Origin of the sequence: Rhizobium skierniewicense Ch11 (assembly GCF_023757665.1) — a bacterium.
GTDB lineage: Bacteria > Pseudomonadota > Alphaproteobacteria > Rhizobiales > Rhizobiaceae > Agrobacterium > Agrobacterium skierniewicense.
The window spans coordinates 1-57,671 of sequence record NZ_RXPG01000011.1; the positions used below are offsets into that span (position 1 = coordinate 1).

Here is a 57,671-nt window from a genome sequence, read left to right on the forward strand (position 1 = left end):
CGGAGATTTGCGGGTCCCCGGCCAATCGGGAACAGGTGGAAACACTGTCGTTGGCTCCGGGGGCGCTGTGACGCGTGTTAACAGCGGATCTGGTGGAAGTGGAAGATTTGGGTCGGGTGGGCGGCACAACGTTGGTTCAGTGGGCCAAGCTGGGCAGGGGTATGGCTCCGGCGGGGGTCCCGGTGGCGTCTTCCAATCAACTGCCACTGTAAACGGAGGCCCGGGTGCTCCGGGTCTTGTGTTCATAACCGAATATTGCACGGCTTGAGGATTATGCGCATGACTATTTATGTGAAGGTCGCAGATGGTGTCGTAACGGATAGAGCTGTTTTCGACGGGACTATCCCTAAGGATTGGCCGGATGTCGAGCTTTGGACCAAGAACGAAGAAGCGCAGATTGGATGGCAACTTGCCAATGGAGTTTTCTCGCCTCCGCTGAAACCTACAGCGTCCGCAACCAAAGCCGACGTTGATATCGAGCGCGACAAAAGGATTGCAGTTGGGTTCATTTACAGCGGCAAGCTTTTCCAAGCCCGCCAATTCGATCTCGACAATATCCGGTCTATGGCAACCGCCGCATCAGTGAAGATCGTCCAAGGCGCTCAGGATGGCGACCTGCGCTGGTTCGACCCGAGCAATGACTTCTATTGGATCGCTGCCGACAACACGACCCTGCCGATGTCAGCGCCCGATATGGTTGAGTTCGCGATGACGGCGGCGGCATGGGGCAGTAAGCACATCTTGGCGGCTGCTGCCCTCAAGGCAATGTCACCCATTCCGGCGGACTTCACAGACAACAAATGGTGGCCCTGATGCAGGTTCCTGTCTCAAACGCTCTTGCTCGGCTTGGCACCCTGAGCTTCACGCTCAATGATGAGGCTCGCCCTGGATGGCTCAAGCCAGACGGCGTGACCGAGTACAATCGGGCATCATATCCGGCATTCGTGATCAAGTTCGGGGCTGCTGAATGGTTCCTAGCTGGATCGACAGCGGCGAAATTCAAGTTGCTCGATGTGCGTGGCCTTGCGTTCGTCATGGCGGGCGGTGGAGTCAGGGTCGGCAAAGTGACTGGCGTAGCTGAGTATAAGCTGACCTCTGCCAACATGCCTGAACATGACCACACCTATGACAAACCTTCTTTGGGCACGGAAATGTCCGCCGGTGTGATCTCGCAGATACTTGGCGGCGTGCTGACCACACTTAAGATACCACAGCCGAAAGTTACGACAGCACAAGCCACCGGCAAAACTGGCACGACTTCTCCAACGGCGATCCCGATTACCCCCAAATCGCTTGGCGTGAACGTCTTCATCTTTGCCGGACTTCCGCAAGGCTGATTACTTATCTGCGACGGTCGTTCGACCGTCGTTAGATCATGAGATTGAATCGTAAAAATGATCTAGTTTAAAGCTGTTGGAGTTGTTTTTTTGATCAATGGCGGGAGTGATTTTGCGAAATACTGATCAAGGTATGGGAGAATTTCAGGCCTATCAGTGAATGTTGCATCTCGGTAGTCAGAGCTGCTTTGCGAAAAAGTTGATCCATAAATCTCGAAGGCCGGCGTAGCAAAACCTGCGACAAAAGTAAGCCATAGAAACCAAGTCTTTTTCGGTGAAATAGTACACATTGCTGCTGCTGATAACAAAAATAGGATTGCAAGTGAAGGAATGGATGAGCGCATAACTAAGTCATTCGACTGCCCGAGCCTGAAGATAGGCAGCAATATGAGGAAAGATGCGCTTGCAAGAATGTACGGCCTGAATGCTGAAGTTGAAATGATCAAAAGGCCGATTGTTACAGGAGCTACCTCGACGGCAGACTGAACTATGTAAGACGTAGGGGTAGCGCAGGGAGCATCACGAAAAGTGTGCGCCATGACGCAGGGCGATTGCCAAACCAACGACCTCGGCAATTCGGTTGAACCAGAGAGCAGGTAAGCTAGTATTGGGAACCCCACAAACACCCCTGTTGCAATGACTTGAGGCCTGAAGAGTGTCATGATCTTCTTTTCGGTAATGTAGTAGGCGAGCCCAAGGGGTAGGACGCCGATAACGATAAATGGCGACCATAGAGGAAGGCAGGAAAGCACCAAGGGTAGAAGATCGGGGCCTTCCCTTCGTTTAATCTGGAAAATCATCAGCGACACCGCCAGCCATGAAGCTATCGCATGCTGGGGAGTCCATAAAAGTGACGTCAGGTTTGACGGCAACTCAGCAAAACCATTCCACCACTCTATATGCACTGGGCTGATCTTCCAGCCGGAGTACCAAGTTCCGATGATATCTGCGCCGCTGAACAGAATGAAGATGGACGGCGCCAGGTATCGCCATCTCGGAGCCATTTTACCCAACATATAAAAGAAAGTTGTCAGGCCAATCAATGACCATAAATGGACAGCGGTATCCACTGACAACCCTGTAGCCTTAGAAACCAATGATGGTATCAGGTACCATGCTACGGAGTAGCGCAAGATGCCCAGCTGATCTTGATATTCAAGGGTGGGTGGCCAAGGATTTGTGGCAAGGATATTCAGCAGCGAATAGTGCTTTGTCCAATCACCTTTAGGCAGAATCCAATTTGAATAGCCCGATAAAATACAAAGAAGCGCGGCTAATGTGGCCATGATCATGACTTGCTTGAGCTTTTTAGGTTCTAAGTTAGGGCGCACCTCTCGGAGGATTTTGAAGAGCACAAAGCTCAGTGCGATCAAGCAAGGGAATCCATACTGAGGGCGGAGGAAGCCGAGAAAAAACACCACGACAGGCAGAGCGATGTAGAGCACTGCTATCATTTCCGATGCGCTGAGTGAACGTTCATGGCCCGGCGCCCGACCTGCACTTAAATCCAACTTAAATCCCCCGCTATATTGAAAGCATCTTAATAGCTCCAAAGTCGAGGCGGGGCTACGTTCAACTTTCTTAAACATCAGGAGAACACCATGGCGACTGTACGCGACGTACAGCAGCGCTTGATCGCGCTTGGCTTTCCGCTTCCCAAATATGGCGCCGACGGCGATCCGGGAGGCGAAACACTTTCTGCCGTCAACAGCGCTCTGGACGAGCTTGTCGTGCGTCGCGGCGGCAGCAAGCCCGCATCCGCGCCGCCGGTATCTGCGGATACGGAATCGGTCGTCCCTGCCGACTGGATGCCTGCGGCCAAGATGGACCGAATCATCTGCCACTGGACGGCCGGAACGCATAAGGCAACTGAGTTTGACCGGGGTCACTACCACATGCTGATCGAGGCCGATGGAAAACTGGTCCGCGGTATTCCGTCGATCAAGCTGAACAAGGCGCCAGCCAAAAAGGGCTACGCGGCCCATACGCTCAATTGCAATACCGGCTCTATCGGCGTGTCGCTGTGCTGCATGGGCGGGTCTGTCGAAAAACCGTTTGTGCCTGGTAAATACCCGATGACGAAAGAGCAGTGGGACAAGCTGACGACCGTCGTTGCCGAGCTTTGCCGCAAGTATGGGATCAAGGTCACGGATCGCACCGTGCTTTCTCATGCCGAGGTAGAGCACAATCTCGGTATCACCCAGCGCGGCAAATGGAATTTCACCGTCTTAGCGTTCGACCTGTCCGTGAAGGGCGCTCGCGCCTGCGGCGATAAACTGCGCGCGGAAGTCCTCGCGAAACTCTGACCCTCTCCACATCAAAGGAAACCACCATGCGTTCACTGATCATCGTATCAGCGGCGGCTATAGGCCTGTCCGCTTGCCAGTCTACCGGATCGATCGACACAGGTATCCGCCAGAACCTCCCACAGGTTTGCTCTGCTGGCGAGACTGCCTATGCCGTGCTTCTGCCGTTCATTGCTGCCGACAGGCTCAAGCCAAAAACTGCTGCGGCTGCCGAAGTTGCCTATCAGAGCCTTCAGGCACTCTGCGTCAACAAAGACAGCGCCACGCTCGCATCGACGCTGGTGGCTGCGTCGAGCGCCTATCTCACGATCACCATCGCCATCCGCGAAGCCAAGAAGGTGGAGAACTGATCATGACCACGAACAAAGAGAACATCGTTTCCGCGATTGCTGAGGGCGTACTGACCGGCGTCAACAGCCCGTCTACGCGCGCGACCGCTTCGGATGCCCGAACCATCATTGATGCCGTCGAACGCTCTACAGCGCCCGTTGTGGCCCACATCACGAATACGGAGCCTTGGTATCAGTCCCGCGTCACACTCGGCGCGATCCTGGCAGCGGCTGCCGGTCTCCTTGGCGTGTTTGGCTATGCGTTCCCAGAAGACGTGCAGGGCAAGCTCGTTGACCTGATCGTTGCTCTTGCTCCGGTCATCGGCGGTGGGCTGGCGCTTTATGGCCGCTGGGCTGCAAAGAAGCCCTTGGGCAAGTGATCAAACGGGGCGGTGTAGTGCCGCCCCTACGCATAGCGCAGGCATAAAGGGTTACGGGGCCAATGGCAGGAAACCAAGATATGAGCAACGGCACAGGCTTCGACCCGATGGCCCAATATGCCCGCCTGTCTGAGCGGGTAGAGAACCAGGGCAAGGACATTGTGGATCTCCGGTCCAACATGAACACCGGGTTCCAAACGGTAAACGCGGCCATTGGCACGCTGTCGAACGAACTGCGCAGCAACAGCAAAACGCAGTGGCCGGTTATCTGGGCGGCCGCTGGCGTCTGCTTTACGGTTCTCGCGACCGGCGGCGCGTTTTTCTACAACAGCCTGAACAAAGATCAATCTCGCCTTGATGCCGCAATCATCAAAAACGCTGAGGTGATGCAGACAGCCCTAACACGGTTGACGGAAGGCACCCAGCAGAGCCTTGTTTCAATGACTGAACGCATGGTTACACGGCAAGAGATGGAATACCGGCAGGCCCGAGGCGCTGAAGATCGGACACGGATGGAATCAACCATCAAGGAAATCCGCGAGGCCCAGGTGCCACGTGCTGAACTCGACCGCGTATTCCTGAATTACGATCAGCGCTTTGTTGACCAGCAGCGCCAGATTGATGACCAGAAGCAGGCGCAGGGAAGCGTCTATGGCGCGAGAGACGTGATCCTAGACCTGCGTGAGCGCCTTGATAGGGTCGAACGCGGTCGAGCAGCTACGGGCGGTTAGATCGGCGGCAACCCCGCCGCCACCCGCTGCGCATCATAATGCTCTTCGACCAGCCTAACGGCTTCTGACCGGCTTGACGCATATCCGCCCTGTGGCATGACGGTGACGCGGATCTTGCGCGAGTGGCCACCGTTCCAAAGCCACTTGCCTTTCATCGGCCCAGCCTCTTGGTACGATATGCGTCCGGTATTTTCCCCGTCGATCACGCAGACGTAGTCTTCTAGCGGCTTGCCATCGAGCCCGTTTTCTCCGGGCCATGTGCGCTTCCAATGATATCTGCGTTGGTATTCGGTCATAATGCTGGGACTAAATTGGGAACAGCGTGCCACACCTGATTCTAGTGTGGCAGAACGGTTGAAGTCCAGATTGCCACACCTGAAAAATTATACAGCTATTTCAGCCTGTTATGGAGTGGGTTTTAGATCGTTGGAGGCCTCGCCCGGAATTGAACCGGGGTACGAGGATTTGCAGTCCTCTGCGTCACCACTCCGCCACGAGGCCTCAATGAGGTGATTTCTCACGCCATGGCGGGGATTTAGAACGAATCCATTTTGCGTGCAATAGGGTAGGTGGGAAAAAGCCGAAGAAGTATTGTGGAAAAAAAGCCGCATGGCTCATCATGACCCGATGCGGCTTTTCGGCAGGGTCAGATTCGACCGAGTAGAACAAGAATAAGGACGATGACGAGCACCAGTCCGAGGCCGCCGGACAGGCCATAACCGTAATTGTGGAAGCCCCAGTTCGGCAGTGCGCCGATGAGGAAGAGGATGAGGAGGACGACGAGAATTGTACCGAGCATGGTGCTCTCCGACAGTTGTTGAGCTTTTACAGTCTCTTATCAATGATGTGTCAGATGAAAAGTTCCGTTTTTTGACGGGTCTCCACCGGATGCCGCGTGAAAAACATCTCACGGGCAGGCGACACCGCTTTTTCCATAGGGTCTGGTGTGGTTGAGCTTGAAAGCGGGGGCGCAGCCAATTAAGACGGTAGTCAAATAGCGCTCGGCTTTTCGGCCCGTTTGCGCGCTTTGTATGTGAGGCAAACACGACATGATGGATTTTGAAACCGCACGCGCCAAGATGGTGGATAGCCAGTTGCGCACGACCGATGTGACATCGCATTCGGTTTTAAACGCATTCATAGCGGTACCGCGCGAAGCATTCGTTCCCGCAGGCGTCAAGAAAATCGCCTATGCGGATGAGGATTTGCAGATCTGTCCGGCCAAGGACGGCACCGGTGCGCGGTACATCATGAAGGCGTCGCCACTGGCGAAGCTCTTGCAGTTGGCTGCGGTTACCAAGGACGATGTCGTGCTCGAAATCGGCGGTGGCACCGGCTACGTGACAGCGCTCCTGTCGCTGCTGGCAGGCTCCGTGGTCTCGCTCGAGGCCGACGAGGAACTGAGCGCAACGGCGACCGCGACACTGTCGTCTCTGGGGTATGACAATGTTGCAGTCGTCACGGGCTCTCTCGACAAGGGCCACGAGGCTGAAGCGCCATACGATCTGATTTTCATCAACGGTTCCGTCGAGCATGTGCCTGCTGCACTTTTGGAGCAGTTGCGTGACGGTGGGCGTCTGGTTGCCGTTGTCGGTTATGGCAATTCCGCCAAGGCGACCGTCTATCGCCGCGATGGCAAGGGTACGTCATCTGCCACGTTCTTCAATGCGTCGGTCAAGCCGGTGCCGGGCTTTGCAAAGACGCGCGAGTTCGTTTTTTGATCACATCGAGTGTTTGCGGATGTTTCTGGAAGCCGGGCCCGCAAATGCCCGGCTTTTCTCTTTGTCGCTTAACGGTTTGAAATAAAGCTGTGTAACAAGCCACTTAGTGACCTCGCATGGATTCATTTCTACCTTCGAGTGCCGTACACTGACGGTGATTCGGAGCGCGTATCGTCTGCTCCATTCCGTCTTTGAACGTGAAAATCGGGGATATCAATGGCTCAGTCCAGCGTCGCGCGCGAACCATCCATGGAAGAAATTCTGGCATCCATTCGCCGCATCATCGAAAGCAACGAGCCTGCCTCTGCTGATGCTTTCGGCGCGCCATTGCCCCCCGTATACGATGAGGACGAGGAGAGCGACAACGCCTCATTCGCCGCAGAACTTGCAAGCCCGCCCGCCCACGTTCCGCCCGCCGCCAACCAGGGCTTTGGCGCGCGCCAGCAGCATGAGCCGCTGAACATGGTTCGCTCTGAGATGACGGGCAGCGAGTCGGCCGAAAAGACCATGTCGCTGGCAGACGTGGCAGCGCGTGTCAGGGCCGCCGCAGACCGCAACGCCACACTTGGTCCGCAGGGTTATGCCCAGCAACGGCCTGCCGAGCCAGCACCTGCGGTTACGCAGGCGGCGCCACAGCCGGAACGTTATGTGCCCGCTCCACGCCCCGCTGACATACGTCCCCTGATGAACGCGCAGCCCGCCGCCGTGGCTCCGCGGCCGCAGGCGGCGCCGTTCTTTGATCGCCCGGCCGCCGTCCAGGAGCCGCAGCCTTTACCCGTCTGGGACAATATCGAGCTTCGTGGCGCCGTTGAACCGGAAGGTCCGGCACCGGTATTGCCCGAAGTGGTGGATGAGCAGCCCGTTGCCGTTTCGCCAGACGAGAAGCCAGAGAACAACAGCCTGTCCCTGAATTTGATTTCCGCTGCCGCCGGTGCGCAGATCCAGCGTTCGTTTGGCGAACTCGCCGAGATGTTCGATGGCGTGGAGCGTCCGACCGTCGAGCAGATGGCGCAGGATATGCTGCGGCCGATGCTGCAGGATTGGCTGGAAGACAACCTTCCGACGCTGGTCGAAAGACTGGTGCGCGAGGAAATCGAGCGGGTTGCTCGCGGCCCCCGCCGGTAACCTCTCACGTCTCATTATTTTCGGCATGGCCCGACGACCTCTCCCGCGTGGTGCTCTGATCCAGCCCGAGCATCACGCGGGAGAGGTCATCGCCTTTTTGCGATCTTATCTTTTTGATTGTGAGGCTTTGCTATTGAAATCTCGACAGGCTGTTGACTCTCCACCGCCCATCCGTATTTAAAAAATCACACATATGGCGCATTGCGATCCCCGGGATCCGTGATGCACTGTAGATTTGCTGTCGTGTCGTATGTCGTTTCGCAAAAAGCGCTGCAAATCTGCGCGACATGCTCCAGAACTCTAAAATTCAGGTCCGTAAATGCTCGAAAAGACCTACGATTCCGCATCCGTAGAACCCAAAATCGCCAAAGCCTGGGATGACGCCAACGCCTTTCGTGCCGGTGCGAACGCCAAGCCGGGCGCGGAAACGTTCACAATCGTGATTCCTCCGCCGAACGTGACCGGCTCGCTGCATATGGGGCACGCCCTCAACAATACGCTTCAGGACATCATGGTCCGGTTCGAGCGCATGCGCGGCAAGGACGTGTTGTGGCAGCCGGGCATGGACCACGCCGGTATCGCGACCCAGATGGTCGTTGAGCGCAAGCTGATGGAAAACCAGCTGCCGGGCCGTCGAGAGATGGGCCGTGAGGCTTTCATCGAGAAGGTCTGGCAGTGGAAGGAAGAGTCGGGCGGGCTGATCTTCAACCAGTTGAAACGTCTCGGCGCATCTTGCGACTGGTCACGTGAGCGCTTCACGATGGACGAGGGGTTGTCACAAGCCGTTCTCGAAGTCTTCGTTACGCTCTATAAGGAAGGCCTGATCTACAAGGACATGCGCCTTGTGAACTGGGACCCCAAGCTGCTGACGGCGATTTCCGACATGGAAGTCGAGCAGCTGGAAGTGAAGGGGAACCTCTGGCATTTCCGTTATCCGCTGGAAGACGGCGTCACCTATCAATACCCATGTGCATGGGATGATCGTGGACAGCCGACCGAATTCGAAACCCGCGATTATATCGTCGTTGCAACGACCCGCCCGGAAACGATGCTGGGCGATACCGGCATTGCGGTGAACCCGGAAGACGAGCGATACAAGTCTATCGTCGGCAAACACGCCATCCTGCCGATCGTCGGTCGCAAGATCCCCATCGTTGCCGATGACTATGCCGATCCGTCGGCGGGCACGGGTGCCGTCAAGATCACGCCAGCGCATGACTTCAACGACTTCGAAGTCGGCAAGCGGGCGGGCCTACGGGCCATCAACATTCTCAATGTCGACGCGACGGTCACCATCAAGGACAACGAGGACTTCCTCGAAGGCCTCGATCATCCGGCGGCGCTGCACGGTGCGTGGGATCGTCTGGAAGGGCAGGACCGTTTTACCGCCCGCAAGATCATCGTCGAGATTTTCGAAGAGGCTGGCCTTCTCGACAAGATCGAGCCGCACAAGCACATGGTGCCGCATGGCGACCGTGGTGGCGTGCCGATCGAGCCGCGCATGACCGAGCAATGGTGGGTGGACAACAAGACACTCGCCAAGCCCGCAATCGAATCCGTTCGCGAAGGCCGCACCAATTTCGTACCGAAAAACTGGGAAAACACCTACTTCCAGTGGATGGAGAACATCCAGCCATGGTGCATCTCGCGCCAGCTGTGGTGGGGTCACCAAATTCCCGCATGGTATGGTCCCGATGGACAGGTTTTTGTCGAAAAGACCGAAGAAGAAGCGCTTCAGGCCGCTATCCAGCACTATATTGCGCATGAAGGCCCCTGGAAGGCCTGGGTTGAGGAGAAGCTGGAGAACTTCAAACCCGGCGAAATCCTGACCCGTGACGAAGACGTTCTCGATACGTGGTTCTCGTCAGCCCTGTGGCCGTTCTCGACGCTCGGCTGGCCGGAAAAGACGCCGGAGCTTGCACGGTATTATCCGACCAATGTTCTGGTCACCGGCTTCGACATCATTCCGTTCTGGGTGGTGCGCATGATGCAGATGGGCCTGCACTTCATGAAGGACGAGGCGGGTAATCCGGTCGAGCCGTTCCACACGATCTACATCCATGCGCTGGTTCGCGACAAGAACGGCCAGAAGATGTCGAAGTCGAAGGGCAACGTCATCGATCCGCTCGATCTGATCGACGAATATGGTGCCGACGCGCTGCGCTTCACGCTGGCCATCATGGCGGCGCAAGGGCGTGACGTGAAGCTGGACCCGGCGCGCATTGCCGGTTACCGCAACTTCGGCACCAAGCTGTGGAATGCGACGCGTTTTGCCGAAATGAACGGGGTCAAGCGTGATCCACATTTCATTCCGGAAGCAACGACGCAGACCATCAACCGCTGGATTCTGACAGAGCTGGCAGACGCTGCCAGGGATGTGACGGCGGCCATCGAGAACTATCGTTTCAACGATGCGGCGGGCCTGCTCTATCGCTTCGTGTGGAACCAGGTCTGTGACTGGTATCTGGAACTGCTGAAGCCTGTCTTCAGCGGTGAAGACGAAGGTGCCAAGATCGAAGCGCAGGCCTGTGCGGCATACGTTCTGGAAGAGATCTACAAGCTGCTGCATCCGTTCATGCCGTTCATGACGGAAGAGCTGTGGGCGCATTCGGCAGGCGAAGGCGAAAGCCGCGCCGATCTGCTGTGCCACACGGACTGGCCAGCACCTCAGTTCCGGGATGATGCGGCGGCAGCCGAAATCAACTGGCTGATTGATCTTGTCTCCGGTATTCGATCGACGCGCTCGGAAATGAACGTGCCGCCGGGCGCAATGGCACCGCTGGTCATTGTCGCGGCAAGCCCGGCAACGGAAACGCGTCTCGACCGCCATTCGGCGGCGATCCGTCGTCTGGCCCGCGCTGATGAGATCCTGGCTGCGGACGTCGCGCCCAAGGGCTCGGCACAGCTCGTGTTGGGCGAGGCGACCGTCTGTATTCCTCTCGGCAACCTCATCGATGTCGCGGCAGAAAAAGCCAGACTTGAAAAGGCTATCGGCAAGGCGGAGAGCGAAATGGAGCGGATCGACAAGAAGCTGTCGAACGAGAAGTTCGTTTCCAATGCCGACCCGGACGTTGTTGCGGCGGACCGCGACCGCAAGGCCGAACTTGAAGTCCAGATCAAGAGCTTGAAAACGGCCCTTTTACGGGTCAATGAAGCCGGCTGAGCCTGACGATAGGCTGATAAAGAAAGCGCTCCTGAACAGGGGCGCTTTTTTGTTCGAGCATGTAGTGCCAAGAATCAACGCTGTCAGGATCCCTGCACCAAAACTGCGTTCCGCATGTCCAGATTTTTCCGGCGCCGACAGAGTGAGGCGAAAGCGCGGCTTTTGCATGTGAAAATTGTGGATGTTGTCGGTTCGCTACAGTAGCGTCGCCACACGCCAATTCATTCCAAGAAAATAGCGTAGAGTTCATTTTTTTGGAAAAAAAAACCAGTTTGGGACAACAAGCCCATTGCGGTCAGCATCTTACGTCAAGTTATTTTGCGCTGCAAAAAATCCTGCGCCTACTCCGTAGATTGTGTTTCCTTTCAAAGCATTGCACTTTCGACGCATCACATTGCCTTGATTGGGGAGAGAGATGGCAACACATAATCATTTTATCACGGGCGTTTTGGGCCTTGCTATCGGTATCACGTCGATCACGCCTGCTTTTGCAGGTGGTCTGGAGCGCGGCGGTTACAATATCGACCAGCTGTTCGACGCATCGCCATTCACGTTCTCATCCGGCGTTACCTATGTGATGCCGCAGCGAAAGCTGAAGAATGTGCGCGATACGGACCCCAGGGACCGCCTCGGAACGGATGGTATCGGCGGCGGGACGACGACTGCCGACGACAGCGAAAGCTATGCGATCCCCTATGTCGGTTTCAAGGGCGGCTACGGTCCGGTCGATTGCCTTGTCGATTATTCCCAGCCATTCGGTGCTCATCTCGATCCGGGAAATGGATGGGTCGGCGCTCAGAGCAATATTGAGACAAAGCTCCGCACCGACAATTACGGTCTGACCTGCTCCTACAAATTCGATGCAGGCCCGGGCCAGTTCCGCGTTATTGGTGGCGGTTTTTACCAGGAGATCGAGGCGTTCAAGACAAGACTTGTTGCACCCATTACCGGTCCTGCATCGGCGGTCTTCGATGGGGTCGGCCGTCTTGATATAAGTGATGAAGCGCTCGGCTGGCGCGCCGGGGTTGCGTATGAGATTCCGGAATATGCGCTGCGTGCAAGCCTCGTTTACAACAGTCGCGTGAAGTATGACAATCTTTCAGGTTCGCTCGATCTGACGGACGTCCCGGCCGCTGCCAATCCTGCCAATCCATTCCTCGGGAGGCGTTTCGGCGTTGTAGGCTCTGCGGAGGCCCCTGACTCGCTGGAACTCAAGGTACAGAGCGGGATTGCGCCCGATTGGCTCGCATTCGGATCTGTCAAATGGACGAACTGGAGCCTGATCCAGTCCATCGGTTTCTGCCCGGTTGCTTCTTCAGGCTTGCCTTGCCCCCCTGGCGGTGTCACCTCTCTCGATCAGCTTTATCGTGATGGCTGGACGATTTCGGGCGGCGTTGGTCACAAGTTCAATGATCAGTGGTCGGGTGCTCTGAGCCTGACCTGGGATCGTGGCACGAGCACCGGCGTTGGATCACAGACCGATACATGGACCGTTGGAGCCGGTGTTTCTTATGCCGTCACGGAAAATATCGAGTGGCGTGTTGCGGGCGCTGTCGGACTTTTGACAAGCGGCAGCTCCGGTGCTGTGACGCGCGGCGGTGTGACTTACGGTGACGACGTCGCTTACGACTTCGGAAACGATCTCGTCAGCGCTGTTTCCACGTCGGTCAAAGTAAAGTTTTAATACTGGTTAAGACAAAAACGAACCCGGTCTTTCGAGGCCGGGTTTTTTGTTGCCGTCCACTAATATTGTGACGATTTGGCAACATATTTATGCAACCTTCACGTAGGGTAAGAATGGGGACGTATTTGTCCATTTCCCGCCACAAACAAGTTGCTTGTCTGTTTTCGAGAGACGCGGGGAATGAAAGAATAGGCAGGCTTCGAGGGTGGCGCTGCAGGTTTGGTGGACGTGAAAACGGGTTTGGATTCAGTGTTTAAGGACGTAAAAGCGGATTTCGACTTCGCGCGCTTCCATCACGGAATCCGAACGGCGGTAAAACGCCGTGATATTGCCGAAAATGGCGGATACATTCGTTGGCATGAAAATACGGATCTGGCACCACATTTGATCTCTGGCAGCACGTGGGACAGTGCGGCTGGACCATCGAGCGTGTCCTGAATTCCCGGGAGTCATCGGGAATGTCTTTGCTGTAAAGTTTGAGTACTCGCTATAGGCCGGGAAGAGTGAGAGAAGTTCGTTGAAATGCTGAAATGTGACATCAACGTTTTAAAGCCGCTATGTCTGGGAGTGTTGCTCGTATCGATGGCAATACCGGCGGCAGCTTTCGACATCAATTCGGGTGTGACGAAGGAATCAGGTCCTTTCGATCTCTTCAAATTCGGTTTCAAGTCGTACAAGAGCGGCAAGAAGGACGATGCTGTCGAGGCCTATCGCTATGCCGCGGAAAAAGGTCATACGGGCTCGCGCTGGGCGCTTGCGAATATGTATGCCTTTGGTGACGGTGTTGCCAAAAACGATTTCGAAGCCTTCAAGATTTACAGCGAGATTGCCAGCCAGGGCGTGGAGCCCGGCTCCGAGGACACCGGCTTCTTCGTCAACGCGCTTCTCTCGCTCGCCGATTATTATCGCCATGGTATTCCTGGCAGCCCGGTCAAGACCGATCTGTCACAGGCCCGCCAGCTCTATTTCCAGGTCGCCTCCACATTCGGTGTGGCCGAAGCTCAGTTCGAGCTTGCACAGATGATACTGGCAGGCGAGGGCGGTCGCGCAGACACCCAGCAGGCCAAGAAGTGGCTGAACCAGGCGCGTAAGCACGGCCATGCCGGTGCCATGTCCATCTTCGGCAATCTCCTGTTTCAGGAAGGTCAGACCGTGCGTGGGCTCGCTTTCATGACGGCCGCGCTGGACAAGTGTTCCGCCGCCAACTGCAAGTGGATACAGAACATGCAGGAACAGGCCTTCTCGGTTGCTGCAGAAGAAGACAGACGTGTTGCGATCTCGCTCGCGCAGAATATTGCCCTGGGTGACGCTGACTGATTTCAATCGACCTGCACGGTCATCGGATTCATGGCTGGGTCGCGTCGTCCTCCTCCAGACAAGCCGAGGGATGACGGGGAGAGGGTGAAGAGGGTCACCCCATCAGGCCGTCATGACGCCAGCTGAAAATCGAAATATCCGCAGACCGGTACGTGGTCGGACGGCTTTTCCCAGGCACGAACGTGCTTTTCGATGGACACCGATTGCAGCTTGTCGGCAGCTTCACAGGATAGCATCAGGTGATCGATGCGGATGCCGTTGTTCTTGGGCCATGCACCTGCCTGATAATCCCAGAATGTATAAAGGCCTGCCTCGTCCGTCGTCGCACGTGTGGCGTCCGTCAGGCCCAGATTTTCCAGTTTACGGAAGGCTGCGCGCGTTTTCGGCAGGAACAGCGCATCGCCTTCCCAGGCGCGCGGATCGTAGCAGTCGAAAGGTTCGGGGATGACGTTGTAGTCGCCAGCGAGAATAAGCGGCTCTTCCAGAAGAAGACGCTCCTGCGCAAAGCGGGTCAGTCTTTCCATCCAGGCCAGCTTGTAAGGGTATTTGACCGGATCATCCGGCGGGTTGCCATTCGGCAGGTAAAGCGAGCAGACCCGGATTGCCCCGCCCTTGACCGAAAAGACGCCTTCGATGAAACGGGCCTGTTCGTCGGCATCGTCGCCCGGCAGTCCGCGATTGATCTCGTCCGGCATCATCTTTGACAGAAGCGCCACGCCGTTGAAGCCTTTTTGCCCGTGGGTTTCCACGTGGTAGCCCAGCGCTTCGATGTCGAGGCGTGGAAAATTTTCATCGACGGATTTGATTTCCTGAAGACAGGCGATATCGGGGCTCGAATCCTTGAGCCACTGGCAGAGGTTTTCGATGCGCGCCTTGACGCCGTTGATGTTCCAGGTGGCAATCTTCATCGGACATTCCATTTTCACTATGGCTTGTTTAAACCATACGCAGCCGAATGCCACCCGTTTTCACAGTTTCAACAGGCTTGGGGGAACCTTGGATCAGACCGAAAAGCTGGTGCCGCAGCCGCAGCTTGCGACCGCATTGGGGTTTTTGATCTGGAAGGACTGGCCGAGCAGGTTGTCGACGAAATCGATTTCAGACCCCTCCATGTAGACGACGGACATGCTGTCGATCAGCACCTTGGCGTTGTCGCGCGAAATGACAAGGTCATCGTCCGTGGGGGCGCCATCGAGGTCGAACTTGTAGGAAAAGCCGGAGCAGCCACCGCCCTCCACGGACACGCGCAGGGATTGCTTGCCCTCTTCGGAGGCAACGATCTGGGCGATTCGCTTGGCGGCGGATTCTGAAAGTGTAATGTCTGTGGTCATGGTGTTTCTCCAACCGGGGTCAAGAACCGGAGAGCGGTGTTTTCTGGTCTTCGTGATTATAAACCAGTCAAATTAACGGTCTATAGCCTTGTTGCGCGGCGATGACGCTTTGCGGCAACCTTCGGGATAGGTATGAAGGGTAAGGGAAAAGGTCAATGGCAAGACCGCGTGTTAGAGTTCGGCAGGGTAAAGAATGATAATCGATCAGCGTGCACTGGGTTTTGGCAGCGGAGATCGGGCGGTCTATGCCACCGATCCATGGACGACGCGTGGACGGTTGTTTCCCGAGACCTCCAGCCTCACACGCTCCGAATTTCAGCGTGACCGTGACCGCATCGTTCACACCACGGCTTTCCGGCGGCTGAAGCACAAGACGCAGGTCTTCATCAGTCCCGATGGAGATCATTATCGCACCCGGCTGACGCACACTGTGGAGGTGGCGCAGATTGCCCGCGCTCTGGCGCGTGCGCTCAAGCTGGATGAAGATCTGGCGGAAGGCGTGGCGCTGGTTCATGATTTCGGCCATACGCCGTTTGGCCACACCGGCGAGGACGCGCTGGACGCCATGTTGAAGCCCTATGGCGGCTTTGACCACAATGCCCAGTCGCTTCGCATCGTCACCAAGTTGGAACGCCGATATGCCGAATATGATGGTATCAACCTGACATGGGAAACCTTGGAAGGGCTGGTCAAGCACAACGGTCCGCTGGTCGGTGACAACGCCAGGGATAGCCATGGTCCCGTGGCGCTGCCCATTCTGGAATATTGCCAATTGCAGGATCTGGAAATCGGCACCTTCGCCAGCCTCGAAGCCCAGGTTGCCGCCATCGCCGACGATATCGCCTACAACACGCACGACATCGATGACGGTCTGCGTGCAGGCTATCTGACATTCGAGATGCTGGAGGAGGTGCCTTTCCTCAGCGGTCTGATGGCGGACGTGCGGGCAAAATATCCAAACCTCGAAGACGAGCGCTTCGCCCATGAAATCATGCGCCGCCAGATTACCCGCATGGTCGAGGACGTGATCGGCGTTGCCCAGCACAATCTGCTGAAGCTCAAGCCGACATGCGCTGCCGATATCCGCGCGGCAAGCTTCACCGTCGCGACATTTTCGCCGGAGATGGCGGAAACCGACAGGCAGATCAAGAAATTGCTGTTTGCGCATATCTATCGTCACGCCGATATCATGCGGATCAGGGCAGGGGCGACACAGATCATCACCGACCTGTTTCACCGCTACATCGAGACGCCAGCCGAAATGCAAAGCCACTACTGGGTGGACAGCATTCCGGGCATGAGCGTGGCTGCGAAAGCGCGTCATGTCGGGGATTATCTGGCCGGGATGACCGATAGTTATGCACTGAAAGCGCACCAGCGCCTGTTTGACCATACACCCGATTTGCGGTAGGCAGCGGGCAAATACGGGCCTGATCAACGGCTGATGAGCCGGACGCCCGAACTGAGATGCAAGCCTTTTGCGCAGGTATACGATATGAATATTTTTGCCGATTTCGACACCAGAATCAAAAACGCGCTCGAGACGATCGAGCTCGTCAGGGCGCATCGCGATACGGTGGACTTCGGCCGCATCACCGTGGAATCGCCGCGCGATCCCACCCATGGCGATGTTGCGACCAACGCTGCCATGGTGCTGGCCAAGCCGCTCGGCACCAATCCGCGCGCGCTGGCTGAACTCATCGCGCCTGCGCTGGAACGCGACGACGACGTCGATAGCGTCAATGTCGCAGGTCCCGGCTTCATCAATATCCGTGTTTCAGTTGCCTATTGGCAGCGCCTGCTGGCAGACATGATCGCGAACGGCGTCGATTACGGCCGCTCAAACATCGGTGCGGGCAAGAAGGTGAACGTCGAATACGTCTCCGCCAACCCGACAGGGCCGATGCATGTGGGCCATTGCCGGGGCGCGGTGGTGGGCGATACGCTGGCGAACCTTCTCTCGTTTGCCGGTTACGAGGTCATCAAGGAATACTATATCAACGACGCCGGATCGCAGATCGACGTGCTCGCACGCTCCGTTTTCCTGCGTTACCGCGAAGCCCTGGGCGAAGACGTTGGCGCCATTCCGCCGGGTCTTTATCCGGGTGATTACCTTGTGCCGCTCGGCCACGCGCTTGTTGATGAATTCGGTATCAAGCTGCGGGCCATGCCGGAAGAGCAATGGCTGCCGATCGTCAAGGACAAGGCCATCGACGCGATGATGGTGATGATCCGTCAGGATCTCGCCGCGCTCAATGTGAAGCATGACGTGTTCTATTCGGAGCGCACGCTGCATGCGGGCAATGCTGGCCCCATTCTGTCCGCTATCAACGACCTGACCTTCAAGGGCCATGTCTACAAGGGCACGTTGCCGCCGCCGAAGGGCGAGTTGCCGGATGACTGGGAAGATCGCGAGCAGACGCTGTTCCGTTCGACCGAAGTCGGTGACGACATGGACCGGGCGCTGATCAAGTCCGATGGGTCATACACCTATTTTGCCGCAGACGTTGCCTACTTCAAGGACAAGTACGACCGTGGCTTCGGCGAGATGATCTATGTACTGGGTGCCGACCATGGCGGATACGTCAAGCGCCTGGAAGCGGTTGCGCGGGCCGTGTCAGAGGGCAAGTCCAAACTGACGGTTCTTCTGTGCCAGCTGGTCAAACTTTTTCGTGATGGCGAGCCCGTCAAAATGTCCAAACGCTCCGGCGATTTCGTCACTTTGCGCGAGGTTGTCGATGAGGTCGGACGTGATCCGGTGCGATTCATGATGCTCTATCGCAAGAGCTCGGAGCCTCTGGATTTCGATTTTGCTAAAGTAACCGAGCAATCCAAAGATAATCCCGTGTTTTATGTGCAGTATGCACACGCACGCTGCAAGTCCGTTTTCAGGCAGGCAAACGAGGCGTTTCCAGACCTTGACATATCCTCCGAGGCCATGGTGTCCGGTGCGTCATTGATTAGTGATATCAATGAATTGCAGCTGATTGCTAAACTGGCGGAATATCCGCGCATGATCGAGTCCATCGCGCTCAATCACGAGCCGCACAGGCTGGCGTTCTACCTCTATGATCTCGCAAGTTCCTTCCATGGGCATTGGAATAAAGGTAAAGATCAGACAGGATTACGTTTTGTTAACGATAAAAACCGAGAATTAAGTGTTGCCAGGTTAGGGCTGGTGAATGCTGTCGCAAATGTACTGAAGTCCGGACTGACGCTTTTAGGAGCAGACGCACCCGACGAAATGCGATAACATCTCACCATTATTTGCTCACAATACGCTGGCAGAGCTTTGACGCGTAGATGGTGGAACACGTAATGGTCGATAAAAATGTCGCGTATAACCGGGAAAGCCGGACAGAACAGTTCGACGACAACGATCCTCTAGCGCAATTGGCGCGTCTTGTGGGGCAAGAGGATCGGCCATCCCACGTTGCTGCGCCGGTTTCACAGCAGGCTGGGCAGCGTCGGGAGCCTGAATTCAATCTCGAAGACGAGTTGCTTCGCGAGTTCGCCATTTACGATTCTCCGCGTCACGATCCCGTCGTTCTCGACGCAGCGAACGACGTGCGCCCATCGCCGGTTCCCGCCGGTGAGTTCATGCAGCGAGTCGAATCCGTCTTTGCCCGCAAGGAGCCTGAAATTCAGCCGGTGGAGCAGTATGCGCCTGCCGACACGGAAGAGTATCTGGTCGCAGAGCACAGCGCCGATAGCGCTGTAGCCAGCAATCTGCGTGACGATTTCAGCGATGATCCTGCGTCTGTTGCCGCCCTGTTTGACGTGTCTCACCGCGGGACAGTCCATCAGGCGGACGAGCCGGTTTTCGAAGATATGTCTGCTGGTGCTCAGGTCGAAGAACTGGTCGCTGACGCCGAACCTGTGTTGTATCAAGAGCAGCCTGCCGTTGAGCCGGTCTACGCACGTCCCGTCGAAGATACGCCTGCACCGCACGACATTGCACCCGTTCTCGCCCAGGATGCCGATTGGGAGCGCATGGCGGAGACATCGGGCGGTTCGCCTGTCGATCTCATCAGCGAACTCGAAATGTCCGTGGCCGATGCACCGGTTGCGCCGTCGCAGGCGCCTGCACCGATTGCCCGCCGTTCTTCGCTTGATTATTCCAGCCTTCGCCTGCCGCTGGCAAATTTCGGAGCACCACGCCCGGCACCTGTCGTCGCCGCGTCGCCGGCGAAGCAGGTCGTTGAGGCGCCCGTTTCCGCCGAGTTCACACGGCCGCTTGCCGCTCCTGCCAACCATATCGAACCTGCCATTCCAGCCGGGCTGAAGCTTTCGGCGATGGATGAGCTGATCTACGATGTGGCAAAATACGAAATCAGCAGCAAGGAAGCAGCCACGACGATGCCGTCCGCTCGCATCGAGCCGGTTGTTTCGGTTGTGCCGCCTGCGGTCACGCAGCCGCCTGCGCTTGCGCGGGTTGAGCCGCCGGTTGTCCAGACCATCGCGAAATCCGAGCCGGATCTGAACGATTTCGATACGTTCAACGATGATGATTTCGAGCTGGCTCTCGATGATATCGATTTCGATATCGATCTGTCCGAGATTGCCAATATCGATGTCGCCGTTGCACCGGAACCGACGCGTGCACCCGCTGCGGAGCCTGCACCTGTCGCGCAGGCTCCGGTACAGCCAAAGCCATTTGTCGCGCCTATTTCCGCAGCAGTTGCGGCCGCAACCGTGCGTGCTGAACCCGTTGCGCCACCGGTCGTCAAACAGGAAGCGTCGCGTCCTGTAGCGCCTGTCGTCGCCGCACCTCCTGCGACACTCGAAAGCCTTCCTTTCGATCCATCGCAGATCGGCGAGACGGAAGACCAGCCGGAAACCATCACTGAAATGGAAGTTCCCGAACTTCCGATGAGCGTGTTCGAGCCAAAGCCTGCGCCGCGTCGACAGGAAGAAGATCTTGATCTCGATACCGAACTGGCTTCGCTTTTTGCTCCTGCGGCGACAGGTGGTCTTGACCGTCATAAGACCGCCGATGGCCGCCCGGTTTCAGGCCAGTTGCAGCCGACGCAGGAAGAGGTCGATGAGTTCGAACGTGCGCTGGAGCAGGATTTCCGTCGCAGCATGGAAGAGGCGGCCGAAACGCGCTCGTCCGGCGAGCACATTGCCCGCGCAGCGATTACCCAGCCCGTTCGTTACAGCGACGACGAAGATCGGGGCAGTGCGCGCCGCTGGTTCGTACCGATGGCTGCCGCTGTCGGCGTTCTTCTGATTGGCGGAGGCACCTATGCTTTGATAACCGGCGGTTCTTTGAACTCCGGCTCCAACGGCGCGCCGGTTATCATTTCCGCCGATAGCGAGCCGACCAAGGTCGTGCCTGACAACCCTGGCGGGCGTGTCGTTCCGAACCAGGACAAGGCGGTTTATAACCGTGTCGCTGGTGGGGCACCCGCTGACCCAAAACAGTCTTCGCTGATTTCCTCCGACGAGCAGCCCGTGGATGTCGTTCAGCGCACGCTGATTCCAGAGCAGTTGCCGCTTGAGGGCGAGAACGAAGACATGGATGCGGTTGCGTCGACCCCGGTTGGCGAGACAGAAGATCCACGCCTGCTGTCGCCAGACGAGACGGCGCGTCCAGCTGAAAATCAGGGCGGTTCGCCGGTCAATGTTTCGCCGCGCAAGGTCCGCACGATGATCGTCAAGCCTGATGGCACACTGGTTGCGCAGGACGTCCCGGCTCCGGCCACACCATCTGCGCCGCAGGCCGACCGCGTTGACGAACTTGCAGCACCTCAGACAACGGCTGCTGCTGAACGTGCACCTGCCGTGATTTCCGCCTCACGTGTTGCCGTTTCGCCGGAGCCGCCTGCCCAGCAGCCACGGACTGAGGCACCTGTCGCAGCAGCGCCGAAACCTGCACAGACGGCGGCGCCGATGCCTGCGTCCCGTCCAGCGTCTCAGCCGACCACTGTCACGGCTGCTGTCACCACCCAGGGTAACGTTCGCCCTGCACCGCCTTCGCAGCCTGCGCAGGAAACTGCAGCTGCTCCGACACCGGCCACGAATGCGTCATCTGCGGGCGGCTATTTCATCCAGGTTGCCTCGCTTCCAAGCCAGGCAGAAGCCCAGAAGTCGTACCAGAACCTGTCCGCGAAGTTCGGTTCCGTCATCGGCGGCCGAGGTGTGGACATCAAGGCCGCCGACATCGCTGGCAAGGGCACCTTCTATCGCGTGCGCATTCCAGCCGGGGACAAGAACGAAGCCGCAGCCCTGTGCGAGCGCTTCCGCTCCGCTGGCGGCAGCTGCCTTATCGCCCGATGATTTCGGGGTGATTGAAACCATAGGCCGGGACCGCTTTGCGGTTTCGGCCTTGATCGTTGGAAGGCTTCGTCCCTATCGTCCGTCATCCTCGGGCTTAACCTGAGGATCTGATGCCGTCTCCACCCACTCTTCGTCAGTGAGATGATGCCGCTGCCGTTCGTAAATCCTCGGGTCAAGCCCGAGGATGACGGCGGAGATGGTGGAGGTGTTCCGCCCGATATGGTTCTCGAGTCTGGCTTTTTATGTCTTATCGATTTTTCAAGCAGGACAGATCCATGACTGAAACGAAAGCTATGATCCTTGGCTGTAGCGGCCTGACCCTGACGCCGGACGAGATCGCGCTGTACAAGGCCGAGCAGCCCTGGGGCTTCATTCTGTTCGGGCGCAACATCGGTGATATCAACCAAATCAAGGATCTGGTCACCTCCATGCGTGATGCCGTTGGCAGAGCCGATGCGCCGGTGATGATCGATCAGGAAGGTGGCCGCGTACAACGCATCCGCCCGCCGATACTCCAATCCTATCCCAATGCGCAGGCGCTGGGCGAAATCTACCTGCGTGACCCGAAGCAGGGTTTGCGCGCGGCGTGGCTGATGTCCCGCCTGCATGCGTTTGATCTGATGAAGCTTGGTATCACTGTGGATTGCCTGCCTGTGCTGGACGTGCCGGTAGAAGGCGCGAGTAACGTCATCGGCAACCGTGCCTACGGGTTCGATCCGGCGCTGGTGGCGGCCATGGGGCAGGCGGCCGCCGATGGGTTGAAGGCGGGTGGTATGCTGCCGGTGATGAAGCACATTCCCGGCCATGGGCGAGGTCTGGTCGATTCGCATCATGACCTGCCGGTGGTCGATGTGCCCCTGGACGAGCTGGATGCGCATGACTTCGTGCCGTTTCGCGCCTTGAACAAGGAACTGATGGCGATGAGCGCGCATCTGGTGTTTACCGCCATCGACGCTGAGCGCCCGGCCACCACATCGCCCATCGTCATCAATGAGATCATTCGCGGTCGCCTGGGTTTCGATGGCCTGCTCATCTCCGACGACAGCTCGATGAACGCCTTGAAAGGCACGCTTGGCGAACGCGCCGCCAATATTGTTGCGGGTGGCTGCGATATGGTCTTGCATTGCAACGGCGTGATGGATGAAATGCTGCAGGTCGTGAAAGAGGTTCCTGTTCTTTCCGGCAAAACTCTGGAGCGCGTTCGTGCCGTCGAAACCGGATTTCCGGTGGCTGATGGGGGCGATGAGGCTGCCCTCAGAGACGAGTTCAACGCCATGCTGACGGTTGCCTGACAGGCGATCCAGCCGGCGTCTTCCATTGACGGGCCGGGTGGACGGAATGAATGGCGACAGATAAATCGCGCGGCGGCGCTCCGATGGAAAAGCTCTGGGAGGATATCAAGTCCGAGCGTGCCACCGGCGAAGCGGCTTTCATGATCGATGTGGCGGGCTTTGAAGGCCCGCTCGACTTGTTGCTGCATCTCGCCCGGACGCAAAAGGTAGATCTGTCCCGCATCTCCGTGCTGGCACTGGCCGAGCAATACCTTGTCTTCGTTGAACAGGCGAGGCGCGTGCGCATCGAACTGGCCGCCGACTATCTGGTGATGGCAGCGTGGCTCGCCTTCCTCAAGTCGAAGCTTCTCATTCCGCAGCAAAGCAAGGATGACGGCCCGAGCGGCGAGGAAATGGCGGCAACGCTTGCCTTTAGGCTCAAGCGGCTGGAAGCCATGCGCGAGGCTGCCGAGCGGCTGGTCAACCGCCACCACCTGGGCCGCGACGTCTTCGCGCGTGGCGCGCCGGAACACATCCCCCATAAAAGCCGCTCGTCCTTCGAGGCTAGCCTTTATGACTTTCTGAGCGCCTATGCCAATCTTCGCCAGCGTCAGGCCATTACCCAGGTCACAATCGAAAAACGGCAGGTCTGGTCGCTGGTCGATGCCCGTGAGCTTTTGACCTCCATGCTAGGCGAGATCGGCGAATGGACCGAGCTGGATCGTTATCTGCTGCAATATGTTGCCGACCCCTCCATGCGCGCCACGGCAATGGCAAGTGCCTTCGCCGCATCGCTGGAACTGGTGCGCGAGGGATCGCTGGAAATCCGCCAGGACGGCGCGTTCCAGCCGATCTTCATGCGCAAGGGCGCTGGCCGTGAAAGGACTAGAGATGTCGAATGAGCGGGATGCGGATGAGGACGACGTCGTCACGAGTGATGCGGGAGCAGAACCAGCGATCACCGAGCGGCAGATGAAGGATGCCGAACGCATTGCAGAGGCTCTGGTCTTTGCTTCGGCGCAGCCCGTATCGGAAGCCTTTATTGCCGAACGTTTGCCGAAGGGCGTCGATGTGGCCGCGCTGATGTGGAAGCTGAAGGGCCTCTATTCGGAGCGCGGCGTCAATCTCATTCAGGTGGGTGGGCAGTGGGCTTTCAGAACGGCGGGCGATCTTTCCTTTGTCAGTCGCATGGACGAGAAGGAGCAGAAAAAGCTGTCACGGGCTGCCTTGGAAGTCTTGGCGATCATTGCCTATCACCAGCCGGTAACACGGGCCGAGATCGAGGAAATCCGGGGCGTGCAGACATCGCGTGGGACGCTTGACGTTCTGATGGAAGCGGGCTGGGTGCGGTTTCGCGGGCGGCGAAGAACGCCGGGACGTCCTGTCACCATGGGGACGACGGTGGACTTTCTCGATCATTTTGGGCTGGAGGAATTGCGCGATCTGCCGGGGTTGGACGAGTTGAAGGGGGCAGGGCTGCTGTCTGGCCGGATACCCTCGAATTTCGGCATTCCATTGCCTTCGATGAGCGACGAACTCACGGAGGACGAAGATCCGATCACCCAACTCGACCTTGAAGAACTGGGACTGCTGGCGCCCAGCGGTGACGAGCCGGACCGCTGAGGCCTGTTCACTTGTCGCCGCAATCACAAAGAGTTGCCAACATTTGTCAATTCCCAGATTTATAGTGGCTCTTCGTTTGTTGAATAGCCATTTTGGTGTTTGAAAAACCTTCGCAAACGTCTTACATCGGTTCAAAGCAAAATTCAGGGAGTTTGCGTTATGGGTTCTTTTAGTGTGTGGCATTGGCTGATCGTTCTGGTGATCGTGCTGGTCCTGTTTGGTCGCGGCAAGATTCCGGAACTGATGGGCGATGTTGCAAAGGGTATCAAGAGCTTCAAGAAGGGCATGGCTGACGAAGACGGCACACCGCGTCCGGCAGACCACGACACCACGCAAGATCCGGCCCCTCCTGTCCACACACGGACGGTCGACCACAAGGCTGACGAGCTCAAGTAATCGATTTTGCGGTGCGGTGCTGAAAGCCGCTTCGCGACACTGCGCGTGTCAGGAGCTTTATGATGTTTGATATCGGCTGGAGCGAGCTTCTGGTGATTGCGGTCGTATTGATCGTTGTCGTTGGCCCGAAAGACTTGCCGCCCATGATCCGCGCTTTCGGTAAGACGATGGCCGGTTTGCGCAAGATGGCCGGCGATTTCCGCAGCCAATTCGACGAGGCTTTGAAAGAAGCCGATATGGACGACGTTCGTCAGACGATATCCGACGTCCGTAATCTGAACCCGACGAATTCGATCCGCGATGCGATGAACCCGCTTCGCCAGCTGGGCAATGAGATCAGGGCTGATTTGAAGGGGGCAACGACCCCGGCAAGCTCTCCGGCGACCAGCGCGCCTGCCGGTGCACCAGCGGTCAGCCTGGCCGAGCCTGACATGAAACTCCCCGATGGCCCGCCTGCCATCGCCACGCAGGCTGCCGCTGCGGTCACGGCGGTCGGTCCTGCAACTGCGGCCACTGCAAGCGTAGCGCCTACGGACGCCGCGGCCCCCGTCGTCGTCGCAGAAACCGAGCAAAAGCCACGGACCATACGCAAGTCGGCATCTCCGAAATCCGTTCAGGAAGCCGAAGCTGAAAAGGTGGTTGCGAAACCCAAGCGTGCCACAAGGACCGTTTCGGCCAAGACGGAGGCCGCAAAAACGGCCAGTGACAAGCCCGTTGCACCCAAAAGCGCTCAACCGGCTGTTCTGACCGAGGTCGCGGCAAAAGTAACAAAGGTCAAGGCCGCTAAGGCGACAGTCGCGGCGGGAAAGCCGATGGTCGACAGAGCCAAAGCGGTGGTGAAAAAGACCGATCCAGACATGGCGGCGTCGGTTACACCCGCAAAAACAGCAAAGACGGCCAAAGCCAAAAAGGGTGAAGCATGAGTGCCGATATCGGAGATAAGCCACAGCCGCTTATCGAACACCTCATGGAGCTGCGCACGCGGCTGATCTGGTCGCTTGGCGCTTTCTTCATTGCCTTCATCGGTTGCTTCGCTTTCGCCAAGCAGCTGTTCAACCTGTTGGTCATTCCCTACAAATGGGCTGTGATCTGGGCCGGGCTTGATGTCGCCAAGTCTTCGCTCATCTATACCGCGCCACAAGAATTCTTCTTCACCCAGATCAAGGTCGCGATGTTCGGCGCGCTGGTCATTTCGTTTCCGGTCATTGCTTCTCAGCTCTACAAATTCGTGGCGCCAGGTCTCTACAAGAACGAACGTGCAGCCTTTCTGCCGTTTCTGATCGCGTCTCCTCTGCTGTTTCTGCTTGGTGGTGCGCTCGTCTATTTCTTCTTCACGCCCATGGTCATGTGGTTCTTCCTCGCCATGCAGCAATTGCCCGAGGATGGTGAGGTCGCGATTTCGCTGATGCCGAAGGTGTCGGAGTATCTCAGCCTCATCATGACGCTGGTGCTGTCCTTTGGTCTGGTATTCCAGTTGCCGGTGGTCACCACGCTTCTGGCGCGGGTCGGCTTGCTGACCAGCCAATGGCTCAGGGAAAAGCGCAAATTCGCGATCGTCGGTGCCTTCGTGGTTGCAGCCGTGCTGACGCCGCCGGATCCCATGTCCCAGATCGGTCTTGCGTTGCCCGCGATCCTTCTCTACGAGATTTCCATACATTTGGCTCGACTCGTGGAGAAGAAGCGCGCTGAGGAAAATGCAGGCCGTGAGCTTGAGGATTCCAGTGAGGACTGACGGTTTCCGCCAGGATCTTCTTCAGACGCCGGGCCTCATGTCCCGGCGTTTTGTTTTTCAAAACATGATGCAAATTACGGTCTGGAACCACGATGCACGATATTAAATGGATACGCGAAAACCCTGAAGCCTTCGATGCTGGCCTTGCCAGGCGCAACGCCGAGCCGCAATCCGCGTCGTTGATTGCACTTGATGAAAAGCGCCGTTCCGTGATCCAGACGCTGCAGGACATGCAGTCGCGCCGCAACGCGGCATCCAAGGAAATCGGCGCGGCGATGGCCCAGAAGAATGCCGAGCTTGCCGAAAAGCTGAAGGCCGAAGTCGCCGACATCAAGGAGAGCATGCCGCGCCTTGAGGAAGAGGACCGTCAGGTGTCGGCGGAACTGACCGACGCCCTGTCGCGCATTCCCAACCTGCCTTTCGATGACGTGCCGCAGGGCAAGGACGAGCACGACAACATCGTTGCCCGCGTTGTTGGCCAGAAGCCCGGCTGGAACCATCCCGCCAAGGAACATTACGAAATCGGTGAGGCTCTCGGCTACATGGATTTCGACCGCGCGGCAAAACTGTCGGGATCGCGCTTTACGGTGCTGACCAATCAGATCGCCCGGCTGGAGCGCGCGCTTGGGCAGTTCATGATCGACCTGCACACCAGCGAGCATGGCTACACGGAAGTATCTTCGCCGCTGATGGTGCGCGACGAGGCGATGTATGGCACCGGCCAGCTTCCGAAGTTTGCCGAGGATTTGTTCAGGACGACCGATGGCCGCTGGCTCATTCCAACAGCCGAGGTGACGCTGACGAACCTTGTCGCCGGTGAAATTCTCGACGCTGAAAAGCTGCCGCTGCGCTTTACCGCGCTGACCCCATCGTTCCGCTCTGAGGCCGGTTCTGCCGGTCGCGATACACGCGGCATGCTGCGCCAGCACCAGTTCTGGAAATGCGAACTCGTGTCGATCACCGATGCCGAAAGCGCGATCGAGGAACATGAGCGCATGACGGCCTGCGCCGAAGAGGTGCTGAAGCGCCTCGGCTTGCATTTCCGCACCATGACGCTGTGCACCGGCGACATGGGCTTTGGCGCGCGCAAGACCTACGACCTCGAAGTCTGGCTTCCCGGGCAGGATACCTACCGCGAAATCTCGTCCTGCTCGGTCTGTGGCGATTTCCAGGGGCGGCGCATGGATGCGCGCTACCGCGCCAAGGGTGAGAAGGCGACGAAGTTCGTGCACACGCTCAATGGCTCGGGCACGGCTGTCGGCCGCTGCCTGATCGCCGTTCTGGAGAACTATCTGAACGAAGATGGTTCGGTGACCGTTCCGGACGTGCTGCTGCCTTACATGGGCGGCCTGACGCGGATCGAAAAGGCTGCCTGATAGACCGGAGAGGACGTTTCATGCGGATTTTGCTGACCAATGATGACGGCATTCATGCCGAGGGACTGGCAGTGCTTGAGCGCATTGCCCGAACCATTTCAGATGACGTCTGGATTGTCGCGCCGGAAACGGACCAGAGCGGGCTTGCCCATTCTCTGACGCTCTCGGAGCCTCTGCGTCTGCGCAAGATTTCTGACAAGCATTTTGCCCTGCGTGGGACACCCACCGACTGCGTGATCATGGGTGTCCGCGAAGTGCTGCCGGGCAAGCCGGATCTGGTTCTTTCGGGTGTCAATTCCGGTGCCAACATGGCCGACGACGTGACCTATTCCGGGACCATTGCCGGTGCCATAGAAGGCACGCTCCAGGGCGTTCGCTCCTTTGCGCTCAGTCAGGCTTATGCCCACACCGGCCATGCAGAGCGCATCGTTCCCTGGGAGGTGGCTGAGACCCATGCCCCTGATCTTATCCGCAAACTGATCGATGTCGATCTTCCAGCCGAAACATTTCTCAATCTCAACTTCCCCAACTGCGCTCCCGCCGATGTGAAGGGCGTGAGCGTGACGGGGCAGGGTAAGCTTGATTTCGGCATGAATGTCGAGCAGCGTCAGGATGGACGGGGTCTGCCCTATTACTGGCTGCGCTTCGGCGAGCGACTGGGCGATTTTCTCGAAGGCACCGATATTCACGCTGTCAGGGATGGCCGTATCTCGGTAACGCCGCTCAAGCTTGATATGACGGATTACACGGTAAAAGATCGCGTGGAAAAAGCGCTTGGACTTGGAGTGCAAGGTTGAAGTCTGCAATGGTCGAGAAAGAGGGCTTCGCCGCCCTGGTGTTGAGGTTAAGAGCCGAAGGCATTTCCGATATCGACCTGTTGACGGCGGTTGAGCAGTGCCCGCGTTCGCAATTCGTGCCCGCGCAATTTGCAGCGGACGCCTATTCCAGTCGGACCATCCCCATCGATTGCGGTGCGTTCATGGAAAGCGCCGATATGGCGGTGAAGCTCGTTCACCGGCTTCAGGTCAAGCCCGGCCAGCGGATTTTGGAAATCGGTACTGGCAGCGGTTTCATGACGGCGGTGATGGGGCGGCGTTCGGAACGGGTCGTTTCGATCGACCGTTACAAGACGCTGGTGCAAATGGCGCAGAACCGCATGGATGATCTCGGCATTCGCAATGTGGTGATCAGGCAGGCCGATGGCATGAATGGTCTGATGGGCGAGGGCACGTTCGACCGAATCATCTCCACAGCTGCCTTTACCGATATGCCACGCTTTTTTACCGAGCAGATCGTGTCAGGCGGCATGATGATCGCGCCGATCCTGTTGGAAGACGGACGCTGCGTCATGACCCGTTTTTCCAAGACGGGCAGCCGATTCGAGCGTGAGGAAATATTCGAGACGCCTTATCTGCCAATCGAACCGCACATTGCGCGGTACCTGTGACAAAATGAAACCCGGTCATGTCGGGTGCGTATGGGCTTCATTTTGAGCAACGCAGTCATTGAAAAATATTTTTAGCCGTAAACGCCTGTGGAACAGGGATTTCAGCACCCTGTCATGGTTATCGAAGTGTCAAAAAACATCAAAATCGCATGACGTTTTAACGGCGTGGTAACACTAACGCGCTTTAATCATCTCCATCAACGCATGGTTTTCCCAACTCGGGAGAGGGGCCTTGCAGAGTGTAATTTTCAGCCGGATCGATCCCGATGCGGCGGTTGGCGTCAGTGTAGATCGAGTCATGCGTATGAGTAATTCGCCTAAAATCGGAAAATCAGTCGCAAAGATGTTCGCAGCGGCATTGCTGGCAAGCGTCGCAACGGGTTGTAGTTCGGACGCCACGCGATTTGGCGGCCTGTTTTCCAGCGGACCAGACCAAATGACGACTGCATCCATTCCTTCGCGCGGCGGTGCTGTACCTGCGCCCGTTCCGCAGAACGACATGAACAACGGCGGTGGCTATGCCGCCTCTGCGCCGCAGGGTGGCTACGCCAACCAGAATACGGCGATGAACCAGCCTTATCCGGCATCCAATGGCGGCTATGGTTCGGTTCAGCCCTCTTCTGCACGCGTAGCCTCGTCTTCGGCATCTGTTCAACGTCAGGAGCTTTCGGCTCCATCGCCGTCCAGCCGCCGCGAGCCTGCCACGCGTAACGAAGCGATGGCGCAGCCAATGCCCTCGGCGCGGTCGAATTCGGCGCCTTCCATGGCCTCGGCCCGCGTGCAGAGCAATGGTGCGGACAATCTCTCGACAGGCTCCATCAAGGCCGCCGACAATGGCTGGCACACCGATGGTGCGTCTTCGGTCACGTTGAGATCGGGTGAGACCATCGCAACGCTGTCCAAGCGCTATGGCGTACCCGAGAAGGCATTGCTTCAGGCCAATGGTCTGTCCAGCGCATCTGCTGCGGCACCCGGCCAGTCGATCATCATTCCGAAGTTCGGTCAGTCCCGCAACGCAGCCCGCGCTGCATCCGGCAATATCGACCTCAGCAAGAACAACAACAGCCCGACACCGACGCGTGGTCCCGAGCAGAACGTGGCCGTTCTACCAAGCCAAGGTGCGGCGCGCGACAAGGCTTCGGCAGACGCTGGCAAGTTGACGCCTCCCGGCGGCAAGCCACTTCCGCCAGCTGGTGGCTACAAGGTTCAGGCAGGCGACAGCCTTGCCAAGATCGCTCGCGCAAATGGCGTCTCGGTCGCCGACCTGAAGGCTGCAAACGGAATTACCGATGGCAGCGTTCGTATCGGCCAGACGTTGAAAATCCCAGGTGCCGGCACCGATGGCATCAAGACGGCATCGGTTCAGCATCAGGCGCCGGCGGCCACCAAGCCAGTCGAAGCACCGGTGGCGACGGCGAAGGTCGAGGCACCGAAGGCGCCAGCCGCAGACGCCAGCGTCAGCGACGTTGAGAAGAAGTCGGACATGGCGTCGATTGCGCCGGAGTCGACGGGTATCGGCAAATATCGCTGGCCGGTTCGCGGCGCTGTGATCTCCGGTTTCGGTGAAAACGTCGATGGCAGCCGCAACGATGGCATCAACATCTCCGTGCCCGAGGGTACGCCGATCAAGGCCGCTGAAAACGGTGTCGTCATCTACTCCGGCAACGGCTTGAAGCAGCTCGGCAACACCGTCCTTATCCGTCACGACGATGGCCGCGTCACGGTTTACGGCAACGCTGCCAATCTGGAGGTCCAGCGTGGCCAGAAGGTTCAGCGCGGCCAGACCGTTGCAACGTCCGGCATGACGGGCAGCGCAAAGCGTCCACAGGTTCACTTCGAAGTCCGCAAGGACGCCACACCGGTGAACCCATCCTCTTTCCTCGAGTAGGTATTGCGTCTCAGGAATGGAAAAAGCCGGGTCAACGCCCGGCTTTTTTTCGTTTCAGGGTCTCGTCAGCCCGACCGTGCGTTCGATGAAGTCTGCAATCGTGGCCGTATCGTCGAGATCAAATACCGGCAACGCCGTGTCAACGATGGCATGATCGGCAGCGATGGCGATGATGTGCGGATCGGATGGGGCGAGCGGCTCCGTCTTTGCCGCCTCCAGCCGACGTGCCTCGATCTTGGAAACGGGTTCGTATTTGTAGCCCTCGATCAGGACCAGATCGCAAGGCGCGATCCGCGAGAGGATGTCGGCGAAGGATGGCTCCGGGCCTCCGCGGAGTTCGTGCATGATGGCAAAGCGGGTGCCAGAGACGATGGTCACTTCATGCGCGCCTGCCTGTCTGTGCCGCCAGCTATCGGCACCGACCTTGTCGATATCGAAATCATGGTGTGCATGCTTGATCGTGGAGACGCGGTAGCCTCGCGCCGTCAACTCCGTGACGATGCGGACGGCGAGTCCTGTCTTGCCTGAATTCTTCCAGCCGGAAATACCAAATACTTTTTGGGTCATACGGACATGCTTCTCAAAAAAGTCTCGGCTGTGGCGAGCTCATCCGGCGTATTGATGTTGTAGAACGGGTCGATGGACGCGGTTTCGCTTTCGAGCGTGGCAAAGGTCACACCCAGCGTGTGATGCCGCGCCAAGAAGCTGCGGATGCGGCGGTTGTTGTCATCCGCCAGCCAGTGTTCCAGATCATCTGCGATGGAGACGGGCCACAGACCGAATACCGGATGGACATGACCGCTGGACGCGGCGATGACGATGGCGTCCTCCTGCATGATGTGATCCGCGAGGCGCGATGACAGGTCGTCGGGGAAGAACGGACTGTCGGCGGGAACGGTCAGGATATGCGATGCCTGCGCAGCGTGGTTGGCGAAGTAACGCATGCCGGCAAGAATGCCTGCTAGCGGACCGGCGTGACCGGCCTTTGTATCGGGCACCAGCGGCAGTTCGAACGTCTGTGCCCAGGCCTCCGCTGCATTGAGGGCGAGTTTGGAAACCTGAGGATGGACGCGCTCGATGACGTGGGTCAACAACGGCTTGCCGCCAAGTTGGCTCAGCGCCTTGTTCGTGCCCATGCGTCTGGAAAGACCGCCCGCCAGGATGAGGCCGGGTGTGGCTTGTCTCGATGTCATCACGCTTTGCCTTGCTGCATGTCCTGATGGTGTCGGCGTTCCTGAACGCCGGTATAGGCGCTTGCCATAATCGCCAGCATCGCATTGAGCAACATCATCAGCAAGAGGGGCGTCGTCCCCGCCTCCTTAGAGAGCAGCGAGGAGGCAAGCACCGAAAGTGCGGCTCCTCCGCCGATGGTCAGCGCGCCACCAAGGCCTGACGCGGAACCAGCCAGATGCGGCTGGACGTTCACCATGCCAGCATTGGCGCTCGGCAAGGTCACGCCATTTCCCACGCCGATCAGGGCGAGTGGCAGGAAAAACTCGTAATGGCTGTTGAGGCCGAGAAAGGGCAGGGCGATCGCCCCGACGATACCGGCAGTGGCAATGCCGTTTCCTGCCAGCATCATCCGGGAAATGCCCACCCGCTGTGCGTAACGGCCGGACAGGAAGTTTCCGAGCATATAGCCGCCCGCCATGAAAAAGAACTGCATGCCGAGGACGGCGGGTGTCAATTCGTAGAGCACGCTACCTACGAAAGGCGCGCCGCCCAGAAACGAGAAGAACACGCCGGATGAAAACGTGGAGGTCAGCGCATAGCCCCAGAAACGTTTGGAATGGAGAAGCTGCGGCCAGGCCTTGAACTGCGCGGAAAAGCTCGCCGATTTCTCATGGTTGGTTTCTCCGAGGTCGAAAAAGACCAGAAGAAGCATGGCCACGCCACAGCATGCGACGAGAACGAAACTGGCTTGCCAACCGGCGATGTCATTGAGGACGCCGCCGATTGTGGGGCCGACCATAGGAACAGCCGACATCCCCATGGTCACATAGCCGATCATCGATGCTGCGCGGTCCGCAGGCACCATATCGCGCACGATGGCACGGGACAGGACAAATCCGGAGGCGACGACGGCCTGGAGCAGACGACCGATCATGAAGACGGTGATGTTGGGAGCGACTGCACAGATCACGGTCGCAATGATCATGATCGAGAGGCAGGCCAGCAGCACTGGACGTCTACCGTAGAGATCGGACAGAGGACCGATGAGCAGTTGCAGGGCGGCGGTCGCGGCCAGATAACCCGAGACGGCGAATTGCATGACGGCGTAATCGGTTTCGAAATACACCGCCATTGCCGCCAGAGACGGCAGGAAGATATTGATGCAGAGCGCGGCAACGCCCGAAACGAGCACGAGTGTCGCGATATGCGGCGGGGTTGATCTATCGAGGAAGCGGACCGTCGTCATTGTATTCTCGTGGATGTCTTTGCGAGCGGTGGCTGCTTACGCCTGCTTTCACGGTAGAAGGTGTAGAGGCCCGATGCGACGATGATGGCCGTACCGAGCAAAATCCACGGCGTCATCTTCTCACCAAACACGATATATCCGATGGAGAAGGCCCAGATCATGCTGGTGTAGCGGAAGGGCGCGACAAAGGCGATGTCGCCGCTGCGCATCGACAGGATAACGGCCTGATAGCCGATGACGACCAGAATGGCCGCAGCGAAGAGGTGGAACCAGACAGAGACGTCCATCGGTTGCCATCCGCCAAAGGGGACGATCAGGGCCGCACCAAAGATGGTGTTCACGACTGCGGTGGTCATCGTCACCGTGAGCGAGGGAATATCGGTATACATGCGCCGGGTCAGGAGATCGCGGCCCGCGGTGACGAAGACGGCACCCACCACGAGCAGTGAAACCGTTGTAAAGCCATCGGGAGCCGGCCGCAGGATAATCAGCACGCCGATGAAGCCGACGAGGATCGCGGTCCAGCGTCGCCAGCCGACCGGCTCGCGCAGAAAAATGGCAGCACCCAGCGTGACTGCAAGGGGCAATGACTGCATGATGGCCGACACATTGGCGAAACCCATGGTGGCCAGCGCCCGCAGGTAAAGGATAGATGCGGCGACTTCACAGAGACAGCGCATCAGGATGATGGGCCGCATGATCGTCTTCAGCGGACGCAGGGCGCCCATTTGGCGGGCAATGAAAAAGACGAGAACGCAGGTGATGACACCGCGAACAAACAGAATTTGGCCGGTGTTGATATAGGGCGTGACGGATTTGGTGAAGGCGTCATTGATCGTAAAGCATGCCATCGCGAGCGCCATCAGCAACGCGCCGCGGGTATTGTCCGTCAATGCCATGATTCCAAATCCCAGATACGGAACGGCGTTGCTGCCTGTCGTACGACTCCGCCCACTCCTCTTACAGAATAGGGGTGACATGCGTTTATCTGGATTTCAATCGAATAATCTCAGGAGAGTTGAATAATGCGATATCAACCGCCGGTCACACTCATATGGCGCGCGACGGCGGGTCTCTTATGGGTTCGGTCTATGATGAAATCGTGACCCTTGGGCTTGCGCAGGATCGCCTCGTCGATGGCTTGCGACAGAAGCGCGTTATCGTCGGAAGCCCGCAACGCCGTGCGCAAATCGGCGGCATCATCCTGACCAAGGCACATATACAGCGTACCGGTGCAGGTGAGGCGAACGCGATTGCAGCTTTCGCAGAAATTATGGGTCATCGGTGTGATGAAGCCGAGCCGACCGCCGGTTTCCTTCACGGACACATAGCGTGCGGGACCCCCGGTCTGGTAGCCGATATCGCTCAACGTGAATGTCTCTTCGAGTGAGGCTCGGACCTGCGACAGCGGCAGATAGCGGTCCGTGCGGTCCTCTTCGATCTCGCCCATCGGCATGGTTTCGATGACGGTCAGGTCCATGCCGCGCTCATGCGCAAACTGCATCAGATGAGGGATCTCGTGCTCGTTGAAATCCTTGAGGGCTACGGCATTGAGCTTGATCTTGATCCCAGCAGCAAGCGCTGCATCGATACCGCCCATCACCTTGGAGAAGTCACCCCACCGGGTGATCTGCTTGAACTTGTCGGCATCGAGCGTGTCGAGCGACACATTGATGCGGCGCACGCCGCAATCGAAAAGTTCGGCGGCATGGGTCGCCAGTTGCGAGCCATTGGTGGTCAGCGTCAGCTCGTCCAGAGTTCCGGCCTGAACATGGCGACCGAGATCACGCACAAGATGCATGATGTTCTTGCGAACGAGTGGCTCGCCGCCGGTCAGCCTGATCTTGCGTACGCCCTTGCCGATGAAGGCGGAACAGAGTCGGTTCAGCTCTTCCAGCGTCAAAAGGTCCTTCTTGGGCAGAAATGTCATGTGTTCGGACATGCAATAGGTGCAGCGAAAATCGCAGCGATCCGTCACAGATACGCGCAGATATGTCACTGCGCGGCCAAACGGATCGACCATCGGTGTGGTGCTTTCCGCCAGCGATTCCGCTGTAGGAAGCGAACCGAGGAAGCTGTTCACGCTGAAATCTCCATTGCAATCTGCCGCATATGCGCTGCCTTCATGTAGTGGCTTGCCCGCAGGCGGGCAAGGTCATAAGTGTGCAGTATATTATCATGGGACGGAAATGAAAAATGAGTGAGCCCTGGCCAACGGAATTGCGGGTATCGAATGACAAGAAACATCTTGTCGTGACATTCGACAATGGCGCGTCCTTTGAACTGTCCGCTGAGCTGTTGCGCGTGCTTTCACCATCGGCGGAAGTTCAGGGCCATGGGCCGGGCCAGAAGATCACCGTGCCGGGCAAGAGACATGTCGCCATTCGTAACGTCGTGGCTACCGGCAATTACGCCGTGCGTATCGCGTTCGATGATGGTCATGACAGTGGCATCTACACGTGGAAGTATCTTTTCGAATTGGGCGAGAGCGGTGACGCACTGTTCACCGGTTATGAAGGGGAATTGGCAGAAAAAGGCTTGAGCCGGGAGCCCAAAATCCGTTAGCAGGAATGCATATTTCATACAGGGACAGGGGTGACACTTGGCGGTCGAGGGAAATGCAAATGATCTGGCGCAAGTGGTCGTCCTGTTGGCGGCAGGTGTCGTCGCCGCGCCTCTTTTCAAGAAGATAGGTCTGGGTTCGGTTTTAGGCTATCTGGCCGCCGGTCTGGTCATTGGCCCGTTTGGTTTCGGGGCGTTTTCTGACCCGCAGGCGATTATCCACATTGCCGAACTCGGCGTCGTCATGTTCCTGTTCATCATCGGCCTGGAAATGCAGCCTTCCCGGCTTTGGTCCATGCGTAAGGATATTTTCGGGCTTGGTGCGTTGCAGGTCTTGACCTGTATGGCCGGGCTGACGCTGGTGGGCCTCGCGCTTGGCTTTCCGCTCATTCATTCTTTCGTCGCCGGTACGGGCTTCGTGCTGACCTCCACCGCCATCGTCATGCAGATGCTGCAAGAGCGCAACAGCATGTCGACGCTGAAAGGCCAGCGCATCATCGCCATCCTTCTGTTCGAAGATCTGGCCATCGTGCCGCTTCTGGTGCTGGTCGCGTTTCTCGGAGCGGGTGGTGAGGCTGTGACGCTTTCGGAGCGGATGACGTCGATCGGTATCGCGCTGGCCGCGATTGTCGCCCTGGTCGTCGCTGGTCGATACCTGCTCAATCCGTTCTTCCGTCTGCTGGCATCATCAGGCGCACGCGAAGTGATGACGGCTGCGGCCCTGCTGGTCGTGCTGGGATCGGCCCTGTTGATGCAGGTCAGTGGCTTGTCGATGGCGATGGGTGCCTTTCTGGCGGGGGTGCTTCTGTCGGAATCCTCGTTCCGTCATCAGCTTGAGGCCGATATCGAGCCCTTCCGTGGTATTCTTCTCGGCCTGTTTTTCCTTGGCGTCGGCATGGCCATCGATCTCAAGGTCATCGCAGCCAACTGGCAACTCGTGGTGATGAGTGTCATCGCCTATATGCTTGTCAAGGCACTGCTGATCTACTGCGTGGCACGGGTCGTGGGCACCTGCCAGCGCGAGAGCATCGAGCGGGCGGTTTTGATGGCTCAAGGTGGCGAATTCGCCTTCGTCCTGTACTCCGCAGCACTGGCTGCCGGTATCCTCGATGCAGAAGCCAATGCGGTGCTGACGGCGACCATCATCATTTCGATGGTCCTCACGCCACTGATGGTCATTGCCCATGATCGCATTATGCCGAAGGCCATGGCCAAGACGGACGACCTGGATTTGCCCGAAAATGTCGATGGCAGCATCCTGATCATCGGCTTCGGTCGCTTCGGCCAGATCGTCAGCCAGCCCCTTCTGGCGCGCGGCTATACGCTGTCATTGGTCGACAGGGACGCGGACTTCGTGCGCGATGCATCCGACTTCGGCTTCAAGGTCTACTACGGCGATGGTTCGCGGGCGGAAATTCTGCATGCAGCGGGAGCGGGCTCGGCGCGCGCGGTACTGATCTGCGTGGACGACAAGGAAGCCGCCATCCGCATCGCCGAAATCGTCAAGCATGAATTCCCGCTGGTGCCGGTGCTAGCCCGCGCTTTCGACCGTGGCCATGCGCTCGACCTCCTGAAAGCCGGTGTGGATTATCAGATCCGCGAAACCTACGAATCTGCGCTCAACTTTAGCGAAAAGGTGCTGACAGCCGTGGGTGAAGAGATAGAACTGGCCGAACGCTTGGTGGAAGAATTCCGCGATGTCGACAAGGAGCGCTTTGCGCTCGAGGTCGTCGGCGGTGTCTATGCCGGTCGTTCCCTCATCCGCGGCAATGCACAGCCTGCCGATATTGTCGCAGCCCGTACCGCACGTGAGCGTGCAGAACGTGAGGCGCAGCAAAAAGAGCTTGAGGAAAGCTAACGGCAGTGTCACGCGCTTGTCGCATTGTTACTGTTGAACGGCGGCCACGAGGAGGAAACCACCATGACGATCATTCAGTCCGTAGACGAGTTGAAGGCGATTTACGGGACCGTTGCCGAGGCTTCCACCATCAAGGTCACGCCGGCCCTGACCGCCGAATACAGGCAGATGATCGAAGCATCGCCATTCGTGGCGCTCGCAACTGTGGGTCCCGAAGGCATGGATTGCTCACCGCGTGGTGACAAGGGCGGTGTTGTCAGGGTTCAAGACGACAGGACGCTTTTGCTGCCGGACTGGCGCGGCAACAACCGCATCGATTCGCTGCTCAACATCGTGCGCGATCCGCGTGTGGCTTTGATGTTCCTCGTTCCCGGCTCAACCACGACGATGCGTGTGAACGGAACGGCTGTGGTTTCTGCGGACCTTGCGCTACTTGAGAGTTTCGAGATGGACGGCAAGCATCCGCGGACCGTGACCGTCATCACGATTGACGAGGTGTATTTCCAATGCGCGCGGGCGCTCATCCGGTCCGAACTCTGGAAGACCGAAAACTTCATCGATCCCGCATCCTTGCCCACGCCGGGTGCGTTGATGAAAGCCGCAACGGCGGATTTCGACAAGGATACGTATGATCGGGAATGGCCGGAGCGTGCCGCGAAAACCATGTGGTGACATTGCGTCGGGGCCAAGACTTTCGGCCCCTACTTGTAGATTAGCCAGCTTTTGCCGGAATAATTTTTCTTCATGCCCTCTTCGAAGCAAACCGTGCGGTTTCTGCCGGTTTCCTTGCCGTGATAGAGCGCGGTATCGGCGTGACCATAGAGCTCGCCAGGGTTTTGCGCCTGTGATGCCATGGCATAGCCGATGGATATGGTGACCTGACCATAGTCGACGCCGGATTTGGAATTGCGAAACGGCGTCTTTTCCAGCGTGGTGCGGATGCGCTCGCACATGGCGTGAACCTCGTCCTGGGTGATGCCGTCGATGATGATGGCGAACTCTTCGCCGCCGCTTCGCGCCACGAAACCGTCCTTGCGCACGCTTGCCCTGATGACGGAGGCGACGCTTGCCAAAATCTTGTCGCCCACGGGATGACCGAAGGCGTCGTTGATCTTCTTGAAATTGTCCACATCCAACAGGATGAGCGCCGAGAGGTGCAAGCCGACCGTCGTATCGTAGATGAAAGCAAGCTTTTCGTCGAATGCCCGGCGGTTGGAGAGGCGCGTCAGAGAATCGGTATTGGCGATGCGCTTGTACTCATCCAGTTCCAGACGGACCTGCTGCATTTCTTCTGCATGGCGGTCCATGCCTTTCGACGTCGTCTCGTTCTCCGCCATCTTTTCGCCCGTGGCATCTGCGAGCATGGAAATGGCAGTGCGCAGAAGCTGCGCGCTGGACTGGCTTTTGTCCAGGATGCCAGCCCGTGTTTCATCGAGAATGCGATTATAATTTTCCAGGCAGGTCTGCTCGTGCTGGAGGACGATCAGGAGTGCATTCAACTCCGACTGTAACTTGTCGCGTGCAGCCTCGATCAACTGCCCATGGGTATGGTCGAAATAACGGGCGCCGAGTTCATCCAGCTCCTCCTGTGTCACGCGGCTTCCCAACACGCTGAGCTCACGCGTCAAAGCGGGATTGGAGCCGATATAGGCCTCGTAAAACAGGTTGTAGTTTCGTGGAATGGGAACAACGCCCATATTGCGCATCGCGAACATGATCTGCGCTGCGATATCGGGAGCTTTGGGCGTTGATGTCGTACTCATCAAGTCACTCCAGAAATGACGTTAGTATTGTGCCTTACGGGAAGATCAAACTTATTCTGAAATCCCGGCAAGCAAAGACAGAGCATTGTTTTACGGCAAGATGACCCAATAAAGCTGTCTCCCGTTTCATGCCGTTCAAATGCTTAAATCGGAATCGGCTAAATCAGAAGTCGTGATTTCACATAGCATTTTGCAGGTAAATTTATAGAGGTAATTTGTTGTAGTGCAGCAAATATTCGCATTTTTTCAGTGTTTTATCGGCCGCGTGGAATCGCGGGTTGAGACCTCTCCCAAAAAGCAGATAGAAAAAACGGCCCCGAAGAGCCGTTTTCATCTGTCTGTCTTACTTGGGGCCGATCATGTTTTCCGGCCGGACATACTGGTCGAATTCTTCATTGGTCAAATAACCACCACCCACGGCCTCGTCACGAAGCGTCGTGCCGTTTTTGTGTGCGGTCTTGGCGATCTTGGCGCAGGCATCGTAGCCCAGCTTGCCGTTGAGCGCTGTGACCAGCATAAGAGAGTTTTCGACGCCTTTTTTGATATTGTCTTCGCGGGCTTCGATGCCGACGACGCAATTGTCGGTGAAGGACACGGCTGCGTCGCCTAAAAGTTGTACCGATTGCAGGAAGTTATAGGCCATCATCGGATTGTAGACATTCAGCTCGAAATGGCCTTGGCTTCCGGCAAATGTGATCGCTGCCTGATTGCCGAAGATATGCGCACAGACCTGCGTCAGTGCTTCCGACTGTGTCGGATTGACTTTGCCGGGCATGATGGACGAACCGGGTTCGTTCTCAGGCAGCGCCAGCTCGCCGAGGCCTGCACGTGGGCCGGAGCCGAGGAAGCGAATGTCGTTGGCGATCTTGAAGAGGGCTGCGGCTGCGGCATTGATGGCGCCATGCGCAAAAACCATCGCATCGTGGGCGGCAAGCGCTTCGAATTTGTTGGGAGCGGTCACGAAGGGTAGGCCGGTGATTTTCGCGATCTCTTCGGCCACCTGCTCGGCAAAGCCGACTGGCGCGTTGAGGCCGGTGCCAACGGCGGTGCCGCCCTGAGCGAGTTCGTAAAGGCCCGACAGCGTCAGTTCGATACGCTTGATGGCAGAAGCGACCTGGGCTGCGTAGCCGGAAAATTCCTGGCCAAGCGTCAGCGGAGTTGCATCCTGTGTGTGGGTACGACCGATCTTGATGATATGGGCAAAACCCTTGGCCTTTGCATCAAGGGCTGCATGCAGGTGCTTGAGGCTCGGCAGCAGATGATGAACCATCTGCTCAGCGCAGGCGATATGCATGGCCGTCGGGTAGGTGTCGTTGGACGACTGGCTCATATTGACGTGGTCGTTCGGGTGAACGGGCTTCTTGGAGCCCATGTCTCCGCCGAGCATCTCAATCGCCCGGTTCGAGATGACTTCATTGGCATTCATGTTGGACTGCGTGCCGGAGCCGGTCTGCCAGACCACAAGCGGAAAGTGGTCGTTGAGCTTGCCATCGATGACTTCCTGTGCAGCCTTGACGATGGTCTCGCCAACCTGCGCATCGAGCCCACCCAGCGCCATGTTGGTGCGGGCTGCTGCCTGCTTGACGATACCCAGTGCACGAACGACCGATGCGGGCTGTTTTTCCCAGCCAATCTTGAAGTTTCCGAGCGAGCGCTGCGCCTGTGCGCCCCAGTAACGGTCGCTGGCAACCTCGATCGGGCCGAATGTGTCGGTTTCTGTGCGTGTGGCTGTCATCAGTCCTGCCTCTCCTGTGTATCCTCCGGCAAGCCAGCTGTCTGCTTGAGCCTTGCGCGCGGGCAGACATATAAAGCGATAGCGCAATCATGAAAAGCCTGTCGTGCCCACTGCCACCATATTTCGCGACGGATTCCGGGGCCGATGCCAATCGATTTCGAAAGTCTGGCTGCGTGGTATTTGGGTCACTTGACCGAAAGGGCTGATGTTCCTGCATTATGCCGGATACGTGACGAAAACTTGTTTGCTCAATGTTAAGAAACTAAAGAGAAATTTAACTATTCTGGCCAAACGTGGGGCCCACGCCAACACGAATTTTTTCGTGATGGAAACCCTTGTCTGGCACTGGATTGGACTTCGTGCGTTTCTTCCCAAAACATGCCCAATCAGCTAGACAGACACAGACTTCTCATATGCGCATCGATGAATGATGGCGCGGGACGCGGCGAGGATTACATTGAAAATCACATCTGGAAAAATATCGGCAACGTGGATACTGGCACTCGGTCTTTCCGTCTCAGTGGGCGTGCCGGGTACAGCAGGTGCTGTTACTCTCATGGATATTTTGCGCGGCGGACCTGGCAAGGTCGAGCGTGAGCGTCAGGACAGTGGTTTGCCGGGTGTGACCCAGCCGGGAATGGCAGCGACGCGTGATGTGGATCCCGAGCCTTTGCCGCGCGTTTCCGGTCCGCGTTATTATACATACAAGACCGACAGTACCCGTGCCGTCGATACGTCCAAGTTCTCGTCCGGTCTTGCCGGTGCCAAGTTGTCCGCGACACCTGAAATCGCAAAGGCGCTGGAAGCCTATTACAATGCAGGTGGTGCTCCCATCTGGGTGTCGAATGGCGATCTGAACGCACGCGCAAGTGCCGTTCTCGCTTTCTTCGATACGGTTGGAGACAGCGGGCTTAACCCGGCAGATTATGCCATTTCCGCTCCCTCGCAGGACGTGACCGCCAGCATTTCCACTGAGCCGGAGGCACAGGTCCAGAACGTCGCTGTTACCGAGCAGGAGACCATTCCGCCTGCCATGATGCGGTTCGAACTGGCGCTGTCCGCCAAGGTTCTGGCTTACGTCCAGGACACGAACCGTGGCCGTGTCGATCCGAACAAGCTGTCTGGATACCACGACTTCAAGCGAAAGACAGTCAATCTGACGCCCGTTTTGAAGCTTGCCAGCATGAGCCCGGATGTCGGCGCCTATCTGCGCAGCCGCGAACCGTCCAACGTCGAATATCAGGCGCTGAAGGCGGAGCTTTTGAAGCTGCGCAACGAAGACAAGGATACAGGCCAGAAGGTTGTCGTTCCTGCCGATCTCGTTCTGAAGCCGGGCGACAACAACGCCGATATGGCAACGGTCGTCAAAGCCATCGAGCATCGCTCGTCGGCTGGCCTGAAGACGGACCACGCAACAACACTGGCGGGTTATCAGCAGACACCGGAATACACGCCGGAACTGGTCGATCTCGTCAAGGCATTCCAGAGTGAAAAGGGCCTGAAAGCCGATGGTGTCATCGGCCGCGCAACCGTGCGTGCCATGACCGGCGACAGCAACGAAGCCAAGATCGCCAAGCTGGAAGTGGCCATGGAGCAGGTTCGGTGGTTGCCCGCCGATCTGGGCGACCGTTTCGTCTTCATCAACCAGCCCGCTTTCATGGCGTATTATCATAATGAGGGCAAAGAAGACTTCGGTATGAAGGTGGTCATCGGTTCCAAGGCGAACCAGACCTACTTCTTCCAGGATGAAATCCAGACCGTTGAATTCAACCCCTATTGGGGCGTTCCGCAGTCCATCATCGTCAACGAGATGCTGCCAAAGCTTCGCCGCGACCCGTCCTATCTGGACCGTCTGGGTTACGAAGTTCAGGTCAACGGACGCTCGGTGTCGTCTTCCAACGTCAACTGGTATGGCTCCACCAACGCGATCTCGGTTCGCCAGCCACCAAGCAGCGACAATGCGCTCGGTGATCTGAAGATTCTGTTCCCGAACGCCCATGCCATCTACATGCATGACACACCGGCCAAGAGCTTCTTCAGCCGCGACATGCGCGCATTGAGCCACGGCTGCATTCGTCTGGTCGACCCACGTCGCATGGCCGCTGCCGTTCTCGGCACGACCATCGACAATGTCGACAAGCAGATTGCCGCGGGCCAGAACCGCGCCGTCCAGGTGTCCGGCAAGGTGCCTGTCTACGTCGCCTATTTCACGGCCTGGCCTGACAAGGACGGCCGCGTGCAGTATTTCGACGATGTCTATGACCGTGACAGCTACGTCATGAAGGCGTTTGACGCCACGACGAAAACGCGCTCGTCTTCCATCTAAAGGGAACGCCAGCAAAACAAAAAAAGCGCCTTCACAGGCGCTTTTTCTATCAGAGGGCAGGGGCATGCGGGACATTCAGGCGGTTATCGATTCCATCTACGAGGAAATGCACGCGCGTCTGGGCGAAGGCAAGGTCGCAGATTATATCCCGCAACTGGCCAAGGTTGATCCAAAGCAGTTCGGCATCGCGGTAACCACGGTCGAGGGGCAGACCTTCGTTGCGGGCGACGCGCTCGTACCGTTCTCGATACAGAGCATATCCAAGGTGTTCATGCTGACGCTTGCGCTCGGCAAGACCGGTGAGAGCGTATGGAAACGTGTGGGCCGCGAACCCTCCGGCTCCTCCTTCAACTCAATCGTGCAACTGGAGCGCGAAGCGGGAATTCCGCGTAATCCTTTCGTCAACGCCGGTGCCATCGTCATCACAGACATGGTTCTGGCGGGACACCAGCCGCGCGAAGTCATCGGTGAATTGCTGCGTTTCATTCAATATCTGGCCGACGACGATACGATTTCCATCGATGATGCGGTGGCCAAGTCGGAACAGAAGACCGGGTTCAGAAATGTTGCGCTCGCGAACTTCATGAGCAGCTTCGGCAATCTGCACAATCCGGTCGAGAATACGCTGGGCGTTTATTTTCACCAATGCGCGATCTCGATGAACTGCGTTCAGCTGGCGCGGGCAGGACTGTTTCTGGCCAATCGCGGGCGCAACCCGGTGACAGGTCACTCCGTGGTATCGGACAAGCGGGCGCGACGCATCAATGCGCTGATGCTGACCTGCGGCCACTATGATGGCTCGGGAGACTTCGCCTATCATGTCGGCCTGCCCGGCAAGAGTGGCGTGGGCGGTGGCATTCTGGTCGTCGCACCGGGCAAGGCGTCGATTGCGGTCTGGTCTCCAGGGTTGAACGAGGTCGGCAACTCCGCACTCGGCTCCGATGCTTTGGAAATGCTGGCGAACGAAATGGGCTGGTCCGTATTCGGGGCTTGATCTTCACGGCAGATGCGGGCATTCCCTGAACCCGGAACGCTTCAAACGTTCAGGACCAAGCGAGATTGCCATGACCATTGCTGCCGAGATCGATGACACGCCGGAGGCCGTCGAGCCTGAAGAGCAGGGTGGCGCGCATCCGCTCTTTGCTGATGCGCCGCGTTCCGTGTCGTTCAACAAGCTGCGCAAGCGGCTGTTGCGCAATGTTCGTCAGGCTTTCGATGATTTCGATATGCTCAAAGGTCAGAAACGCTGGCTGGTCGGACTGTCGGGGGGCAAGGACAGCTACGGACTTCTGGCGCTGCTGCTCGACCTGAAATGGCGCGGTCTGCTGCCCGTGGAGCTCGTCGCCTGCAATCTCGACCAGGGGCAGCCCAATTTTCCCAAGCATATTCTGCCGGACTACCTGACGAAGATCGGCATGCCGCATCGCATCGAATACCGCGACACCTATTCCATCGTGAAGGAAAAGGTGCCTGCTGGCGGGACTTATTGTTCGCTCTGTTCCCGGCTTCGCCGTGGCAATCTCTATCGCATCGCGCGCGAGGAGGGGTGTGACGCACTGATCCTTGGTCACCACCGCGAAGATATTCTCGAAACCTTCTTCATGAACCTGTTTCATGGCGGGCGGCTTGCTGCCATGCCACCAAAGCTGATGAATGACGAGGGCGATCTGATGGTGCTGCGTCCGCTGGCTTACTGCGCCGAAGACGACATGGCGAAGTTTGCATCTGCCATGGATTTCCCCATCATTCCCTGTGATCTCTGTGGTTCGCAGGATGGCCTTCAGCGCAATGCGATGAAGGATATGCTGGCCGATATCGAACGCCGTATGCCGGGCCGCAAGGATGTGATGCTGCGCGCCATGGCGCACGTCAATCCATCGCATCTGCTCGACACGAAGCTTTTCGATTTTGCGGGCCTGATTGTCACTGATCCGTCATGCTAGAGGCTTAGGTCGTGAAGCTTCTCTCCCACGTTCAAAGAAAACCTTCATGACCCTTTCCGATACCGATCTTGATTTTCTCGTCGCCACCGTTGCCGACGCCGGTGAAACCGAAATCATGCCCCGCTTCCGAAATCTGAGCGCATCCGACATTTCCGAAAAGACATCAACCGTCGACCTGGTAACCGAAGCAGATGTTCGTGCAGAAAAGCGCATAACGGCCGCATTGCTGGAACGTTTCCCCGGCGCGCATATCGTGGGCGAGGAGGCTTACGACGCAGATCGTTCTGTGGTCCCCGCACTGGTGGATGCGCCGCTCGCCTTCGTGATCGATCCGATCGACGGTACATTCAATTACGCCGCAGGTTTTCCTGCGTTTGGGACTCTCCTTGCCGTCACCGTCAAGGGTGAGACCGTCGCAGGCATCATTCACGACCCTGTTATGGGTGATACGATTGTCTCGATGAAAGGTGCGGGTGCTACGCTAAAACCCAAGGGTGGTAGCGACGTCAAACTTTGCGTGGCAAAGCCTGTCGATCTTTCCCAGATGGTTGGCGTGTTTTCGTGGGGTCATAGCTTCGAGGAGCGGCGTCCGATCATCGCTGCCAATATGACCAAGGCCAAGATGGCACTAGCGCTGAATTGTTCGGCCCACGAATACTGGCTGGTTTCTAGCGGCAAACTGCATTTCATCGGCCACGAGAAGCTGATGCCGTGGGACCATCTCGCCGGTGTTCTGACGCATCAGGAAGCGGGCGGCTACACGGCCAAATTCGATGGCACGCCCTATCGTCCCGGCGATCTGACCGGCGGCATCCTGTCTGCGCCGGACAAGGACAGCTGGAAGATGCTTCGTCGCGAGATTGTTGGTCTTTGAAGACAACACGAGAAAGGAATATCCATGACCATTGAAGTCGACATCGCGTCCCTTGCCAATGCCCTGCAAGAGGCAGCAGCTGTGGAAATCATGCCGAGATTTCGCAATCTGGGTGAAGGCGATGTACGGATAAAGACGGAGGCCATCGATCTCGTCACCGAAGCCGACGAAGCTGCCGAACGCCTGATCCGCGCGCGGATCGCCGAATTCATGCCGGACGCATTGTTCGTCGGCGAAGAATCGGTGGCGGCTGACCCGTCGCTGCTCTCCAAACTGGGTGAGGCGGATCTGGCTGTTGTGGTCGATCCCATCGACGGCACCTTCAACTTCGCCGCCGGTCTACCGTTGTTCGGCGTCATGTTGAGTGTGGTGTCGAAAGGCGAGACAATTGCCGGTCTGATCTACGACCCCATGGGCAATGACTGGGTGATCGCGGAAAAAGGATCGGGCGCCTGGATGTGCAGTGCCGATGGCTCGCAGAGCCAGATGAGCGTCGTACCACCGCCAGAGCTGTCACAGATGGTGGGTATTGCCAATACCGGGTATTTCGAAGGCGATGTGCGCCGCCGTCTGCTCAACAATCTGGCTGATGTGCGGCTGTTTACCAGCTACCGTTGTGCCGCCCACGAGTACCGCATCTTCTGCGGCGGTCATATGCATTTCCTCATGTACAACAAGCTGATGCCGTGGGATCATCTTGCCGGCACGTTGATTTCGAAGGAAGCCGGCGCCTACGCCGCCCGCTTCGACGGTTCGCCGTATCTGCCGCACCACGTGGATGGCGGGCTTCTGCTGACCGCCAATGAAGAGACGTGGGAGCTGCTGCGCGAAAAGGTTTTCACGGTCTGAGGCGATCTCATTCAAACGCAAAACGCGCGGATGTCACCATCCGCGCGTTTTTGTTTTTCGGATCCGCTCAGTGGGTCGGTTTGTTTTGCGGCTGAAACAGCGCACCTTTTTCACCGATCACGACGAAAACAAGGCCCACGACCGACACGATGAAGAAACCACCGACCATCGGCAGGGCCGTGCCATTGAACGCCTGCCCGATCGCCGCACCAATGAGAGAACCGCCGATGGTGCTCATGAAGCCGATGACGGATGACGCTGTACCGGCCACGTGGCCAAGCGGCTCCATCGCCAGTGAGTTGAAGTTCGAGCCGATAAGACCGAACTGAAACATCGCCAAGGCAAACATGACGATAAACAGGACGAACGGCATCGGCTGCGGTCCGAACATCTGTGCCATCAGCCACACGAAGGTGATGACGATGAAGGCGACCAGAGAACCATGCGACAGCTTTCGCATCCCGAAACGCCCGACAAGACGGGAGTTGAGGAACGAGGATAGCGCCATGAACAGCGCGACGCCGGCAAAGGCTGCCGCAAACCACGGTCCAAGCCCGTAAATTCCCTTATAGACCTGCTCCGCAGAGTTGATGAAACCGAACAGCGCGCCGAAGATGACCGTGCTGGCAATCGTGTAGCAAAGCGCGACCCGGTTCGTCAGCACGATCTTGAAGCCCTGCAGGACAGATGCGACGGTCAACTGGCGGACATCTTCCGGCGCCAATGTTTCCGGCAGGCGGAGGTACATCCAGACCGTCACGATGATGGCGATACCCGCCATAAAGCCGAAAATCAGGTGCCAATCGCCAAAGAACAGCACGATCTGTCCGGTCCCGGGCGCGATGACCGGCACGACCATGAACACCATCATGATCAACGACATGACTTCGGCCATCTGGCGTCCGCCGTAGACATCGCGAACGATGGAGACGGTGATAACGCGGGTGGCGGCCGATCCTATACCCTGAATGAAGCGCAGCACCAGAAGCCCCGCAAAGGACGGTACAAAGATGACGGCGATGGATGACAGGATGTAGATGCCCAAACCGAACAGCATCGGCTTGCGACGTCCGAAGCGGTCTGCAATGGGCCCGTAGAACAGCTGCGAAATGCCAAAGCCCAGGAGATAGGCAGAGATGACATACTGGCGGTGGTTTTCGTTATCCACACCCAACGCCGCGCCGATTTCCTGCAAGCCGGGAAGCATGATATCGATGGCAAGCGCATTGAGCGCCATCAGCGCTGCCGCAAGCCCGATGAATTCCGTACGCCCCATGGTAATAGCGCGTGCCGGATCGGATTGTGAAAGATTTGTCACAGAATTTGTCCCAAAAGAACGGCAAAGGCGTTGCTTGGGGCAACGCCTAGACAGATTTTAAACGTCAGGGGGGCCGGGACTTCCCGGCCGAAATCACGCCGCGCCGCGGACGCTGATACCCTGTTCCTGGAGATGGTCCTGAAGCTCGCCCGACTGGAACATCTCTTTTATGATGTCACAGCCGCCAACAAACTCGCCCTTGATGTAGAGCTGGGGGATGGTCGGCCAGTTGGAATAATCCTTGATGCCCTGGCGCAGATCAGCGTCGGCGAGCACGTTGATGCCCTTATACTGAAGGCCGAGGTAATCGAGGATCTGCACAACCTGGCCGGAAAAGCCGCACTGTGGAAATTGTGGGGTTCCCTTCATGAAGAGCACGATATCGCTGCCCTTCACTTCGCCGTCAATCATTTCGTGAATGCCACTCATGGCGATTTCCTTTCACATGCGGTTCAAGGCCGCTGCTTCGTTCGCTCTTAGATAACATGGTAGCACATGATTTCCAGCCGTTAATGGCAAAAAATCCAAACGAGTTGCGCATAGCGTCTATGCGTTTGACGACAAGGCGACGGTGGTCCACGCGCTTAAATATCTCGACCGCTCGGAAGTTTGAGATTTCCTGCGGATCACACAGGTCGTCAAATATCCAGATTTTCCGCAAATGCTGAACGATCCTGAATGAAGCGAAAGCGGGCTTCGGGCTTGGTGCCCATGAGATTATCGACAGCGTCCCGGGTGCCCTCGAAATCCACGTCGTCGATTTCCACGCGCAAAAGCGTGCGCTTGGAAGGGTCCATGGTGGTTTCCTTCAATTGCGCAGGCATCATTTCGCCAAGACCTTTGAAGCGGCCGATTTCGACCTTTTTGCCTTTGAAAACCGTCTCCATCAGCTCTGCGCGATGGACGTCATCACGGGCATAAACCGTCTTGGCACCCTGGCGGATGACGTAGAGCGGCGGCACCGCCAGATAGAGGTGACTGCCGCGGATGAGTTCTGGCATTTCCTGATAGAAGAAGGTGATCAGCAGCGAGGCAATATGCGCGCCGTCCACGTCGGCATCGGTCATGATGACGATGCGCTCGTAGCGCAGGTCTTCATCGCGATATTTCGTGCGCGTGCCGCAACCCAGCGCCTGGATGAGGTCGGCGATCTGCTGGTTGGCGGACAGTTTTTCGCGACTTGCGCTGCCGACATTGAGAATTTTTCCGCGCAGCGGCAGGATAGCCTGGTTGGCGCGGTTGCGCGCTTGTTTGGCTGACCCCCCAGCCGAATCGCCTTCCACGATAAAGAGTTCGGCGCCTTCGGCCGTATTCTGTGAGCAATCCGCCAACTTGCCAGGAAGGCGCAGCTTGCGAACGGCGGTCTTGCGGTTGACTTCCTTTTCCTTGCGACGACGAAGGCGCTCTTCGCAGCGCTCGATAACCCAGTCCAGAAGCTTGGCCGCTTCATTGGGATTGCCGGCAAGATAATGGTCAAACGGATCGCGAAGCGCGTTCTCAACGATGCGCTGCGCCTCGACAGTGGCCAGCTTGTCCTTGGTCTGACCGACGAATTCCGGTTCGCGAATGAAGACGGACAGCATGCCGACAGCGGAAATCATCACGTCGTCGGTGGTGATTTCCCTCGCGCGCTTGTTCTGCGTCAACTCGGCGTAGTTCTTCAGCCCCTTGGTCAGCGCGATGCGAAGCCCGGCCTCATGCGTGCCGCCCTCGGGCGTCGGGATAGTGTTGCAATAGGAATGCAGTTGCGCATCGCCGCCATACCAGGTCACGGCCCATTCCATGGCGCCATGGCCGCCGGTCTTCTCGGTCTTGCCGGAGAAGATTTCGCGGGTGACGGTAAAATCCTTGCCAAGCGTCGCCGCCAGATAATCCTTCAGGCCACCGGGGAAGTGGAAAACGGCCTTTTCCGGGATGTCACCGTCCGGTGGCACCATGCCAGGGTCACAACTCCAGCGTATCTCGACGCCACCGAACAGGTAGGCTTTCGAGCGCGCCATACGGAAGATGCGGGCTGGTTCGAACTTTGCGTGATCGCCAAAAATCTGCGGGTCAGGATGGAAGCGAACGCGCGTGCCGCGACGATTGTGCACATCGCCCAGCTCTTCCAGCCCGCCCGTCGGGATGCCGCGCGAAAAACGCTGGCGGTATAGCTTGCGGTTTCGTGCCACTTCCACTTCGAGAAGGTCCGAGAGAGCATTGACGACGGAGACGCCCACGCCGTGAAGGCCGCCTGATGTCTCGTAAGCCTTTCCATCGAACTTGCCGCCCGCATGCAGCTTGGTCATGATGACTTCGAGCGTCGACTTGCCGGGAACCTGCGGGTGGTTTTCCACGGGAATACCACGACCATTGTCGCTGACCGTCAAAAAGCCTTCGGTATCCAGGTGAACTTCGATGAAGTTGGCGTGGCCCGCGACGGCCTCGTCCATGGAGTTGTCGATGACTTCGGCAAACAGATGGTGCAGCGCTTTCTCATCGGTCCCGCCAATATACATGCCGGGCCGCATGCGAACGGGCTCAAGACCCTCCAAGACGCGGATGGACGAAGCGCCATATTCCTGTTCCGACGAGGTGGTCACTGCCGCAGGCTTCGGCGTGCTAGCGACAGCCTTTACCACGGGCGCAGTTTTCGCCACAGCTGCTTCCGGCTCTGGCTTCGATGAGGTTTGGCTTGAAAAGAGATCGTTGCTATCGTCCATTGTGCCCAGTTCAATCAGAATTTGGCCATGCGAGCAGAGTTATGATTTGCCACGGATGACAACGCACATTGTCTGCTCAAGCACGGATGATCGGTTTTCGCGTCGTCCAAGGATTGCGCCGCGCTTGCTCGGATGGCAAGTGTTCTGGCCGAATTGAATAGGTTCCTCAAGGCATGTCCACAGCTATTTTCACCTTTTGTACTCTTTTTTGCCTGTCTGTTGCGATCGTGCCAGTCTCGGCGCAGGGCACCGGAGGGCCGCTGAAACCCTTCAAGGATGAGCTTTTTTCGAGCCAGACAGTGCTGTCGACAGGCGATAACGGCGCATCGCAGATCATCGATTATCAGGAGATGCGCGACATCAACGGGCGCGACGAGACGCCCGAGCGACGGGTGAAACGACAATATATCGATCTCGCGCCGAAGAAGTTTCAGGACCTTGAAACGATCTCGGTGAAGGGCAGGGCGCTTGATGTTGGGCGCGTGGGTGCCGAGTCCGGTCAGGCCTTTACGGTGATTTTCATTCATGGCCGTGGCGGCGACCGCAGGCTGGGCATGAATGATTATACCTTCGGCGGAAACTTCAACCGGTTGAAGAACCTGGCGGTTGCCAACGGCGGGACATATTACGCGCCGAGCGTTAAAAGCTTTGACGAAAAGGGGGTGGCGGACATTGCTGGACTGATTGCCGATGCGAAATCGAAATCCGGCGCACGCCCCGTCATTCTTGCCTGCGCCTCGATGGGCAGCTTCATTTGCTACGGCATCAGCCGCGACAGCCAGGCTGTGTCCGGCCTGCAGGGTATGGCCATTCTTGGCGGCGCGGTCGATCCTGATTTCGCGAAGAGTGCTTTTGCCAAGGCGAAGAAGCCGGTCTGGTTCACGCATGGCAGTGAGGACAAGGTCTATTCGGCCGACCAGCAGGCCACGATGTTCCGCTCCCTGTTGAAAGCCGGACAGCCGACGCGGTTCACGCTGTACAAGAGTGGCACGCACGGAACGCCGGTGCGGATGACCGACTGGCGCGCAGTCTTGAACTTTTTGCTGACACATTAAGCAGAAAATATCGCTGCAACACCGAAAACGCGCAAAAAACGGCGTTTTTGGGCGAGGATTTGCAAGAAAACTGTTATTTTTGATACCAAATTTCGTCTGTACGTTTTAAGACGGAGGTATCACGGACGTTTTGGCGCTCCCGTTTTACGCGAGCGCCCGTCAAACCAAAGAGGAATGGATCGCAATGACCCCTGATGTTCGCCCGCTCGTCGCTGGAAACTGGAAGATGAACGGGACGCGCGATTCGCTCGATCAGATCAAGGCGATGGCCGAAGGTGTCAAAGGTTCGCTGTCCGAGAAGGTAGATGCGCTGATCTGCCCGCCCTCGACATTGCTGTATGTCGCCACTGCGCTCTGCGACGACAGCCCGCTCCTGATCGGCGCGCAGGATTGCCACCAGAACCCGTCGGGTGCACACACGGGTGACATATCCGCTGAAATGATTGCCGATTGCTTCGGCACGCATGTCATCGTCGGTCATTCCGAGCGCCGCACCGACCATGCCGAGACCGACCATCTGGTCCGCATCAAGGCGTCTGCTGCGCACGCTGCCGAGTTGGTCGCGATCGTCTGCATCGGTGAGACGGCAGACGAGCGCAAGGCTGGCCAGACGCTGGACGTGCTCAAGCGCCAGCTGGCCGGTTCCCTGCCGGACGAAGCGACGGCGGAAGATACCGTGATTGCCTATGAGCCCGTCTGGGCGATCGGAACCGGTGTTACGCCAACTACGCAGGATGTTCGCGAAGCGCATGCCTTCATGCGCGACGAGCTGGTCAAGCGCTTCGGCGCGCAAGGCAAGAGCATGCGCATTCTCTATGGCGGTTCGGTCAAGCCCACCAATGCGCTGGAGCTGATGGGCGTCGAGAATGTTGACGGCGCACTGATTGGCGGAGCCAGCTTGAAAGCCACTGATTTCCTGTCCATCTATGCGGCTTATGAGCAATTGACGGCTTGATGGTGTCTTTCGTCCTGCAAGGGGCTTGGAATACGCTTTCGCCTCATGTAAAGAGCCGCAAACTTCTTCATTGTGCTCCCAACGGGGCATGGAATGGATTGTCATGCAGAATGTACTGATTGTTATTCATCTCATGATCGTGCTGGCGCTCGTCGGCGTGGTTCTGATCCAGCGTTCCGAAGGCGGTGGCCTTGGTATCGGCGGCGGTTCCGGCTTTATGTCCGCACGCGGCACGGCCAATGCGTTGACCCGCACCACGGCGATCCTCGCCGCGCTGTTCTTCCTGACGTCTCTCGGCCTTGGTCTTCTGACCCGCTACGAATCGCGCCCGACAGATATTCTGGATCGCATTCCAGCCACGCAAGGGCAGGGTAACGGCATTCTGGACACGCTTGGCCCCTCGTCTTCGACGCCTGCCGCTCCAGCCCAGAACGGCGTTCCGTCCACGAATGGTGCTGCGGCTCCGGCCACAGGGACAACGCCTGCACCAGCGACGACGACACCGGCACCTGCGACACCGGCTCCGGCCAACAACGCAGTTCCGACCGGACAGTAAAACCGGTTCAAGCATATCACTCCGGCAGGCCAAAAGCCTGCCGGTTTTCTTTTGTTCACATTCCGGCCAAGCTTCGCCTTTCATCAACAGATGAATGTGGGCTTTCAGAAATTTGGGCTGGCGGAATCACTCTTTTATAGGTAATCGGTAAATCCCATGGCGCGATATGTATTCATCACAGGCGGCGTGGTCTCTTCACTTGGTAAGGGCATTGCGGCCGCAGCACTCGGAGCGTTGTTGCAATCCCGTGGTTACCGGGTGCGGCTCCGCAAACTTGACCCCTATCTCAATGTCGATCCCGGCACCATGAGCCCCACCCAGCACGGTGAGGTGTTCGTGACCGATGATGGCGCGGAGACGGATCTCGATCTTGGCCACTATGAGCGCTTCACGGGGCGCTCGGCCACCAAGACCGATAACATCACCACGGGCCGCATCTACAAGAACATCATCGACAAGGAACGCCGCGGCGATTATCTCGGCGCGACGGTGCAGGTCATTCCGCACGTCACCAACGAAATCAAGAATTTCGTGACCGAAGGCAATGAGGAATACGATTTCGTCATCTGCGAAATCGGCGGCACGGTGGGCGACATCGAAGCCATGCCATTCATGGAAGCGATCCGTCAGGCCAAGAACGACCTGCCACGCGGTACGGCCATCTTCGTGCATCTGACGCTGATGCCTTACATTCCGGCAGCCGGCGAGTTGAAGACCAAGCCGACGCAGCATTCCGTCAAGGAATTGCAGGCGCTGGGTATCCACCCTGATATTCTGCTGGTGCGTGCCGACCGCGAGATTCCAGAAGCCGAACGCCGCAAGCTTTCGCTGTTCTGCAACGTGCGTCCATCCGCCGTCATTCAGGCGCTGGATGTGGCCAACATCTACGACGTGCCGATTGCCTACCACAAGGAAGGCCTCGACAACGAGGTTTTGGCCGCCTTTGGCATCGAGCCTGCCCCAAAGCCACGCCTTGAGCAGTGGGAAGAGGTCTGCAACCGCATCCACACGCCGGAAGGTGAAGTGACCATCGCCATCGTCGGCAAATATACCGGCCTGAAGGACGCGTATAAGTCGCTGATCGAAGCCTTGCATCACGGTGGCTTTGCAAACCGCGTCAAGGTCAAGCTGGAATGGATCGAGTCGGAAGTCTTCGAAAAGGAAGATCCAGCACCCTATCTCGAAAAGGTGGATGCGATCCTCGTTCCCGGCGGTTTCGGCGAGCGCGGTTCCGAAGGCAAGATCCGCGCTGCCCAATATGCCCGAGAGCGTCAGGTGCCGTATTTCGGCATCTGCTTTGGCATGCAGATGGCGGTCGTGGAAGCGGCCCGCAATCTGGCTGGTATCGAAACGGCATCCTCCACCGAATTCGGCACGACGACCGAGCCGGTTGTTGGCCTGATGACCGAATGGGTGAAGGGCAACGAGCTCGAAAAGCGCAACGCGGCCGGCGATCTCGGCGGCACAATGCGTCTGGGCGCCTACACGGCATCGCTGAAGAAAGACACCAAGATTGCCGAAATCTACGGCTCCACGGATATTTCCGAGCGCCACCGCCACCGCTATGAAGTGAACGTGGATTACAAGGACCGTCTCGAAAGCCACGGCCTCGTTTTCTCCGGCATGTCGCCGGATGGTATCCTGCCCGAGACGGTGGAATACCCCGATCACCCCTGGTTCATCGGCGTGCAATACCACCCCGAACTCAAAAGCCGTCCGCTGGACCCGCATCCACTGTTTGCGAGCTTTATCGAGGCGGCGCTGGAGCGAAGCCGGTTGGTTTGAGGTCAATGAGTAGGAAAGGCCGCAGAAATGCGGCCTTTCAGGTTTTAAGTTTGCTTTGCGCCAGTGGCGAACATTTGAAGTTGTTATCCGTCAATACGTAAGCACAATCTCAAACTCGCCACTCCGACCAACACGATACGGTGCGCAACTCTCAATGGCGCGCATTATTGCGTCTTGAGCATCATAAAGCCTTTGGTCTGAGTTCCGTCCTTTGACTTCGACTAGCGTCACCGATCCGTCATGTGCGAGAGCGATTCGTACCGGTACTGAAACCGGCGCTCCGTCGTTCCCTCGTTTCATGCACTGCTGCACTTCTTTTGCGAGCCTAATGCTTTCTTCGCTTGCTTGCGAGCACCCCGCAAACGCAGTGACGACTACTAGAATTAAACTATGCAACAGTTTCAAATGTTTGCTCCACTGTCCGTCTCCAACGAGAATGGTCAAAAGCCGCAGATAATTACCACACCAGTTCAACGGTATTCAGGATTGGCGTTGAAACGACAGTTCTTGCGAAAATTGGGCAGTACCAATTTATTTGCGCCGTTACCGCAACCACACCACCAAACACTCTCCACCAGCGACTAATTCCCCCGCAAACGGCGCGCGCACGATCAAGCAATCCGCCTGCGCCATGATCTTCATCATCGAGGAGTCCTGCTTGGTGAAGGCTTCCACGACGGGTAAGCCGTCTTCGTAACCAATGGTGCGCGCGCGGAGATAGTCCTGCCGCTGGTCATTGGCTTTGAGCGTGGTGGCGGTCTTGGCTTTGGTTTCGCGGGAACTCATCTTGCGGTGGCCGAGTTTTTGGATGAGGGGTTCCAGAAACAGCAGGTTGCAGACGAGGCTGGCGACGGGGTTGCCGGGCAGGCCCAGAACCTGCATGTCGCCGATGGAGCCGACCATCAGCGGTTTGCCCGGACGCATGGCGATACGCCAGAAATCCAGCGTCATCCCCTGGGCCTTCAGCGCCGCCTGCACCAGATCATGATCACCAACCGAGGCACCGCCGAGCGTGACGAGGACATCCGCCTTCGCGGCAATGGCTTTGTCGATGGCGGCGCGGATGAGGGCTTCATCATCGGCCACGATACCGAGATCGAGGATATCTGCGCCAGCTCTGCGTGCGAGTGTAGCCACGCCGAAGGTGTTGGAGGCGATGATTTGCGCAGGGTTCGGCACATTGCCGGGTGGGACCAGTTCGTCGCCTGTCGCCAGAATGGCGATCAGCGGTCTGCGGTAAACGGAAAGCTGCGCATGATTCATGGCGGCGGCGAGCGTGATGTCGGTGAAGGACAGTTCCGTCCCAGCCTTCAGCCCTGTCTCACCGTCCTGAAAATCCTGTCCGCGCGGGCGGATATGTCGCCCTTCGGTGACCTCGAATGTTGTGCGGATCTTGCCCGCTTCCAGCAGTTCCGCATCTTCCTGAATGAGAACGGCGTCCGCGCCGTCAGGCAGAGGCGCGCCGGTAAAGATGCGCACAGCCTCGCCTTCACCCACGTGACCATCGAAAGCATGGCCTGCGGCGGATTCGC

The 57,671-nt window shown here is 57.7% G+C and carries 52 protein-coding genes and 1 tRNA gene (1 of these 53 running past the window's edge); 36 read left to right on the forward strand and 17 right to left on the reverse strand.

The window, feature by feature from the left end; translation table 11 throughout:
- Positions 1-279: 279 nt before the first annotated feature.
- Positions 280-813: a DUF4376 domain-containing protein gene (locus EKM04_RS10760; RefSeq protein WP_183897275.1), complete on the forward strand. Its 534-nt coding sequence runs from the start codon at positions 280-282 to the stop codon at positions 811-813.
- Complete coding sequence (locus tag EKM04_RS10765; RefSeq protein ID WP_183897276.1) at positions 813-1,337, forward strand: hypothetical protein; 525 nt, start codon at positions 813-815, stop codon at positions 1,335-1,337. The genes EKM04_RS10760 and EKM04_RS10765 overlap by 1 nt, the downstream gene beginning before the upstream one ends.
- 62 nt (positions 1,338-1,399) lie before the next feature.
- On the opposite strand, the gene EKM04_RS10770 is transcribed toward EKM04_RS10765, so the two are convergent.
- Complete coding sequence (locus EKM04_RS10770; RefSeq protein WP_183897277.1) at positions 1,400-2,926, reverse strand: hypothetical protein; 1,527 nt, start codon at positions 2,924-2,926, stop codon at positions 1,400-1,402.
- A 12-nt stretch (positions 2,927-2,938) separates the two neighbouring features.
- Here EKM04_RS10770 and EKM04_RS10775 point away from each other — a divergent pair, with 12 nt between their 5' ends.
- The 4 genes from EKM04_RS10775 to EKM04_RS10790 all read left to right on the forward strand — a co-directional run bounded on the left by EKM04_RS10775 (position 2,939) and on the right by EKM04_RS10790 (position 5,083).
- On the forward strand, positions 2,939-3,643 hold the full coding sequence (locus tag EKM04_RS10775) for a peptidoglycan recognition protein family protein (RefSeq protein ID WP_183897278.1): 705 nt from the start codon (positions 2,939-2,941) through the stop codon (positions 3,641-3,643).
- Between the two features lie 26 nt (positions 3,644-3,669).
- Positions 3,670-3,993 carry a cell wall anchor protein gene (locus EKM04_RS10780; protein WP_183897279.1) on the forward strand — a complete coding sequence of 108 codons (324 nt, stop codon included), beginning with the start codon at positions 3,670-3,672 and terminating at the stop codon, positions 3,991-3,993.
- 2 nt (positions 3,994-3,995) lie between these two features.
- On the forward strand, positions 3,996-4,352 hold the full coding sequence (locus EKM04_RS10785) for a hypothetical protein (protein WP_183897280.1): 357 nt from the start codon (positions 3,996-3,998) through the stop codon (positions 4,350-4,352).
- Positions 4,353-4,432: 80 nt separating this feature from the next.
- Positions 4,433-5,083 carry a hypothetical protein gene (locus EKM04_RS10790; protein WP_234911017.1) on the forward strand — a complete coding sequence of 217 codons (651 nt, stop codon included), beginning with the start codon at positions 4,433-4,435 and terminating at the stop codon, positions 5,081-5,083.
- Here EKM04_RS10790 and EKM04_RS10795 read toward each other — a convergent pair.
- The 3 genes from EKM04_RS10795 to EKM04_RS10805 all read right to left on the reverse strand — a co-directional run bounded on the left by EKM04_RS10795 (position 5,080) and on the right by EKM04_RS10805 (position 5,882).
- Complete coding sequence (locus EKM04_RS10795) at positions 5,080-5,379, reverse strand: hypothetical protein (protein WP_183897282.1); 300 nt, start codon at positions 5,377-5,379, stop codon at positions 5,080-5,082. The genes EKM04_RS10790 and EKM04_RS10795 overlap by 4 nt on opposite strands.
- 131 nt (positions 5,380-5,510) lie before the next feature.
- Positions 5,511-5,584: transfer RNA gene (locus EKM04_RS10800), tRNA-Cys, on the reverse strand.
- 145 nt (positions 5,585-5,729) lie between these two features.
- The gene (locus tag EKM04_RS10805; protein WP_174152808.1) at positions 5,730-5,882 is read right to left on the reverse strand and encodes a DUF3309 family protein; all 153 of its coding nucleotides are present in this window, start codon (positions 5,880-5,882) and stop codon (positions 5,730-5,732) included.
- 250 nt (positions 5,883-6,132) lie between these two features.
- Here EKM04_RS10805 and EKM04_RS10810 point away from each other — a divergent pair, with 250 nt between their 5' ends.
- From EKM04_RS10810 to exoR, 5 genes are all read left to right on the forward strand, one after another.
- Positions 6,133-6,804, forward strand: coding sequence for a protein-L-isoaspartate O-methyltransferase family protein (locus EKM04_RS10810; RefSeq protein ID WP_183897283.1), 672 nt, complete (start codon positions 6,133-6,135; stop codon positions 6,802-6,804).
- Between the two features lie 216 nt (positions 6,805-7,020).
- Positions 7,021-7,929, forward strand: coding sequence for a DUF2497 domain-containing protein (locus EKM04_RS10815; RefSeq protein ID WP_183897284.1), 909 nt, complete (start codon positions 7,021-7,023; stop codon positions 7,927-7,929).
- A 319-nt stretch (positions 7,930-8,248) separates the two neighbouring features.
- Entirely contained in the window at positions 8,249-11,092 is a 2,844-nt protein-coding gene (locus EKM04_RS10820) for a valine--tRNA ligase (protein ID WP_183897285.1), read from the forward strand.
- Positions 11,093-11,507: 415 nt separating this feature from the next.
- Positions 11,508-12,776 carry an OmpP1/FadL family transporter gene (locus EKM04_RS10825; protein WP_174152812.1) on the forward strand — a complete coding sequence of 423 codons (1,269 nt, stop codon included), beginning with the start codon at positions 11,508-11,510 and terminating at the stop codon, positions 12,774-12,776.
- A 522-nt stretch (positions 12,777-13,298) separates the two neighbouring features.
- Positions 13,299-14,093 (forward strand): exopolysaccharide production regulator ExoR, encoded by a 795-nt coding sequence (exoR, locus tag EKM04_RS10830; RefSeq protein ID WP_174152814.1) that lies wholly within the window; start codon positions 13,299-13,301, stop codon positions 14,091-14,093.
- Positions 14,094-14,203: 110 nt separating this feature from the next.
- Here the strand turns inward: exoR and xth are convergent, their stop codons facing one another.
- A complete protein-coding gene (gene xth / locus EKM04_RS10835; RefSeq protein ID WP_183897286.1) occupies positions 14,204-15,001 on the reverse strand; it encodes an exodeoxyribonuclease III in 798 nt (265 codons plus the stop codon).
- Between the two features lie 93 nt (positions 15,002-15,094).
- Positions 15,095-15,424, reverse strand: coding sequence for an iron-sulfur cluster insertion protein ErpA (gene erpA, locus EKM04_RS10840; protein ID WP_174152816.1), 330 nt, complete (start codon positions 15,422-15,424; stop codon positions 15,095-15,097).
- Positions 15,425-15,617: 193 nt separating this feature from the next.
- Between erpA and EKM04_RS10845 the strand changes: the two genes are divergently transcribed.
- From EKM04_RS10845 to EKM04_RS10905, 13 genes are all read left to right on the forward strand, one after another.
- A complete protein-coding gene (locus tag EKM04_RS10845) occupies positions 15,618-16,835 on the forward strand; it encodes a deoxyguanosinetriphosphate triphosphohydrolase (RefSeq protein ID WP_183897287.1) in 1,218 nt (405 codons plus the stop codon).
- An 84-nt stretch (positions 16,836-16,919) separates the two neighbouring features.
- A complete protein-coding gene (argS, locus tag EKM04_RS10850) occupies positions 16,920-18,677 on the forward strand; it encodes an arginine--tRNA ligase (protein ID WP_183897288.1) in 1,758 nt (585 codons plus the stop codon).
- Between the two features lie 65 nt (positions 18,678-18,742).
- The gene (locus EKM04_RS10855; protein WP_183897289.1) at positions 18,743-21,706 is read left to right on the forward strand and encodes an SPOR domain-containing protein; all 2,964 of its coding nucleotides are present in this window, start codon (positions 18,743-18,745) and stop codon (positions 21,704-21,706) included.
- A gap of 275 nt (positions 21,707-21,981) precedes the next feature.
- Complete coding sequence (gene nagZ / locus EKM04_RS10860) at positions 21,982-22,998, forward strand: beta-N-acetylhexosaminidase (RefSeq protein ID WP_183897290.1); 1,017 nt, start codon at positions 21,982-21,984, stop codon at positions 22,996-22,998.
- 50 nt (positions 22,999-23,048) lie between these two features.
- Positions 23,049-23,879: a segregation and condensation protein A gene (locus EKM04_RS10865; protein ID WP_183897291.1), complete on the forward strand. Its 831-nt coding sequence runs from the start codon at positions 23,049-23,051 to the stop codon at positions 23,877-23,879.
- 70 nt (positions 23,880-23,949) lie between these two features.
- Positions 23,950-24,600 carry an SMC-Scp complex subunit ScpB gene (gene scpB, locus EKM04_RS10870; protein WP_412762991.1) on the forward strand — a complete coding sequence of 217 codons (651 nt, stop codon included), beginning with the start codon at positions 23,950-23,952 and terminating at the stop codon, positions 24,598-24,600.
- A 159-nt stretch (positions 24,601-24,759) separates the two neighbouring features.
- A complete protein-coding gene (locus tag EKM04_RS10875) occupies positions 24,760-24,996 on the forward strand; it encodes a twin-arginine translocase TatA/TatE family subunit (protein ID WP_174152823.1) in 237 nt (78 codons plus the stop codon).
- A 62-nt stretch (positions 24,997-25,058) separates the two neighbouring features.
- A complete protein-coding gene (gene tatB / locus EKM04_RS10880) occupies positions 25,059-25,919 on the forward strand; it encodes a Sec-independent protein translocase protein TatB (RefSeq protein WP_183897293.1) in 861 nt (286 codons plus the stop codon).
- On the forward strand, positions 25,916-26,728 hold the full coding sequence (tatC, locus tag EKM04_RS10885) for a twin-arginine translocase subunit TatC (RefSeq protein ID WP_174152825.1): 813 nt from the start codon (positions 25,916-25,918) through the stop codon (positions 26,726-26,728). The genes tatB and tatC overlap by 4 nt, the downstream gene beginning before the upstream one ends.
- Before the next feature lie 92 nt (positions 26,729-26,820).
- Positions 26,821-28,104 carry a serine--tRNA ligase gene (gene serS, locus EKM04_RS10890; protein WP_183897294.1) on the forward strand — a complete coding sequence of 428 codons (1,284 nt, stop codon included), beginning with the start codon at positions 26,821-26,823 and terminating at the stop codon, positions 28,102-28,104.
- Between the two features lie 20 nt (positions 28,105-28,124).
- Entirely contained in the window at positions 28,125-28,901 is a 777-nt protein-coding gene (gene surE, locus EKM04_RS10895) for a 5'/3'-nucleotidase SurE (RefSeq protein WP_174152827.1), read from the forward strand.
- Positions 28,898-29,551 (forward strand): protein-L-isoaspartate(D-aspartate) O-methyltransferase, encoded by a 654-nt coding sequence (locus tag EKM04_RS10900; RefSeq protein ID WP_174152828.1) that lies wholly within the window; start codon positions 28,898-28,900, stop codon positions 29,549-29,551. The genes surE and EKM04_RS10900 overlap by 4 nt, the downstream gene beginning before the upstream one ends.
- Positions 29,552-29,849: 298 nt before the next feature.
- Positions 29,850-31,439 carry a peptidoglycan DD-metalloendopeptidase family protein gene (locus EKM04_RS10905; RefSeq protein ID WP_412762992.1) on the forward strand — a complete coding sequence of 530 codons (1,590 nt, stop codon included), beginning with the start codon at positions 29,850-29,852 and terminating at the stop codon, positions 31,437-31,439.
- Between the two features lie 54 nt (positions 31,440-31,493).
- Here the strand turns inward: EKM04_RS10905 and mobB are convergent, their stop codons facing one another.
- The 5 genes from mobB to moaA form a co-directional block, all read right to left on the reverse strand.
- On the reverse strand, positions 31,494-32,006 hold the full coding sequence (gene mobB / locus EKM04_RS10910) for a molybdopterin-guanine dinucleotide biosynthesis protein B (protein ID WP_183897295.1): 513 nt from the start codon (positions 32,004-32,006) through the stop codon (positions 31,494-31,496).
- Complete coding sequence (gene mobA / locus EKM04_RS10915) at positions 32,003-32,632, reverse strand: molybdenum cofactor guanylyltransferase MobA (protein ID WP_183897296.1); 630 nt, start codon at positions 32,630-32,632, stop codon at positions 32,003-32,005. Before mobA ends, mobB begins: the two co-directional genes overlap by 4 nt.
- Positions 32,632-33,858 (reverse strand): multidrug effflux MFS transporter, encoded by a 1,227-nt coding sequence (locus tag EKM04_RS10920; protein WP_183897297.1) that lies wholly within the window; start codon positions 33,856-33,858, stop codon positions 32,632-32,634. Before EKM04_RS10920 ends, mobA begins: the two co-directional genes overlap by 1 nt.
- A complete protein-coding gene (locus tag EKM04_RS10925; RefSeq protein WP_183897298.1) occupies positions 33,855-34,757 on the reverse strand; it encodes a DMT family transporter in 903 nt (300 codons plus the stop codon). The genes EKM04_RS10920 and EKM04_RS10925 overlap by 4 nt, the downstream gene beginning before the upstream one ends.
- A 134-nt stretch (positions 34,758-34,891) precedes the next feature.
- Positions 34,892-35,881, reverse strand: coding sequence for a GTP 3',8-cyclase MoaA (gene moaA, locus EKM04_RS10930; RefSeq protein ID WP_178111545.1), 990 nt, complete (start codon positions 35,879-35,881; stop codon positions 34,892-34,894).
- A gap of 173 nt (positions 35,882-36,054) precedes the next feature.
- Between moaA and EKM04_RS10935 the strand changes: the two genes are divergently transcribed.
- The 3 genes from EKM04_RS10935 to EKM04_RS10945 all read left to right on the forward strand — a co-directional run bounded on the left by EKM04_RS10935 (position 36,055) and on the right by EKM04_RS10945 (position 38,950).
- The gene (locus EKM04_RS10935) at positions 36,055-36,423 is read left to right on the forward strand and encodes a gamma-butyrobetaine hydroxylase family protein (RefSeq protein ID WP_183897299.1); all 369 of its coding nucleotides are present in this window, start codon (positions 36,055-36,057) and stop codon (positions 36,421-36,423) included.
- 37 nt (positions 36,424-36,460) lie between these two features.
- A complete protein-coding gene (locus EKM04_RS10940) occupies positions 36,461-38,278 on the forward strand; it encodes a monovalent cation:proton antiporter-2 (CPA2) family protein (protein ID WP_183897300.1) in 1,818 nt (605 codons plus the stop codon).
- A gap of 63 nt (positions 38,279-38,341) precedes the next feature.
- A complete protein-coding gene (locus tag EKM04_RS10945) occupies positions 38,342-38,950 on the forward strand; it encodes a pyridoxamine 5'-phosphate oxidase family protein (RefSeq protein ID WP_174152836.1) in 609 nt (202 codons plus the stop codon).
- Between the two features lie 29 nt (positions 38,951-38,979).
- On the opposite strand, the gene EKM04_RS10950 is transcribed toward EKM04_RS10945, so the two are convergent.
- Together EKM04_RS10950 and fumC are read right to left on the reverse strand one after the other, a co-directional pair.
- Positions 38,980-40,041 carry a GGDEF domain-containing protein gene (locus EKM04_RS10950; RefSeq protein WP_174152837.1) on the reverse strand — a complete coding sequence of 354 codons (1,062 nt, stop codon included), beginning with the start codon at positions 40,039-40,041 and terminating at the stop codon, positions 38,980-38,982.
- A 343-nt stretch (positions 40,042-40,384) separates the two neighbouring features.
- A complete protein-coding gene (gene fumC / locus EKM04_RS10955) occupies positions 40,385-41,776 on the reverse strand; it encodes a class II fumarate hydratase (protein ID WP_174152838.1) in 1,392 nt (463 codons plus the stop codon).
- 430 nt (positions 41,777-42,206) lie between these two features.
- On the opposite strand from fumC, the gene EKM04_RS10960 reads away from it, so the two are divergent.
- The 5 genes from EKM04_RS10960 to EKM04_RS10980 all read left to right on the forward strand — a co-directional run bounded on the left by EKM04_RS10960 (position 42,207) and on the right by EKM04_RS10980 (position 47,768).
- Entirely contained in the window at positions 42,207-44,102 is a 1,896-nt protein-coding gene (locus EKM04_RS10960) for a L,D-transpeptidase family protein (protein ID WP_183897359.1), read from the forward strand.
- 64 nt (positions 44,103-44,166) lie between these two features.
- Positions 44,167-45,096, forward strand: coding sequence for a glutaminase (locus tag EKM04_RS10965; protein ID WP_183897301.1), 930 nt, complete (start codon positions 44,167-44,169; stop codon positions 45,094-45,096).
- Positions 45,097-45,166: 70 nt separating this feature from the next.
- Positions 45,167-46,045: a tRNA 2-thiocytidine(32) synthetase TtcA gene (gene ttcA / locus EKM04_RS10970; RefSeq protein WP_183897302.1), complete on the forward strand. Its 879-nt coding sequence runs from the start codon at positions 45,167-45,169 to the stop codon at positions 46,043-46,045.
- A gap of 46 nt (positions 46,046-46,091) precedes the next feature.
- The gene (locus tag EKM04_RS10975; RefSeq protein WP_183897303.1) at positions 46,092-46,919 is read left to right on the forward strand and encodes an inositol monophosphatase family protein; all 828 of its coding nucleotides are present in this window, start codon (positions 46,092-46,094) and stop codon (positions 46,917-46,919) included.
- A 24-nt stretch (positions 46,920-46,943) separates the two neighbouring features.
- Positions 46,944-47,768 (forward strand): inositol monophosphatase family protein, encoded by an 825-nt coding sequence (locus tag EKM04_RS10980; RefSeq protein ID WP_183897304.1) that lies wholly within the window; start codon positions 46,944-46,946, stop codon positions 47,766-47,768.
- A gap of 67 nt (positions 47,769-47,835) precedes the next feature.
- Here EKM04_RS10980 and EKM04_RS10985 read toward each other — a convergent pair whose 3' ends face one another.
- The 3 genes from EKM04_RS10985 to parE all read right to left on the reverse strand — a co-directional run bounded on the left by EKM04_RS10985 (position 47,836) and on the right by parE (position 51,788).
- Positions 47,836-49,044 (reverse strand): multidrug effflux MFS transporter, encoded by a 1,209-nt coding sequence (locus EKM04_RS10985; protein WP_174153026.1) that lies wholly within the window; start codon positions 49,042-49,044, stop codon positions 47,836-47,838.
- A 135-nt stretch (positions 49,045-49,179) separates the two neighbouring features.
- Positions 49,180-49,515, reverse strand: a complete 336-nt coding sequence (grxD, locus tag EKM04_RS10990; RefSeq protein ID WP_183897305.1) for a Grx4 family monothiol glutaredoxin — start codon at positions 49,513-49,515, stop codon at positions 49,180-49,182.
- A 209-nt stretch (positions 49,516-49,724) separates the two neighbouring features.
- A complete protein-coding gene (gene parE / locus EKM04_RS10995) occupies positions 49,725-51,788 on the reverse strand; it encodes a DNA topoisomerase IV subunit B (protein WP_183897306.1) in 2,064 nt (687 codons plus the stop codon).
- Between the two features lie 173 nt (positions 51,789-51,961).
- On the opposite strand from parE, the gene EKM04_RS11000 reads away from it, so the two are divergent.
- The 4 genes from EKM04_RS11000 (at position 51,962) to pyrG (ending at position 56,139) form a co-directional block, all read left to right on the forward strand.
- Positions 51,962-52,843 (forward strand): alpha/beta hydrolase, encoded by an 882-nt coding sequence (locus EKM04_RS11000; RefSeq protein ID WP_183897307.1) that lies wholly within the window; start codon positions 51,962-51,964, stop codon positions 52,841-52,843.
- Between the two features lie 184 nt (positions 52,844-53,027).
- Entirely contained in the window at positions 53,028-53,798 is a 771-nt protein-coding gene (gene tpiA / locus EKM04_RS11005) for a triose-phosphate isomerase (protein ID WP_174152849.1), read from the forward strand.
- A 103-nt stretch (positions 53,799-53,901) separates the two neighbouring features.
- Positions 53,902-54,354 (forward strand): preprotein translocase subunit SecG, encoded by a 453-nt coding sequence (gene secG / locus EKM04_RS11010; protein WP_174152850.1) that lies wholly within the window; start codon positions 53,902-53,904, stop codon positions 54,352-54,354.
- A gap of 156 nt (positions 54,355-54,510) precedes the next feature.
- Positions 54,511-56,139 (forward strand): CTP synthase, encoded by a 1,629-nt coding sequence (pyrG, locus tag EKM04_RS11015; RefSeq protein WP_174152851.1) that lies wholly within the window; start codon positions 54,511-54,513, stop codon positions 56,137-56,139.
- Between the two features lie 543 nt (positions 56,140-56,682).
- On the opposite strand, the gene EKM04_RS11020 is transcribed toward pyrG, so the two are convergent.
- Positions 56,683-57,671, reverse strand: partial view of a molybdopterin molybdotransferase MoeA gene (locus tag EKM04_RS11020; RefSeq protein WP_183897308.1) — the 3' portion only. Its footprint extends 226 nt past the window's final position; the window shows 989 of its 1,215 coding nt (coding positions 227-1,215); the start codon falls outside the window, past its right edge — the gene reads right to left on this strand; the stop codon is at positions 56,683-56,685.

Bases quoted from the DNA above. Each gene is read 5' to 3' on its own strand.
- ttcA (WP_183897302.1), top strand. From the start codon at position 45,167: ATGACCATTGCTGCCGAGATCGATGACACGCCGGAGGCCGTCGAGCCT.
- EKM04_RS10790 (WP_234911017.1), top strand. From the start codon at position 4,433: ATGAGCAACGGCACAGGCTTCGACCCGATGGCCCAATATGCCCGCCTG.
- exoR (WP_174152814.1), top strand. From the start codon at position 13,299: ATGCTGAAATGTGACATCAACGTTTTAAAGCCGCTATGTCTGGGAGTG.
- nagZ (WP_183897290.1), top strand. From the start codon at position 21,982: ATGACTGAAACGAAAGCTATGATCCTTGGCTGTAGCGGCCTGACCCTG.
- EKM04_RS10855 (WP_183897289.1), top strand. From the start codon at position 18,743: ATGGTCGATAAAAATGTCGCGTATAACCGGGAAAGCCGGACAGAACAG.
- EKM04_RS10965 (WP_183897301.1), top strand. From the start codon at position 44,167: ATGCGGGACATTCAGGCGGTTATCGATTCCATCTACGAGGAAATGCAC.
- tatB (WP_183897293.1), top strand. From the start codon at position 25,059: ATGTTTGATATCGGCTGGAGCGAGCTTCTGGTGATTGCGGTCGTATTG.
- EKM04_RS10980 (WP_183897304.1), top strand. From the start codon at position 46,944: ATGACCATTGAAGTCGACATCGCGTCCCTTGCCAATGCCCTGCAAGAG.
- EKM04_RS10935 (WP_183897299.1), top strand. From the start codon at position 36,055: ATGAGTGAGCCCTGGCCAACGGAATTGCGGGTATCGAATGACAAGAAA.
- EKM04_RS10960 (WP_183897359.1), top strand. From the start codon at position 42,207: ATGGCGCGGGACGCGGCGAGGATTACATTGAAAATCACATCTGGAAAA.
- EKM04_RS10905 (WP_412762992.1), top strand. From the start codon at position 29,850: ATGCGTATGAGTAATTCGCCTAAAATCGGAAAATCAGTCGCAAAGATG.
- EKM04_RS10820 (WP_183897285.1), top strand. From the start codon at position 8,249: ATGCTCGAAAAGACCTACGATTCCGCATCCGTAGAACCCAAAATCGCC.
- fumC (WP_174152838.1), bottom strand. From the start codon at position 41,776: ATGACAGCCACACGCACAGAAACCGACACATTCGGCCCGATCGAGGTT.
- EKM04_RS10845 (WP_183897287.1), top strand. From the start codon at position 15,618: ATGATAATCGATCAGCGTGCACTGGGTTTTGGCAGCGGAGATCGGGCG.
- EKM04_RS11000 (WP_183897307.1), top strand. From the start codon at position 51,962: ATGTCCACAGCTATTTTCACCTTTTGTACTCTTTTTTGCCTGTCTGTT.
- mobA (WP_183897296.1), bottom strand. From the start codon at position 32,632: ATGACATCGAGACAAGCCACACCCGGCCTCATCCTGGCGGGCGGTCTT.
- EKM04_RS10795 (WP_183897282.1), bottom strand. From the start codon at position 5,379: ATGACCGAATACCAACGCAGATATCATTGGAAGCGCACATGGCCCGGA.
- secG (WP_174152850.1), top strand. From the start codon at position 53,902: ATGCAGAATGTACTGATTGTTATTCATCTCATGATCGTGCTGGCGCTC.
- surE (WP_174152827.1), top strand. From the start codon at position 28,125: ATGCGGATTTTGCTGACCAATGATGACGGCATTCATGCCGAGGGACTG.
- pyrG (WP_174152851.1), top strand. From the start codon at position 54,511: ATGGCGCGATATGTATTCATCACAGGCGGCGTGGTCTCTTCACTTGGT.
- EKM04_RS10825 (WP_174152812.1), top strand. From the start codon at position 11,508: ATGGCAACACATAATCATTTTATCACGGGCGTTTTGGGCCTTGCTATC.
- EKM04_RS10950 (WP_174152837.1), bottom strand. From the start codon at position 40,041: ATGAGTACGACATCAACGCCCAAAGCTCCCGATATCGCAGCGCAGATC.
- EKM04_RS10760 (WP_183897275.1), top strand. From the start codon at position 280: ATGACTATTTATGTGAAGGTCGCAGATGGTGTCGTAACGGATAGAGCT.
- tatC (WP_174152825.1), top strand. From the start codon at position 25,916: ATGAGTGCCGATATCGGAGATAAGCCACAGCCGCTTATCGAACACCTC.
- EKM04_RS10925 (WP_183897298.1), bottom strand. From the start codon at position 34,757: ATGGCATTGACGGACAATACCCGCGGCGCGTTGCTGATGGCGCTCGCG.
- EKM04_RS10780 (WP_183897279.1), top strand. From the start codon at position 3,670: ATGCGTTCACTGATCATCGTATCAGCGGCGGCTATAGGCCTGTCCGCT.
- scpB (WP_412762991.1), top strand. From the start codon at position 23,950: ATGAAGGATGCCGAACGCATTGCAGAGGCTCTGGTCTTTGCTTCGGCG.
- EKM04_RS10805 (WP_174152808.1), bottom strand. From the start codon at position 5,882: ATGCTCGGTACAATTCTCGTCGTCCTCCTCATCCTCTTCCTCATCGGC.
- parE (WP_183897306.1), bottom strand. From the start codon at position 51,788: ATGGACGATAGCAACGATCTCTTTTCAAGCCAAACCTCATCGAAGCCA.
- grxD (WP_183897305.1), bottom strand. From the start codon at position 49,515: ATGAGTGGCATTCACGAAATGATTGACGGCGAAGTGAAGGGCAGCGAT.
- mobB (WP_183897295.1), bottom strand. From the start codon at position 32,006: ATGACCCAAAAAGTATTTGGTATTTCCGGCTGGAAGAATTCAGGCAAG.
- EKM04_RS10815 (WP_183897284.1), top strand. From the start codon at position 7,021: ATGGCTCAGTCCAGCGTCGCGCGCGAACCATCCATGGAAGAAATTCTG.
- EKM04_RS10810 (WP_183897283.1), top strand. From the start codon at position 6,133: ATGATGGATTTTGAAACCGCACGCGCCAAGATGGTGGATAGCCAGTTG.
- argS (WP_183897288.1), top strand. From the start codon at position 16,920: ATGAATATTTTTGCCGATTTCGACACCAGAATCAAAAACGCGCTCGAG.
- erpA (WP_174152816.1), bottom strand. From the start codon at position 15,424: ATGACCACAGACATTACACTTTCAGAATCCGCCGCCAAGCGAATCGCC.
- moaA (WP_178111545.1), bottom strand. From the start codon at position 35,881: ATGGTCGATCCGTTTGGCCGCGCAGTGACATATCTGCGCGTATCTGTG.
- EKM04_RS10975 (WP_183897303.1), top strand. From the start codon at position 46,092: ATGACCCTTTCCGATACCGATCTTGATTTTCTCGTCGCCACCGTTGCC.
- EKM04_RS10765 (WP_183897276.1), top strand. From the start codon at position 813: ATGCAGGTTCCTGTCTCAAACGCTCTTGCTCGGCTTGGCACCCTGAGC.
- EKM04_RS10775 (WP_183897278.1), top strand. From the start codon at position 2,939: ATGGCGACTGTACGCGACGTACAGCAGCGCTTGATCGCGCTTGGCTTT.
- tpiA (WP_174152849.1), top strand. From the start codon at position 53,028: ATGACCCCTGATGTTCGCCCGCTCGTCGCTGGAAACTGGAAGATGAAC.
- EKM04_RS10785 (WP_183897280.1), top strand. From the start codon at position 3,996: ATGACCACGAACAAAGAGAACATCGTTTCCGCGATTGCTGAGGGCGTA.
- xth (WP_183897286.1), bottom strand. From the start codon at position 15,001: ATGAAGATTGCCACCTGGAACATCAACGGCGTCAAGGCGCGCATCGAA.
- EKM04_RS10865 (WP_183897291.1), top strand. From the start codon at position 23,049: ATGGCGACAGATAAATCGCGCGGCGGCGCTCCGATGGAAAAGCTCTGG.
- EKM04_RS10770 (WP_183897277.1), bottom strand. From the start codon at position 2,926: ATGTTTAAGAAAGTTGAACGTAGCCCCGCCTCGACTTTGGAGCTATTA.
- EKM04_RS10985 (WP_174153026.1), bottom strand. From the start codon at position 49,044: ATGGGGCGTACGGAATTCATCGGGCTTGCGGCAGCGCTGATGGCGCTC.
- EKM04_RS10875 (WP_174152823.1), top strand. From the start codon at position 24,760: ATGGGTTCTTTTAGTGTGTGGCATTGGCTGATCGTTCTGGTGATCGTG.
- serS (WP_183897294.1), top strand. From the start codon at position 26,821: ATGCACGATATTAAATGGATACGCGAAAACCCTGAAGCCTTCGATGCT.
- EKM04_RS10920 (WP_183897297.1), bottom strand. From the start codon at position 33,858: ATGACGACGGTCCGCTTCCTCGATAGATCAACCCCGCCGCATATCGCG.
- EKM04_RS10945 (WP_174152836.1), top strand. From the start codon at position 38,342: ATGACGATCATTCAGTCCGTAGACGAGTTGAAGGCGATTTACGGGACC.